The sequence below is a fragment of the Allobosea sp. P5_A5 genome (assembly GCF_056400625.1).
In genome coordinates this window covers 56,299-97,112 of the sequence record NZ_JBFUKY010000013.1, presented here as the reverse complement: position 1 = coordinate 97,112, position 40,814 = coordinate 56,299, and the positions used below count along the sequence as shown (strand labels likewise).

Annotated in this window: 56 protein-coding genes and 1 tRNA gene (1 of these 57 running past the window's edge); 46 read left to right on the top strand and 11 right to left on the bottom strand. The window is 64.9% G+C overall.

The window, feature by feature from the left end; all coding sequences use genetic code 11:
• From AC1DR6_RS20615 to AC1DR6_RS20450, 34 genes are all read left to right on the top strand, one after another.
• The coding region (locus AC1DR6_RS20615; protein ID WP_476831143.1) for an EF-Tu C-terminal domain-related protein at window positions 1-249 on the top strand (249 nt) is incomplete at its 5' end.
• A gap of 65 nt (window positions 250-314) precedes the next feature.
• Complete coding sequence (gene rpsJ, locus AC1DR6_RS20610; protein WP_043237115.1) at window positions 315-623, top strand: 30S ribosomal protein S10; 309 nt, start codon at window positions 315-317, stop codon at window positions 621-623.
• Window positions 624-693: 70 nt separating this feature from the next.
• A complete protein-coding gene (gene rplC, locus AC1DR6_RS20605; RefSeq protein WP_476831142.1) occupies window positions 694-1,428 on the top strand; it encodes a 50S ribosomal protein L3 in 735 nt (244 codons plus the stop codon).
• Window positions 1,428-2,048, top strand: a complete 621-nt coding sequence (gene rplD / locus AC1DR6_RS20600; protein WP_476831141.1) for a 50S ribosomal protein L4 — start codon at window positions 1,428-1,430, stop codon at window positions 2,046-2,048. Before rplC ends, rplD begins: the two co-directional genes overlap by 1 nt.
• Window positions 2,045-2,356, top strand: a complete 312-nt coding sequence (locus tag AC1DR6_RS20595; protein ID WP_476831140.1) for a 50S ribosomal protein L23 — start codon at window positions 2,045-2,047, stop codon at window positions 2,354-2,356. The genes rplD and AC1DR6_RS20595 overlap by 4 nt, the downstream gene beginning before the upstream one ends.
• Before the next feature lie 10 nt (window positions 2,357-2,366).
• Entirely contained in the window at window positions 2,367-3,209 is an 843-nt protein-coding gene (gene rplB / locus AC1DR6_RS20590) for a 50S ribosomal protein L2 (protein ID WP_476831139.1), read from the top strand.
• 8 nt (window positions 3,210-3,217) lie between these two features.
• Complete coding sequence (gene rpsS, locus AC1DR6_RS20585) at window positions 3,218-3,496, top strand: 30S ribosomal protein S19 (RefSeq protein WP_476831138.1); 279 nt, start codon at window positions 3,218-3,220, stop codon at window positions 3,494-3,496.
• A 3-nt stretch (window positions 3,497-3,499) separates the two neighbouring features.
• A complete protein-coding gene (gene rplV / locus AC1DR6_RS20580) occupies window positions 3,500-3,883 on the top strand; it encodes a 50S ribosomal protein L22 (protein WP_476831137.1) in 384 nt (127 codons plus the stop codon).
• A gap of 10 nt (window positions 3,884-3,893) precedes the next feature.
• Window positions 3,894-4,625 carry a 30S ribosomal protein S3 gene (rpsC, locus tag AC1DR6_RS20575; protein WP_476831136.1) on the top strand — a complete coding sequence of 244 codons (732 nt, stop codon included), beginning with the start codon at window positions 3,894-3,896 and terminating at the stop codon, window positions 4,623-4,625.
• A gap of 18 nt (window positions 4,626-4,643) precedes the next feature.
• A complete protein-coding gene (gene rplP, locus AC1DR6_RS20570) occupies window positions 4,644-5,057 on the top strand; it encodes a 50S ribosomal protein L16 (RefSeq protein WP_476831135.1) in 414 nt (137 codons plus the stop codon).
• 11 nt (window positions 5,058-5,068) lie between these two features.
• A complete protein-coding gene (gene rpmC / locus AC1DR6_RS20565) occupies window positions 5,069-5,281 on the top strand; it encodes a 50S ribosomal protein L29 (protein ID WP_476831134.1) in 213 nt (70 codons plus the stop codon).
• Between the two features lie 10 nt (window positions 5,282-5,291).
• A complete protein-coding gene (gene rpsQ, locus AC1DR6_RS20560; RefSeq protein ID WP_476831133.1) occupies window positions 5,292-5,534 on the top strand; it encodes a 30S ribosomal protein S17 in 243 nt (80 codons plus the stop codon).
• 204 nt (window positions 5,535-5,738) lie between these two features.
• Window positions 5,739-6,107, top strand: a complete 369-nt coding sequence (rplN, locus tag AC1DR6_RS20555; RefSeq protein ID WP_476831132.1) for a 50S ribosomal protein L14 — start codon at window positions 5,739-5,741, stop codon at window positions 6,105-6,107.
• Window positions 6,107-6,424 carry a 50S ribosomal protein L24 gene (gene rplX / locus AC1DR6_RS20550; protein ID WP_476831131.1) on the top strand — a complete coding sequence of 106 codons (318 nt, stop codon included), beginning with the start codon at window positions 6,107-6,109 and terminating at the stop codon, window positions 6,422-6,424. The genes rplN and rplX overlap by 1 nt, the downstream gene beginning before the upstream one ends.
• Entirely contained in the window at window positions 6,417-6,983 is a 567-nt protein-coding gene (rplE, locus tag AC1DR6_RS20545; RefSeq protein ID WP_476831130.1) for a 50S ribosomal protein L5, read from the top strand. The genes rplX and rplE overlap by 8 nt, the downstream gene beginning before the upstream one ends.
• A gap of 35 nt (window positions 6,984-7,018) precedes the next feature.
• A complete protein-coding gene (gene rpsN / locus AC1DR6_RS20540) occupies window positions 7,019-7,324 on the top strand; it encodes a 30S ribosomal protein S14 (RefSeq protein ID WP_476831129.1) in 306 nt (101 codons plus the stop codon).
• A gap of 12 nt (window positions 7,325-7,336) precedes the next feature.
• On the top strand, window positions 7,337-7,735 hold the full coding sequence (gene rpsH / locus AC1DR6_RS20535; RefSeq protein WP_476831128.1) for a 30S ribosomal protein S8: 399 nt from the start codon (window positions 7,337-7,339) through the stop codon (window positions 7,733-7,735).
• A gap of 35 nt (window positions 7,736-7,770) precedes the next feature.
• Window positions 7,771-8,304 carry a 50S ribosomal protein L6 gene (rplF, locus tag AC1DR6_RS20530; protein ID WP_476831127.1) on the top strand — a complete coding sequence of 178 codons (534 nt, stop codon included), beginning with the start codon at window positions 7,771-7,773 and terminating at the stop codon, window positions 8,302-8,304.
• An 11-nt stretch (window positions 8,305-8,315) separates the two neighbouring features.
• Window positions 8,316-8,678, top strand: coding sequence for a 50S ribosomal protein L18 (gene rplR, locus AC1DR6_RS20525; protein WP_476831126.1), 363 nt, complete (start codon window positions 8,316-8,318; stop codon window positions 8,676-8,678).
• A 142-nt stretch (window positions 8,679-8,820) separates the two neighbouring features.
• Entirely contained in the window at window positions 8,821-9,387 is a 567-nt protein-coding gene (gene rpsE, locus AC1DR6_RS20520; protein ID WP_476831125.1) for a 30S ribosomal protein S5, read from the top strand.
• A 10-nt stretch (window positions 9,388-9,397) separates the two neighbouring features.
• Window positions 9,398-9,595 (top strand): 50S ribosomal protein L30, encoded by a 198-nt coding sequence (gene rpmD / locus AC1DR6_RS20515; RefSeq protein WP_476831124.1) that lies wholly within the window; start codon window positions 9,398-9,400, stop codon window positions 9,593-9,595.
• 12 nt (window positions 9,596-9,607) lie between these two features.
• On the top strand, window positions 9,608-10,084 hold the full coding sequence (rplO, locus tag AC1DR6_RS20510) for a 50S ribosomal protein L15 (protein ID WP_476831123.1): 477 nt from the start codon (window positions 9,608-9,610) through the stop codon (window positions 10,082-10,084).
• 222 nt (window positions 10,085-10,306) lie between these two features.
• Window positions 10,307-11,647 (top strand): preprotein translocase subunit SecY, encoded by a 1,341-nt coding sequence (secY, locus tag AC1DR6_RS20505; protein WP_476831122.1) that lies wholly within the window; start codon window positions 10,307-10,309, stop codon window positions 11,645-11,647.
• A gap of 1 nt (window position 11,648) precedes the next feature.
• Window positions 11,649-12,245, top strand: coding sequence for an adenylate kinase (locus AC1DR6_RS20500; protein ID WP_476831121.1), 597 nt, complete (start codon window positions 11,649-11,651; stop codon window positions 12,243-12,245).
• A 279-nt stretch (window positions 12,246-12,524) separates the two neighbouring features.
• Entirely contained in the window at window positions 12,525-12,893 is a 369-nt protein-coding gene (gene rpsM, locus AC1DR6_RS20495) for a 30S ribosomal protein S13 (protein WP_476831120.1), read from the top strand.
• A gap of 171 nt (window positions 12,894-13,064) precedes the next feature.
• Entirely contained in the window at window positions 13,065-13,454 is a 390-nt protein-coding gene (gene rpsK / locus AC1DR6_RS20490) for a 30S ribosomal protein S11 (RefSeq protein ID WP_043237079.1), read from the top strand.
• A 91-nt stretch (window positions 13,455-13,545) separates the two neighbouring features.
• Window positions 13,546-14,562: a DNA-directed RNA polymerase subunit alpha gene (locus AC1DR6_RS20485; protein ID WP_476831119.1), complete on the top strand. Its 1,017-nt coding sequence runs from the start codon at window positions 13,546-13,548 to the stop codon at window positions 14,560-14,562.
• A 112-nt stretch (window positions 14,563-14,674) separates the two neighbouring features.
• The gene (gene rplQ / locus AC1DR6_RS20480) at window positions 14,675-15,091 is read left to right on the top strand and encodes a 50S ribosomal protein L17 (RefSeq protein ID WP_476831118.1); all 417 of its coding nucleotides are present in this window, start codon (window positions 14,675-14,677) and stop codon (window positions 15,089-15,091) included.
• A gap of 160 nt (window positions 15,092-15,251) precedes the next feature.
• Window positions 15,252-15,683 carry a BLUF domain-containing protein gene (locus AC1DR6_RS20475; protein WP_476831117.1) on the top strand — a complete coding sequence of 144 codons (432 nt, stop codon included), beginning with the start codon at window positions 15,252-15,254 and terminating at the stop codon, window positions 15,681-15,683.
• 60 nt (window positions 15,684-15,743) lie between these two features.
• Complete coding sequence (locus tag AC1DR6_RS20470; RefSeq protein ID WP_476831116.1) at window positions 15,744-17,162, top strand: DegQ family serine endoprotease; 1,419 nt, start codon at window positions 15,744-15,746, stop codon at window positions 17,160-17,162.
• A complete protein-coding gene (locus AC1DR6_RS20465; protein WP_476831115.1) occupies window positions 17,159-18,466 on the top strand; it encodes a replication-associated recombination protein A in 1,308 nt (435 codons plus the stop codon). Before AC1DR6_RS20470 ends, AC1DR6_RS20465 begins: the two co-directional genes overlap by 4 nt.
• 65 nt (window positions 18,467-18,531) lie before the next feature.
• A complete protein-coding gene (locus tag AC1DR6_RS20460; protein ID WP_476831114.1) occupies window positions 18,532-19,779 on the top strand; it encodes an RluA family pseudouridine synthase in 1,248 nt (415 codons plus the stop codon).
• A gap of 88 nt (window positions 19,780-19,867) precedes the next feature.
• Window positions 19,868-20,365, top strand: coding sequence for a hypothetical protein (locus AC1DR6_RS20455; protein WP_476831113.1), 498 nt, complete (start codon window positions 19,868-19,870; stop codon window positions 20,363-20,365).
• A gap of 88 nt (window positions 20,366-20,453) precedes the next feature.
• The gene (locus tag AC1DR6_RS20450) at window positions 20,454-21,125 is read left to right on the top strand and encodes an HAD-IA family hydrolase (protein WP_476831112.1); all 672 of its coding nucleotides are present in this window, start codon (window positions 20,454-20,456) and stop codon (window positions 21,123-21,125) included.
• A gap of 37 nt (window positions 21,126-21,162) precedes the next feature.
• Here the strand turns inward: AC1DR6_RS20450 and AC1DR6_RS20445 are convergent, their stop codons facing one another.
• Window positions 21,163-22,392, bottom strand: coding sequence for an MFS transporter (locus AC1DR6_RS20445; RefSeq protein ID WP_476831111.1), 1,230 nt, complete (start codon window positions 22,390-22,392; stop codon window positions 21,163-21,165).
• Between the two features lie 337 nt (window positions 22,393-22,729).
• Between AC1DR6_RS20445 and AC1DR6_RS20440 the strand changes: the two genes are divergently transcribed.
• From AC1DR6_RS20440 to AC1DR6_RS20420, 5 genes are all read left to right on the top strand, one after another.
• Window positions 22,730-23,128 (top strand): hypothetical protein, encoded by a 399-nt coding sequence (locus AC1DR6_RS20440; protein ID WP_476831110.1) that lies wholly within the window; start codon window positions 22,730-22,732, stop codon window positions 23,126-23,128.
• A 127-nt stretch (window positions 23,129-23,255) separates the two neighbouring features.
• A complete protein-coding gene (locus tag AC1DR6_RS20435) occupies window positions 23,256-25,256 on the top strand; it encodes an acetyl-CoA carboxylase biotin carboxylase subunit (protein WP_476831109.1) in 2,001 nt (666 codons plus the stop codon).
• 16 nt (window positions 25,257-25,272) lie between these two features.
• A complete protein-coding gene (locus AC1DR6_RS20430; RefSeq protein ID WP_476831108.1) occupies window positions 25,273-25,893 on the top strand; it encodes a glutathione S-transferase family protein in 621 nt (206 codons plus the stop codon).
• A 51-nt stretch (window positions 25,894-25,944) separates the two neighbouring features.
• Window positions 25,945-26,448: a lysozyme inhibitor LprI family protein gene (locus tag AC1DR6_RS20425; RefSeq protein WP_476831107.1), complete on the top strand. Its 504-nt coding sequence runs from the start codon at window positions 25,945-25,947 to the stop codon at window positions 26,446-26,448.
• Between the two features lie 113 nt (window positions 26,449-26,561).
• Complete coding sequence (locus AC1DR6_RS20420; RefSeq protein ID WP_476831106.1) at window positions 26,562-27,350, top strand: YdcF family protein; 789 nt, start codon at window positions 26,562-26,564, stop codon at window positions 27,348-27,350.
• Window positions 27,351-27,353: 3 nt separating this feature from the next.
• Here the strand turns inward: AC1DR6_RS20420 and AC1DR6_RS20415 are convergent, their stop codons facing one another.
• Together AC1DR6_RS20415 and AC1DR6_RS20410 are read right to left on the bottom strand one after the other, a co-directional pair.
• A complete protein-coding gene (locus tag AC1DR6_RS20415; protein ID WP_476831105.1) occupies window positions 27,354-27,629 on the bottom strand; it encodes a DUF3253 domain-containing protein in 276 nt (91 codons plus the stop codon).
• Window positions 27,626-28,318: a DUF599 domain-containing protein gene (locus tag AC1DR6_RS20410; protein WP_476831104.1), complete on the bottom strand. Its 693-nt coding sequence runs from the start codon at window positions 28,316-28,318 to the stop codon at window positions 27,626-27,628. Before AC1DR6_RS20410 ends, AC1DR6_RS20415 begins: the two co-directional genes overlap by 4 nt.
• A gap of 98 nt (window positions 28,319-28,416) precedes the next feature.
• Between AC1DR6_RS20410 and AC1DR6_RS20405 the strand changes: the two genes are divergently transcribed.
• Entirely contained in the window at window positions 28,417-28,590 is a 174-nt protein-coding gene (locus tag AC1DR6_RS20405) for a hypothetical protein (protein ID WP_476831103.1), read from the top strand.
• Between the two features lie 67 nt (window positions 28,591-28,657).
• Here the strand turns inward: AC1DR6_RS20405 and AC1DR6_RS20400 are convergent, their stop codons facing one another.
• The 7 genes from AC1DR6_RS20400 to AC1DR6_RS20370 form a co-directional block, all read right to left on the bottom strand.
• Window positions 28,658-29,170: a gamma-glutamylcyclotransferase family protein gene (locus tag AC1DR6_RS20400; protein ID WP_476831102.1), complete on the bottom strand. Its 513-nt coding sequence runs from the start codon at window positions 29,168-29,170 to the stop codon at window positions 28,658-28,660.
• Between the two features lie 33 nt (window positions 29,171-29,203).
• Window positions 29,204-30,376, bottom strand: a complete 1,173-nt coding sequence (locus AC1DR6_RS20395; protein ID WP_476831101.1) for an isovaleryl-CoA dehydrogenase — start codon at window positions 30,374-30,376, stop codon at window positions 29,204-29,206.
• Between the two features lie 117 nt (window positions 30,377-30,493).
• Window positions 30,494-31,498 (bottom strand): CorA family divalent cation transporter, encoded by a 1,005-nt coding sequence (locus tag AC1DR6_RS20390; RefSeq protein ID WP_476831100.1) that lies wholly within the window; start codon window positions 31,496-31,498, stop codon window positions 30,494-30,496.
• 66 nt (window positions 31,499-31,564) lie between these two features.
• Window positions 31,565-32,548 (bottom strand): glycoside hydrolase family 25 protein, encoded by a 984-nt coding sequence (locus AC1DR6_RS20385; RefSeq protein ID WP_476831099.1) that lies wholly within the window; start codon window positions 32,546-32,548, stop codon window positions 31,565-31,567.
• Window positions 32,549-32,668: 120 nt separating this feature from the next.
• The gene (locus AC1DR6_RS20380; protein WP_476831098.1) at window positions 32,669-33,619 is read right to left on the bottom strand and encodes a glycoside hydrolase family 25 protein; all 951 of its coding nucleotides are present in this window, start codon (window positions 33,617-33,619) and stop codon (window positions 32,669-32,671) included.
• 242 nt (window positions 33,620-33,861) lie between these two features.
• Window positions 33,862-33,946: transfer RNA gene (locus AC1DR6_RS20375), tRNA-Leu, on the bottom strand.
• A gap of 135 nt (window positions 33,947-34,081) precedes the next feature.
• Complete coding sequence (locus AC1DR6_RS20370; protein WP_476831097.1) at window positions 34,082-34,351, bottom strand: FliM/FliN family flagellar motor switch protein; 270 nt, start codon at window positions 34,349-34,351, stop codon at window positions 34,082-34,084.
• Window positions 34,352-34,487: 136 nt separating this feature from the next.
• On the opposite strand from AC1DR6_RS20370, the gene lipB reads away from it, so the two are divergent.
• Together lipB and AC1DR6_RS20360 are read left to right on the top strand one after the other, a co-directional pair.
• The gene (gene lipB / locus AC1DR6_RS20365) at window positions 34,488-35,192 is read left to right on the top strand and encodes a lipoyl(octanoyl) transferase LipB (protein ID WP_476831096.1); all 705 of its coding nucleotides are present in this window, start codon (window positions 34,488-34,490) and stop codon (window positions 35,190-35,192) included.
• A gap of 222 nt (window positions 35,193-35,414) precedes the next feature.
• A complete protein-coding gene (locus AC1DR6_RS20360) occupies window positions 35,415-37,022 on the top strand; it encodes a carboxyl transferase domain-containing protein (RefSeq protein WP_476831095.1) in 1,608 nt (535 codons plus the stop codon).
• 29 nt (window positions 37,023-37,051) lie between these two features.
• Here the strand turns inward: AC1DR6_RS20360 and AC1DR6_RS20355 are convergent, their stop codons facing one another.
• The gene (locus AC1DR6_RS20355; protein ID WP_476831094.1) at window positions 37,052-37,435 is read right to left on the bottom strand and encodes a DUF1801 domain-containing protein; all 384 of its coding nucleotides are present in this window, start codon (window positions 37,433-37,435) and stop codon (window positions 37,052-37,054) included.
• Window positions 37,436-37,615: 180 nt separating this feature from the next.
• Between AC1DR6_RS20355 and AC1DR6_RS20350 the strand changes: the two genes are divergently transcribed.
• From AC1DR6_RS20350 to AC1DR6_RS20335, 4 genes are all read left to right on the top strand, one after another.
• The gene (locus tag AC1DR6_RS20350; RefSeq protein ID WP_476831093.1) at window positions 37,616-38,527 is read left to right on the top strand and encodes a dienelactone hydrolase family protein; all 912 of its coding nucleotides are present in this window, start codon (window positions 37,616-37,618) and stop codon (window positions 38,525-38,527) included.
• Window positions 38,528-38,664: 137 nt separating this feature from the next.
• Window positions 38,665-39,426: an SDR family oxidoreductase gene (locus AC1DR6_RS20345; RefSeq protein WP_476831092.1), complete on the top strand. Its 762-nt coding sequence runs from the start codon at window positions 38,665-38,667 to the stop codon at window positions 39,424-39,426.
• 213 nt (window positions 39,427-39,639) lie between these two features.
• Window positions 39,640-40,299 (top strand): cation efflux transmembrane domain-containing protein, encoded by a 660-nt coding sequence (locus AC1DR6_RS20340; protein ID WP_476831091.1) that lies wholly within the window; start codon window positions 39,640-39,642, stop codon window positions 40,297-40,299.
• Window positions 40,300-40,364: 65 nt separating this feature from the next.
• Window positions 40,365-40,814, top strand: the start of a protein-coding gene (locus AC1DR6_RS20335; protein ID WP_476831090.1) for an acetyl/propionyl/methylcrotonyl-CoA carboxylase subunit alpha. 1,536 nt of this gene lie beyond the right edge of the window; the window shows 450 of its 1,986 coding nt (coding positions 1-450); it begins with the start codon at window positions 40,365-40,367; the stop codon falls past the right edge of the window.

Here is a 40,814-nt window from a genome sequence, read left to right as displayed (position 1 = left end):
ACGAAGGAGGAGGGCGGTCGCCATACGCCGTTCTTCACCAACTACCGCCCGCAGTTCTACTTCCGCACGACGGACGTGACCGGCGTTGTCTCGCTGCCGGAAGGCACGGAGATGGTGATGCCGGGCGACAACATCTCGATGGAGGTGACGCTGATCGCCCCGATCGCGATGGAAGAGAAGCTGCGCTTCGCCATCCGCGAAGGCGGCCGCACCGTCGGCGCCGGCGTCGTCGCAAGCATCATCGCGTAACGCGTTTTCGTGAGGGCGAAGGCCCTTAGAGCCTTCGCTTTTCACGTCACGGAGAACATGAGACCATGAACGGTCAGAACATTCGGATCCGCCTCAAGGCGTTCGATCACCGCATCCTCGACGCATCGACCCGTGAAATCGTGTCGACCGCGAAGCGGACGGGCGCCCAGGTCCGCGGACCGATTCCGCTGCCGACGCTCATCGAGAAGTTCACGGTCAACCGCTCGCCCCACATCGACAAGAAGTCGCGCGAGCAGTTTGAAATGCGGACCCACAAGCGGGTTCTCGATATCGTCGATCCGACCCCGCAGACGGTCGACGCCCTCATGAAGCTCGATCTCGCCGCCGGCGTCGACGTCGAAATCAAGCTCTGATCCAATTTAACGGGTCCTCTGTTTCCGGCTCACCCCGGATGGACATGACCCCAAGGGAAGGTATGCACCGATGCGTTCCGGTGTGATTGCACAGAAAGTCGGGATGACCCGCATCTTCACGGATGCCGGCGAACATATCCCGGTTACCGTGCTGAAACTCGATAACTGCCAGGTCGTTGCACATCGCACGGTCGAGAAGAACGGCTATGCCGCCGTGCAGCTCGGGTCGGGCTTGGCCAAGGTCAAGAACGTCTCGAAGGCGCAGCGCGGTCATTTCGCCGTTGCCAATGTCGAGCCGAAGCAGAAGATCGTCGAGTTCCGCGTGTCTGACGACGCGCTGATCCCGGTCGGTGCCGAACTTACGGCGGATCATTTCGTGGTCGGTCAATTCGTCGACGTCTCCGGCATTACGACCGGTAAGGGTTTCGCCGGTGGCATGAAGCGCTGGAACTTCGGCGGTCTTCGCGCCACTCACGGCGTGTCGGTCTCGCACCGCTCGATCGGCTCGACCGGTGGCCGTCAGGACCCCGGCAAGACCTTCAAGAACAAGAAGATGGCTGGTCATCTCGGCGCCGAGCGCGTGACGACGCAGAACCTGCGCGTCGTGCAGACGGATGTCGAGCGCGGCCTGATCCTGGTCGAGGGCGCCGTTCCTGGCGTCGCTGGCGGCTGGATCCATGTTCGCGACGCCATCAAGCGCGCGCTGCCCAAGGATGCGCCGCTTCCGGGCAAGTTCAAGTCGGCCGGCGAGAGCAAGGCCGAGACCGTTGAGGCTCCTGCGGCCGCGGCTGAGGAGAACGTGTGATGAAACTCGATATCGTCACTCTCGAAGGCGGCAACGCCGGCTCGGTCGAGCTGTCGGATTCGGTGTTCGGCCTCGAGCCGCGCGCCGACCTGCTCGCCCGCATGGTGCGCTACCAGCTCGCCAAGCGTCGCGCCGGCACTCACAAGTCCAAGGGCCGTTCGGAAGTCGACCGCACCCGCAAGAAGATCTACAAGCAGAAGGGCACCGGCGGCGCTCGCCACGGCGCAGCTTCGGCTCCGCAGTTCCGCGGCGGCGGCAAGGCCTTCGGTCCGGTCGTGCGTGACCATACGCATGATCTGCCCAAGAAGGTCCGTGCGCTGGCCCTGCGTCATGCGCTCTCGGCCAAGGCCAAGGATGCCGGCATCATCGTGATCGATGACGTCACGCTTTCCGAGCCGAAGACGAAGATGCTGCTCGGTCATTTTGGCAAGCTCGACCTGTCGAGCGCGCTGATCATCGGCGGTGCCGAGATCGATACCAATTTCGGCCTGGCCGCTCGCTCGATCCCCAATGTCGACGTGCTGCCGGTTCAGGGCATCAACGTCTACGACATCATGCGTCGCGACAAGCTTGTCCTGACGCGCGCCGCCGTCGATGCGCTGGAGGCGCGCTTCAAATGAGCCAGTCAGCAAAGAACCTGGACCCGCGCCACTACGATGTGATCTTGGCGCCGGTTATCACCGAGAAGGCGACCATGCTTTCGGAGCATAACAAGGTCGTTTTCAGGGTGGCCAAAACCGCGACAAAGCCGCAGATCAAGGCTGCGGTCGAGAAGCTGTTCGACGTCAAGGTCAAGAGCGTCAACACGATCGTCACCGAGGGCAAGATCAAGGTGTTCCGGGGCCGGCTCGGCCAGCGCTCGGACGTCAAGAAAGCCGTGGTGACCCTCGAAGAGGGCCATTCGATCGACGTGACCACGGGCCTGTGAGGGAAGCACAATGGCTTTGAAGCATTTCAAGCCGATCACGCCGAGCCTTCGCCAGCTCGTGATCGTCGACCGCAGCGAGCTCTACAAGGGCAAGCCGCTCAAGGTGCTGACCGAGGGCAAAAGCTCTTCGGGCGGCCGCAACAATCTCGGTCGCATCACTGTCCGCTTCCGCGGCGGTGGACACAAGCGCACGCTGCGCCTGGTGGACTTCAAGCGTCGCGGCAAGGCCGGTATTCCGGCCACCGTCGAGCGGCTTGAGTACGACCCGAACCGCTCCGCGTTCATCGCCCTGATCACGTATCAGGACGGCGAGCAGGCCTACATCCTTGCTCCGCAGCGTCTGGGCGTCGGCGACACCGTCGTCTCGGGTGACAGCGTGGACGTGAAGCCCGGCAACGCCGCCCCCATGGGCACGCTGCCGATCGGCACGATCGTTCACAATGTCGAGCTGAAGATCGGCAAGGGCGGCGCGATCGCGCGGTCAGCGGGCAATTACGCTCAGATCGTCGGTCGCGACCAGGGCTACGTCATCGTCCGCCTGAACTCGGGCGAGCAGCGCCTGATCTCGGGTCTGTGCTACGCCACGGTCGGCGCGGTTTCGAACCCGGATCATATGAACCGCAACGATGGCAAGGCGGGTCGTTCTCGCTGGCTCGGCCGCCGTCCGCACAACCGCGGTGTCTCGATGAACCCGGTCGACCATCCCCATGGCGGCGGTGAAGGCCGTACCTCCGGTGGCCGTCATCCGGTTACGCCTTGGGGCAAGCCGACCAAGGGTAAGAAGACCCGCTCGAACAAGCGGACCGATACGTTCATCGTGTCGAGCCGTCACGCCCGCAAGAAGAAGAACTGAGGTCCGTCATGGCGCGTTCGCTTTGGAAAGGTCCGTTCGTCGACGGATACCTCCTGAAGAAGGCCGAGGTCGCCAGGACCTCTGGCCGTAATGAAGTGATCAAGATCTGGAGCCGTCGCTCCACGATCCTGCCGCAGTTCGTCGGTCTGACGTTCGGCGTTTACAATGGACATAAACATGTGCCGGTGGCCGTGTCCGAGGAGATGGTGGGCCACAAGTTCGGCGAGTTCTCGCCGACGCGCACCTTCCACGGCCATGCCGCCGACAAGAAGGCGAAGAGGAAGTAAGCCATGGGTAAAGCATCAGCCCCCCGTGCGCTGCCTGAGAACGAAGCCAAAGCGGTCGCCCGCAATCTTCGTGTCTCGCCGCAGAAGCTGAACCTCGTCGCTCAGCTCATCCGCGGCAAGAAGGTCGGGACGGCGCTCGCCGATCTCGAGTTCTCGCGGAAGCGCATTGCCACCGACGTTCGCAAATGCCTGCAGAGCGCCATCGCCAATGCCGAGAACAATCATGACCTCGACGTCGATGATCTCGTCATCGTGCAGGCCTTCGTCGGCAAGGCGCTCGTGATGAAGCGCTTCCATGCCCGCGCTCGCGGTCGTGGCGCCCGGATCATGAAGCCGTTCTCGAACATCACGATCGTGGTGCGCGAGCAGGCTGCGGCGCAGGCCTGAGGAGAGAACGATGGGTCAGAAAATCAATCCGATCGGCTTTCGCCTCGGCATCAACCGCACCTGGGATTCGCGTTGGTTCGCGGCCAAGGGCGAGTACGGCAAGTTGCTCCACGAGGACATGGCCATCCGCGCCGCCCTCATGAAGCTGCTGAAGCAGGCCGCCGTCTCGAAGATCATCATCGAGCGTCCGCACCGCAAGGCCCGCGTCACCATCCACTCGGCTCGGCCGGGCGTGGTGATCGGCAAGAAGGGCGCCGACATCGAGAAGCTCCGCAAGGAAGTCTCGAAGCTGACGAAGGCTGACGTGACGATCAACATCGTCGAGGTCCGCAAGCCGGAAATCGATGCGACGCTGGTCGCCGACTCGATCGCCCAGCAGCTCGAGCGCCGCGTGGCTTTCCGTCGAGCCATGAAGCGTGCGGTGCAGTCGGCGATGCGCCTGGGTGCCGAAGGCATCCGCATCAACTGCTCGGGCCGTCTCGGCGGCGCCGAGATCGCGCGCCTCGAATGGTACCGCGAGGGTCGGGTTCCGCTGCATACGCTGCGCGCAGACGTCGACTACGGGGTTGCCACTGCCTTCACGACCTACGGGACGTGCGGCATCAAGGTCTGGGTCTTCAAGGGCGAGATCCTCGAACATGACCCGATGGCCCAGGACAAGCGCCTTTCCGACGAAGGCAGCCGCTCCGGCGGCCGTGATCGCGACCACCGCGATCGCGATCGTCGCGAACAGGCTGCGTAAGGCTGATCGAGAAGAGCCATGCTGCAACCAAAACGCACCAAGTTCCGCAAGCAGTTCAAGGGACGCATTTCCGGCGTCGCGAAGGGCGGCACCGACCTCAACTTCGGCCAGTTCGGCTTGAAGGCGCAGGCGCCCGAGCGGGTTACCGCTCGGCAGATCGAGGCGGCCCGCCGCGCGATCACCCGCGCCATGAAGCGCGTCGGCCGCGTCTGGATCCGCGTGTTCCCTGACGTGCCGGTTTCGAAGAAGCCGACCGAAGTCCGCATGGGTAAGGGCAAGGGTTCGCCCGAGTTCTGGGCGGCCAAGGTCAAGCCGGGCCGGATCATGTTCGAGCTCGACGGCGTGTCCGAGGAGATCGCCCGCGAGGCGCTCCGTCTCGGCGCTGCCAAGCTGCCGATCAAGACCCGCTTCATCCAGCGCATCGCCGAGTAAGGGAGGGCATGATGAAAAGCACACAGCGTCTGTCCGACATGAAGGGCATGAGCACGGACCAGCTCCAGGACGAGCTTCTGAAGCTCAAGAAGGAGCAGTTCAACCTGCGCTTCCAGCGGGCCACCGGCCAGCTGGAGAACACCGCGCGCGTCACTGAGGTGCGCAAAGAGATCGCCCGCATCCGGACGCTGCAGCGGTCCAAGACCGTCGCCGCAAGCGCGTAAGGAGAGAATTATGCCGAAGCGCGTACTGCAGGGCGTCGTCGTCAGCGACAAGCAGAACAAAACTGTTGTGGTAAAGGTCGAGCGGCGCTATACGCACCCGCTCCTCAAGAAGACGGTTCGCCGCACGAAGAACTACCACGCCCATGACGAGGTGGGGACGTTCAAGATCGGTGACACGGTGTGGATCGAGGAATCCAAGCCGATTTCCAAGCTGAAAAGCTGGGTTGTGCTCGAGGACGCCCCCAAGGCGTGATTCGGGACGGCTTCGACCGGCCGCGTCATGCGGGGCCGGGCGAGCAGGAATAAGCCGGGCATGTCTCTCCGCAAAAGTGGACTCCACTTTTGCGGATCATGTTTTGTTTGAGGCCAGGGGGCGAGCGACCCCCGTCAGTCGTAGTCCCGCCGGCACTGATGCCGCGCAGGAAACCGCCTGATACCAATTGGAAGGATCAAGGCCATGATCCAGGTGCAGACGAATCTCGACGTCGCCGATAATTCGGGCGCGCGGCGTGTGATGTGCATCAAGGTTCTCGGCGGATCGAAGCGGCGTTACGCCCGCATCGGCGACATCATCGTCGTCTCGATCAAGGAAGCCATTCCCCGCGGCCGCGTGAAGAAGGGCGACGTCATGAAGGCGGTCGTCGTTCGCACCGCCAAGGACGTCAAGCGCGCCGATGGTTCGGTGATCCGGTTCGACCGCAATGCGGCCGTGCTGATCAACAACCAGAAAGAGCCTGTCGGCACGCGTATCTTCGGACCGGTTCCGCGCGAGCTGCGCGCCAAGAATCACATGAAGATCATCTCGCTGGCGCCGGAGGTGCTTTGATGGCTGCGAAAATCAAGAAGGGCGACAAGGTCGTCGTGCTTGCCGGCCGTGACAAGGGCAAGACCGGCGAAGTGCTTCAGGTGATGCCGAAGGATGCCCGCGCCGTCGTGCGTGGGGTCAATATGGTCAAGAAGCATACCAAGCAGTCGCAGACCTCCGAGGGTGGCATCATCTCGAAAGAGGCCACCATCAATCTGTCGAATATCGCTGTCGCCGATCCGAAGGACGGCAAGGCGACACGCGTGGGATTCAAGGTGCTCGACGATGGCCGCAAGGTTCGTTTCGCCAAGCGTTCGGGAGATCTGATCGATGGCTGAGGCTCAAACCAGCGCGCTTACGCCGCGCATGAAGCAGCATTACGTGGACGTCGTCCGTCCCGCGATGATCGAAGAATTTGGCTACAAGAACGTCATGGAAGTGCCGACGATCGAGAAGGTCGTCATCAACATGGGCGTTGGCGAAGCGACTGCCGACCGTAAGAAGGTCGACAACGCTGCTGGCGACCTGGCCATGATTGCCGGTCAGAGGCCGGTCATCACCAAGTCCCGTCTCGCCATCGCCGGCTTCAAGCTGCGCGAGAACATGGCGGTCGGTTGTAAGGTCACGCTGCGCAAGACCAAGATGTTCGAGTTCGTCGACCGGCTCGTCACCATCGCCTTGCCACGCGTACGCGACTTTCGTGGTCTCAACCCGAAGTCGTTCGACGGGCGCGGCAATTTCGCGCTCGGGATCAAGGAGCACATCGTGTTTCCGGAGATCAACTACGACAAGGTCGACCAGGTCTGGGGTATGGACGTGATCGTCTGCACGACTGCGAAGTCGGACGACGAGGCACGCGCTCTGCTCAAGCACTTCAACTTCCCGTTCCGGCAGTGAACTGACCGTTCAAACGCGGAAACCAGGAGAGATCGATGGCTAAAAAAAGCTCCGTCGAGACAAACGAGCGTCGCAGGGAGCTGGTGAAGAAGTTCGCCAGCCGCCGCGCCCGTCTTCTCGCGATCGCCAATGACGAAAGCCAGCCTATGGACGAGCGCTTCCTTGCTCGCCTGAAGCTCGCCGAACTGCCGCGCAACTCGGCCAAGACCCGCATCCGCAATCGGTGCGAAGTCACGGGCCGTCCGCGCGCTTTCTATCGCAAGCTCAAGATGTCGCGTATTGCGCTGCGTGAACTCGGCAACAAGGGGCTGGTTCCCGGCCTCGTGAAATCGAGCTGGTGAGGAGATAGGACAATGACCATCATTGATCCGCTCGGCGATCTGCTGACCCGTATCCGCAATGCGCAGATGCGCCGCAAGTCGCGCGTGTCCACTCCCGGCTCCAAGCTGCGGGGCCGCGTGCTCGACGTTCTCCAGTCCGAGGGCTACATCCGTGGCTACTCGACGACCGAGTTCGGCAATGGCCGCACCGAGTTCGATATCGAGCTCAAATACCACGAGGGTCAGCCGGTCATCCGGTCTATCGCTCGTGTGTCGAAGCCCGGCCGCCGCGTCTATTCGTCGGTCGAGACCATGCCGCGCGTGGCCGATGGCCTGGGCGTGACGATTGTCTCGACTCCGAAGGGCGTCATGGCCGATCATGTGGCCCGCGAGCAGAACGTGGGTGGCGAAGTGCTCTGCAAGGTCTTCTGACCTTACAGACGCCGCTCATTTTCAGGAGAGATCCAATGTCTCGTATCGGTAAACGGCCGGTTTCGGTCCCCGCTGGCGTCACCGCCAATGTCGAGGGCCAGCTGGTCAAGGTCAAGGGCTCGAAGGGCGAGCTCTCCTTCCTGGTTCCCGACGATGTGTCGGTTGCCATGGAGGACGGCTCGATCGCGGTTCAGCCGCGTTCGCAGTCGAAGCGCGCCCGTTCGCTCTGGGGCACCTCGCGTGCCCGCATCAACAACCTCGTGATCGGCACGACTGCCGGCTACGAGAAGCGCCTCGAGATCAACGGCGTTGGCTATCGCGCCGCTCTCGCCGGCAAGGTGCTGAAACTGTCGCTGGGTTACAGCCACGACATCGACTATGCGATTCCGGATGGAATCTCGATCACGGTGCCGAAGCCGACCGAGATCATTATCGCCGGCATCGACAAGCAGGTCGTCGGGCAGATCGCCGCGGAAATCCGCGACTATCGTGGCCCCGAGCCCTACAAGGGCAAGGGCGTCAAGTACGCTGGCGAGTTCATCTTCCGCAAGGAAGGCAAGAAGAAGTAAGGACGCCAGCCATGAGCAAGCAGAACGATATGACTGCGCGCCGCAAGGCTCGCGTCCGCCGCGCCATCAAGAAGGTTGCCAACGGTCGTCCGCGTTTGTCGGTTCACCGCACCGGCAAGCAGATCTATGCCCAGATCATCGACGATGTGAACGGGGTCACCCTCGCTTCGGCTTCGTCGCTGGACAAGGATCTTCGCGGCGATATCAAATCCGGCGCGAACGTCGAGTCCGCCGCCGTGATCGGCAAGATCGTCGCCGAGCGCGCGGTCAAGGCCGGCGTAAAGGAAGTGGTCTTCGACCGCGGACAGTATATGTATCACGGTCGCGTCAAGGCGCTGGCCGATGCGGCCCGCGAGGGCGGCCTCGACTTCTGAGGTTTCTGGTTGCCACCCGGTCGGCATGTCATATGCCGGGCGGGTGGCATCCATTTGATAAGCTGCCCTGCGCAATCATGCGAAGGGTGGGCTCGAGCGAGCGGCGCAGCACAGGCTTCGTCCGCGCAAGTAAGAGGATAACATGGCTAGAGAGCCGCGTGAGCGTAGGGACCGGGAACAGGAAGTTTCCGAGTTCGTGGACAAACTCGTCCACATCAACCGCGTTGCCAAGGTGGTGAAGGGTGGCCGTCGCTTCGGCTTCGCCGCACTCGTCGTCGTCGGCGACCAGAAGGGCCGCGTTGGCTTTGGCCACGGCAAGGCCCGTGAAGTTCCCGAGGCGATCCGCAAGGCCACGGAAGCCGCCAAGCGCGGCCTGGTCCGTGTTCCGCTTCGTGAGGGCCGCACCCTCCACCACGACGTGCAGGGACGCCACGGCGCCGGCAAGGTCGTGCTGCGTGCGGCGCCTGCCGGTACCGGCATCATTGCCGGTGGCCCGATGCGCGCCGTGTTCGAGGCGGTCGGCATGCAGGATGTCGTGTCGAAGTCGCTGGGCTCGTCGAACCCGTACAACCTGGTGCGCGCCACGTTCGACGCGCTGAAGAACGAAGACAGCCCGCGTTCGGTCGCGGCGCGTCGTTCGCTCAAGGTGTCGTCCCTGCAGACCCGTCGCCGCGATGCCGGCACGGATGCAGCGGCCGCGGAAGCGTGAGGAGGGATCGATGGCAAAGGCTGATAACACCACCCTCACCGTCGAGCAGATCGGCTCTCCGATCCGCCGCGACGCCACCCAGCGCCAGACCCTGATTGGTCTTGGCCTGAACAAGATTCGGCGCCGTTCGACCCTCCAGGACACCCCCGCGGTGCGTGGCATGGTCGAGAAGGTTAAGCACCTCGTGCGCGTCGTCGACGCGAATTGAGGAGGCAGGCACATGAAACTCAACGAGATTCGTGACAACGAAGGCGCGGCGAAGCCGCGTATGCGTGTCGGCCGTGGCATCGGCTCGGGCTCCGGCAAGACCGGCGGTCGTGGCGTCAAGGGCCAGAAGGCCCGCTCCGGCGTCGCCGTCAAGGGCTTCGAAGGCGGCCAGATGCCGCTCTATCGTCGCCTGCCGAAGCGCGGCTTCCACAACCTGTTCTCGAAGGATCTGAACGAGGTCAACCTCGGTCGCATCCAGCAGGCGGTTGAAGCCGGCAAGCTCGACGCCAAGGGTGCCGTGACGATCGAGGCGCTCGTCGCCGCGGGCGTCATCACGCGCCAGGCCAAGGACGGCGTGAAGATCCTCGGCCAAGGCGAACTGACGACGAAGCTCGCCTTCGAAGTCGCCGGCGCCTCCAAGTCGGCGGTCGAAGCGATCGAAAAGGCCGGCGGTTCGGTCAAGATTCTGGCTGCCGCTTCACAGGCGTGAGGCTTTTCATGAGAGGCGGATTCAGCTTCCGAACCGACATGCTCTGCATTTGGTTCTGGAACCATCCGGCTCTCGCGCTTAAATGATGTCAGCGAACGGCGGCCAGGCCTTGCGCCTGAGCCGCCGTTCGACTGTTTGACGCAAGGCATGCCTCTCCGATTCGCGCAGCGGATCAGGTCGGCGGCGTGCTTCACTGACGATCAAGATCCAGGGATCGGACGCATGGCATCGGCGGCTGAACAGCTCGCGGCGAACCTCAACTTCGGGGCGCTCGCCAAGGCTGACGAACTCAAGAAGCGAATCTGGTTCACGCTGGGCGCGCTGGTCGTCTATCGCCTGGGCACCTACGTCCCACTGCCGGGCATGAATCCCGACGCCGTGGCCGACCTTTTCCGGCAGCAGGGCCAGGCCGGCGTGCTCGGCCTGTTCAACATGTTTTCAGGCGGTGCCGTCGGTCGCCTGGCGATCTTCGCGCTGGCGATCATGCCGTATATCTCGGCCTCGATCATCGTCCAGCTGCTGTCCAGCGTGATTCCGACTTTCGAGGCGCTCAAGAAGGAAGGCGAGCAGGGCCGCAAGATCCTGAACCAGTACACGCGCTACCTGACCCTCGTGTTGGCAGTGTTCCAGGCCTATGCGATCGGTGTCGGCCTGCAGGGTTCGGGCAATCTCGTGCTGGAGCCGGGTCCGTTCTTCCTTGTTTCGACCACGCTCACGCTCGTCGGCGGGACGATGTTCCTGCTCTGGCTTGGCGAGCAGATTACCAGCCGCGGCATCGGCAACGGCACCTCGATGATCATCTTCTCGGGTATCATCGCGGAGTTCCCGGCGCAGCTCGCGCAGACGCTTGAGCTCGGCCGCCAGGGCGCGATCTCGACCGGCCTTCTCCTCGGCATCCTCGTCATGGCGATCTGCGTCATCGCTTTCTGCGTCTTCATGGAACGCGCCCAGCGCCGCCTGCTGATCAACTATCCCAAGCGCCAGGTCGGCAACCGCATGTATGAGGGCCAGACCTCGTTCCTGCCGTTGAAGCTCAACACCTCGGGCGTGATTCCGCCGATCTTCGCCTCTTCGCTGCTGCTGTTGCCGACCACGATCGCGAGCTTCTCGCAGGCGCAAGGGGGCACCGGGTTCCTTTCCACGATCGCGACCTATCTCGCCCATGGCCGGCCGCTGTTCATGGTGCTCTATGTCGCGCTGATCATCTTCTTCTGCTTCTTCTACACCGCGATCGTGTTCAATCCGGTCGAGACGGCTGACAACCTCAAGAAGCATGGCGGCTTCATGCCGGGCATCCGGCCCGGCGAACGCACCGCCGAGCATATCGACCGGGTGCTGACGCGGATCACGGTTTTGGGCGCAGGCTATCTGACCATCGTCTGCCTTATCCCGGAGATCATGATCTCCTATGCTCAGATTCCGATCATCCTGCTGGGTGGTACGTCGCTGCTGATCGTGGTGACGACGACGATGGATACCGTGGCCCAGGTGCATGGACATCTGCTGGCCCACCAATATGAAGGTCTTGTCAAAAAGGCCAAGCTGCGGGGAGCGCGAAGGTAAGATGCGATTGATTTTCCTGGGGCCGCCGGGGGCGGGTAAAGGCACTCAGGCGACGCGCATCGTCGCGAAGCACGGTATTCCGCAGCTCTCGACGGGTGACATGCTTCGGGCTGCGGTCGCGGCCGGGACGCCTGTCGGCCAGAAAGCCAAGGCCGTGATGGACGCCGGTGGCCTGGTTTCGGATGAGATCGTCATCGGCATCGTCGCCGACCGGATCGAAGAGCAGGATGCCAAGAGGGGCTTCATACTCGACGGCTTCCCGCGCACGCTGGCGCAGGCCGAGGCGCTCGACAGCATGCTCGACGGAAAGGGGCTGAAGCTCGATTCCGTGCTCGAGCTGGTTGTCGATCAGACCAAGCTGGTCGATCGCATCGTCAAGCGGGCCGAAGAGGCGAGGGCGGCTGGACAGCCCGTGCGCAAGGACGACGACCCAGAGGTCTTCACGACGCGGCTCGAGGCCTATAACCGCGATACGGCGATCGTGGCGCCCTATTACGAGAAGCGCGGTCAGCTCACGCGGGTTGACGGCATGCAGCCGATCGATGCCGTGACCAGCGCGATCGAGTCCGCGTTGACGGAAGCTGCCGAGGCTCGGTAGGCCCTGCGTGGCGACGTGTGTCGCGCACGTCGTGTGCTCACCGTCCGGCCTCCGATGTTGCTGGGGTCGAGGCAGGTGTTGACTCTCGGCTGACGAGAGGTTAACGACCCGCCATCCGGTTTCCATGGAAGCGATGCCGTTTCCTTCGCAAGAAGGAACGACGTCGCTTTAACGCGTGGGTACCGTCAACGCTCTGCAAGGGCCGGCCTCCACCGGCGCAGGGTTTCTTTCACTTGCCGCGCGGCTATCGGGCGACGCGGCCGACATGGAGAAGAGATCATGGCTCGTATCGCGGGCGTTAACATTCCGACCGGCAAGCGCGTCGTCATCGGCCTGCAGTACATCCACGGCATTGGCTCGGCCAAGGCTCAGGAGATCTGTCAGAAGGTCGGCATCGCCGCCGAGCGCCGCGTCAATCAGCTGACGGATGCCGAAGTTCTCCAGATCCGCGAGGCGATCGACCGCGATTACCTCGTCGAGGGCGATCTGCGTCGCGAAGTCTCGATGAACATCAAGCGCCTGATGGACCTTGGCTGCTATCGGGGCCTGCGCCATCGCCGTTCGCTGCCGGTTCGCGGCCAGCGCACGCATACCAACGCCCGTACCCGCAAGGGCAAGGCGAAGCCGATCGCCGGCAAGAAGAAGTAAGGCTCGCCCGAGGCGAGCGTTATCCTCGGGCTTCGCCCGAGGATTTTCTGACGAGAGGGTGCTGCAAGCGCCTTCTCCTGCCTGAGGTGATCGAGGCAAGCTCGATCATGAAGGCGGAATATCTCCCCAGCGCCTGGAATGACGGGCGCGCCTGAAGGATGAAAGAAGACCATGGCCAAGGAAGCCCAGCGCGTACGCCGCCGCGAACGCAAGAACATCGTCTCCGGCGTCGCGCATGTGAACGCCTCGTTCAACAACACCATGATCACCATCACCGACGCGCAGGGCAACACGATCTCGTGGTCCTCGGCCGGCACGATGGGCTTCAAGGGTTCGCGTAAGTCGACCCCCTATGCCGCGCAGGTCGCAGCCGAAGACGCTGCCCGCAAGGCTGCCGAGCATGGCATGCGCACTCTCGAGGTCGAAGTCACGGGGCCGGGCTCCGGCCGTGAATCGGCGCTGCGCGCGCTGCAGGCCGCGGGCTTCACCGTGACCTCGATCCGCGACGTCACGCCGATCCCGCACAATGGCTGCCGTCCGCGCAAGCGTCGTCGCGTCTGACGTCTGAGCGTTGTGCGAGGCGCCCGCAGGGGCGGGCGCCTGTCCGGGGCGGCGGTGGCCGCCAGATGAATTCAGCACCAGGAGTGCGGTCGTGATCAGCAAAAATTGGCAGGATCTTTCCAAGCCGAACAAGCTTGAGGTGAAGGTCGGCGACGACTCGAAGCGTCAGGCGACCGTTATCGCCCGTCCGCTCGAGCGCGGCTTCGGCATGACGCTCGGCAACGCGCTGCGGCGCGTGCTGTTGTCCTCGCTGCAGGGCGCGGCCGTGACCGCCGTCCAGATCGACGGCGTCCTGCACGAGTTTTCCTCGATTCCCGGCGTTCGCGAGGACGTCACGGATATCGTGCTCAACATCAAGGCCATTGCGGTCAAGATGCAGGGCGATGGCCCGAAGCGCATGACGCTTCGCAAGTCCGGTCCGGGCGTCGTCACCGCGGGCGATATCAACACTGTCGGCGATGTCTCGATCCTGAACCCCGAGCTCGTGCTCTGCACGCTCGATGACGGGGCCGAGATCCGCATGGAATTCACGGTCAACACCGGCAAGGGCTATGTGCCCTCCGAGCAGAACCGGCCCGAGGATGCGCCGATCGGCCTGATACCGGTCGACAGCCTGTATTCGCCGGTGAAGAAGGTCTCCTACCGCGTCGAGAACACCCGCGAGGGCCAGAACCTCGACAAGGATTCGCTGACGCTGCAGATCGAGACCAATGGGTCGCTGACCCCCGAGGATTCGCTAGCGCTCGCCGCCCGCATCCTGCAGGACCAACTCGCGGTGTTCATCACCTTCGAGGAGCCGCGCAAGGAAGAGGCTGTCTCGACCGCGCCGCAGCTGCCCTTCAACCCGGCGCTGCTCAAGAAGGTCGACGAGCTCGAGCTTTCTGTGCGTTCGGCGAACTGCCTGAAGAACGACAACATCGTCTATATTGGCGACCTGATCCAGAAGTCCGAGGGCGAGATGCTGCGCACTCCGAACTTCGGCCGCAAGTCGCTGAACGAGATCAAGGAAGTGCTCGCCACCATGGGCCTGCATCTCGGCATGGACGTCCAGGGCTGGCCGCCGGAGAATATCGAAGAACTCGCGAAGCGCTTCGAAGAGCATTACTGAGTTTCACGGCGCGGAGGCATTCCGCGCCGATCCCGCCCGGCCGATCCAGGCCGGAGCATAATGGACGGCCGTTCCGTGGCACGGCGGCCGTAATCAACGAAGGAGCCAAACAATGCGTCACGGTTTTCGCGGTCGGCGTTTCAACCGCTCGGTCGAGCATCGCAAGGCGATGTTCGCCAACATGTCCCAGGCCCTGATCAAGCACGAGCAGATCACCACGACGCTGCCGAAGGCGAAGGACCTTCGCCCGGTCGTCGAGAAGCTGATCACACTCGCCAAGCGTGGCGATCTTCACGCCCGCCGTCAGGCAATTTCGCAGATCAAGGATGTCGCTCTCGTCGCCAAGCTCTTCGCCGTGCTCGGCCCGCGCTACAAGGAGCGCAATGGCGGCTACCTGCGCATCATGAAGGCTGGTTTCCGTTTCGGCGACAACGCTCCGATGGCGATCATCGAATTCGTCGACCGCGACGTTGACGCCAAGGGCCTCGATTCCGGCCCGGTCTTCACGGCGGAAGATGAAGCGGCCTAAGCCGCTCGGGTTTCGATTTCAAAAGGCGGCCTCCGGGCCGCTTTTTTCGTTTCAGCCGGAGTGCGGCTGTCGAGCTGCCTTTTCGGGGCATCGCGGTTCCCTTATGGGGGAACTTTGCGTGTCATGCGGGTGTTCATCTGCTCATGGACACTGACCGCAGATGATCAAGCAGACTTGCTACCATAGCCGCTGTCAGCCCGGCGAAGACGGGCGCGTCCTGACGATCTTCCGCGACGTCCTGAAGGTCTCGCAGCGGAATAACAAAGCTCAGGGCTTGAGCGGTTATCTGCTGTTCGACAAGGACTATTTCGCTCAGGTTCTCGAAGGCGAAGCTGCTGCTGTCGAGGCCGCACTGGCCCGCATCAGGGTAGATCCGCGCCATCGTGACGTGACGCTGCTCGGCAGCCGCGAACGGCGGACGAGACAGTTCGAAGGCTGGACCATGGGGGGAGCGACGATCGACTCGCTTGCCGACCGCGAGATTCTGCTTCGGCATGGCCTCGATGCCAAGGGTTGGCAACGAAATCTCGACTGCCCGGGGCTGATCGATATCGCGCTGGATTTTGCGAGAAGCCGTCAGGCCAAGGCCTGAACGGCTGGCCAAAGCCAGGATGCTCGCCTATCTCTGCGAAAACCCATCGCCCGGAGAAACATGATGGCACTCAGCCGCCCCTTTGCCGCCGCGCTGCTCGCGGCCGTGGCTTGGACAGCGCCGGCGATGGCCCAGACGCAGGCGCGGCAAACGCCCGATAGCCGCGAGCAGGTGACGCTGTCCTTCGCGCCGCTGGTCAAGCGGACAGCACCTTCGGTCGTGAACGTCTATGGCGCGCGCGTCGAGAAGCGTCAGCAGAACCCGTTCATGGACGATCCGTTCTTCCGTCGGTTTTTCGGAGATGGCGGCCTGGGTGTTCCGCGCGAGCGGGTCCAGCGCTCTCTCGGTTCCGGCGTCGTGGTCGATGCCGCGGCAGGGCTTGTCGTCACCAATAATCACGTCATCGAGAACATGAGCGAGGTGAAGGTCGCTTTCGCGGACAAGCGCGAGGTCGAGGCGACGATCCTGCTGCGGGACCCGCGCAGCGATCTGGCCGTGCTCAAAGTGGCTGACACGAAAAACCTGGCGGCCATCGAACTCGCCGAAACCGACGAGCTCGAGGTCGGCGACATCGTGCTGGCGATGGGCAATCCGTTCGGCGTCGGTCAGACGGTAACCCAAGGCATCGTCTCGGCGCTGGCACGCACCCAGATCGGCGTCGGCGATGCGCAGTCCTTCATCCAGACCGACGCCGCGATCAATCCCGGCAATTCCGGCGGCGCGCTGATCGACATGAAGGGCCGGGTGGTGGGCATCAACACCGCGATCTATTCCCGCTCCGGCGGAAGCGTCGGCATCGGCTTTGCGATTCCCTCAGCCATGGTCCGCCTCGTCGTCGAGAGCGCCAAGGCCGGCGTCAAGACCGTCCGCAGGCCATGGTTCGGTGCGCGGCTGCAGACTCTGACGGCCGACGTTGCCGAGGGTCTGGGGCTCGACCGCCCGGCAGGCTCGGTCGTCGCGAGCGTGGTCGAAAACGGACCGGCCGATCAGGCGGGCCTGAAGCGCTCCGACGTGATTCTCGCGGTCGACGGTATTCCGGTCGATGATCCGGAAGCGTTCGGCTATCGATTCGCCACCCGCCCGATCGGCGGCACAACGATGCTTGCCGTGCTGCGCGGCGGCAAGCGCATTTCGGTGCCGATCAAGCTGATCCCGGCGCCCGAGACGCGCCCGCGCGATGTGGTGAAGCTCACCGGCCGCTCGCCGCTCGCGGGGCTGACCGTGGCCAATCTCTCGCCGGCCCTGGCGGAAGAACTCTCGGTCGAAACCGGCAATGAGGGGGTGATCGTCGCGGAAATCGAGGAGGGCAGCACCGCCGCCCAGGTCGGCTTCCAGAAGGGCGACCTGATCATGGCACTCAACGGCGACAAGATGCAGAACTCGCGCGATGTCGAGACCGCGCTAAAGGAGCGCCGGCGGGCCTGGGAGGTGACGATCTCGCGCGGAGGCCAGACGATCACCTCGGTCTTCCCGGGGTGAGCGACCTTTTTTCCGCGTCCGGCCTCGACAAATCCGGCCCGCGTCCGCTCGCGGACCGGCTGCGGCCGACGACGCTTGGCGAGGTCGCCGGCCAGGAGCATCTCACCGGCCCGGATGGCGCGCTGACGCGGCTCGTCTCCTCTGGGACGGTCGGCAGCCTGATCTTCTGGGGGCCTCCGGGGACCGGCAAGACGACGGTGGCGCGGCTGCTGGCCGGCCTAGTCGATCTCGGTTTCGAGCAGATCAGCGCGATCTTTTCGGGCGTCGCCGATCTCCGAAAGGTGTTCGAGGCAGCGCGCGGGAGGAGGCTCGGCGGCAAGGGCACCTTGCTCTTCGTCGACGAGATCCATCGCTTCAACAGGGCTCAGCTCGACGCTTTCCTGCCGGTGATGGAAGACGGGACGATCACGCTCATCGGGGCCACGACGGAAAACCCGTCCTTCGCGCTGAACGCTGCTCTGCTGTCGCGGGCGCGGGTGATGACCTTCAAGGCGCTCGACGAAGGCTCGCTGCTGTTCCTGCTCGGTCGGGCGGAAGTTCTGGAGGGCCGGGAATTGCCGGTGACGCCGGAGGCTCGGCTGGCGCTGGCCCGGTTCGCCGATGGCGACGGACGCGCCGTGCTGACGCTGGCCGAGGAACTCTGGCGGGCCGCAAAGTCTGGCGAGATACTGGACGAGCAGGGCCTGTCGGAGGTGATTCAGCGCCGGGCGCCGATCTACGACAAGGCACAGGACGGGCACTACAACCTGATCTCGGCCTTGCACAAAACGATCCGTGGCTCTGATCCCGATGCGGCGCTGTATTATTTCGCTCGCATGCTCGATGCCGGAGAGGATCCACGCTTCCTGGCGCGCAGGCTGGTGCGGATGGCGGTCGAGGATATCGGCCTTGCAGACCCGCAGGCGCTCGTCCATGCGCGGGCCGCGACCGAAACCTACGAGCAGCTCGGCACGCCGGAAGGCGAGCTGGCCTTGGCGAACTGCGTCATCTATCTCGCGACGGCGCCGAAATCGAACGCTGCCTATACCGCCTACAAGGCGGCGGTGCGGGTGGCGAAGGAGCATGGCTCGCTGATGCCGCCGAAAACGATCCTGAACGCGCCGACGCGGCTGATGCGCGAGGAAGGTTACGGCGCCGATTACGCCTATGATCACGACCAGCCGGAAGGCTTCTCCGGACAGAATTACTGGCCGGATCTTCTAGGCCGCCAAACCTTCTACGACCCGCCCGAGCGCGGGTTCGAGCGCGAGATCAGGAAGCGGCTCGACTACTGGACCAAGCTGCGTGAGGAACGCGGCGGTTAGGCTTGCCCGACCTGCGCTCGCGGATTTTGTTTGTGCGCGGCGCGTCGCCATTCTATGCCGACGCCATGACCAGCAATCGGACAGGCAAAGGCGGCGGCGCCGGGCCGCGCAAGGGCAGGGCGCCAGCGGCCGACGGACCACGCGGCAAGCGACCGAGCCATGACCTCCGTCGCCAGGCTGCGGCGCGCGTGAAGTCCGGCGGCTCTAAGGCGGCTGTCGGCGAGCGACCGATCCAGGCGCAGCGTCCCACAAAGATCGCCGAGGCGCCGAAGCGCACGCGCGCCGAGGTCAAGGCCGAAGCTTCGCAAGTGCTCGCCACGGGCGTCCAGCAGCTTGTGGTCACGGAAGACGAGAACGAGATGCGGATCGACCGCTTTCTCGAGGCGCGCTTCCCTCAGCTTTCCTTCAGCCATATCCAGCGCATCGTTCGGAAGGGCGAACTCAGGGTCGACAGCAAGCGTGCCGACAGCAAGGACCGGCTCACAGCCGGGCAGACCGTCCGCATCCCGCCGCTGAAGCTTGAGCCGCAGGCCGAGAGGCCGCGTTCGAGCAAGGCGGATGCCGATACCGTCGGTTTCCTGCGCTCGATCACTCTGTATGAGGACGAGGACGTGATGGTCCTCAACAAGCCGGCGGGGCTGGCCGTTCAGGGCGGATCCGGAACGACGCGGCATGTCGACGGCCTGCTGGCGGCGCTGACCGACAAGGACGGGCAGAAGCCGCGCCTCGTCCACCGGCTGGACAAGGATACGGCGGGCTGCCTCGTCATCGCGAAATCGCGCTTTGCTGCGGCAACGCTAGCCAAGACCTTCCGCTCGCGCTCGGCACGCAAGGTCTATTGGGCGCTCGTCGCGGGCGTCCCGCGCGTCAAGCAGGGGCGCATCTCGACCTATCTGGCGCGCGAGGAGGCCTATGATGGCGACCAGCGTATGGCGGTGGCCCAGCATGGCGAGGACGGCGCAATGCATGCCGTGACCTATTATGCCGTGGTCGAGACGGCCGCCCAAAAGCTGGGCTGGCTTTCGCTGAAGCCCGTCACCGGCCGGACGCACCAGTTGCGCGCGCACGCCGCGCATATGGGCCACCCGATCGTCGGCGACCCGAAATACTTCAATATCCAGAACTGGGAACTGCCTGGCGGCATCCAGAACAAGCTGCATCTGCTGGCGCGCCGCATCGTCGTGCCGCACCCGCGCGGCAGGGGCACCATTGACGTCAGCGCTCCGCTGCCACCGCATATGCGCCAGAGCTGGAACCTGCTCGGCTTCGACGACGCTCCCTATGATCCCATCGTCGAGGCCCCCGACGAGTGATGAGCGACTAGCCTTTTTGCCGCTAGAACAGTTGCAGAACAAACGCGAGTGTGTTCTAGCTATGTTCTCATTTTGGCGGGAGGCCTTCATGCGTTCGTTCATCATCGCGTCCGTTGCTGTTCTCGCTCTTTCGGGCGCGACGCAAGCGCAGACGACAAGCACTTCACCGGCCGTACCGGCTGCGGCCGCCGGAGCCAGCGACGGGCCTGTCCCCCGCGCCGAGCGGGCCAAGGCCCGGCAGGACTGCCTGTCGGAAAGCGTCGCGCTCTCCGGCGACGATCTGCGGGCCGCCATGCGGCTGTGCATGGAAGGCAAGTTTCCCGGCGTTCAGCTTTACGCCAAGGATGGTCTGACGCGGGATGGCAAGCCGACCGCTGTTGCGGCTCGCAAGGCCTGCAAAGACGAGATCGATAGCCGCGGTCTCCAAGGTTCGGAGCGGGTCGCGGCACTCACTGCTTGCTTCAACGGGAAACGCCCCGATCTCGCCCAGCGCGCTGAATGTCGCAAGGATGCGCGCGCCAAGGGGCTCGACGGTGCGGATCTGCGCAAGGCGATCGATTCCTGCGCTCGCGAAGGCAAAGGCTGACGGGACCGAGGGCAGGGCTGACGGGCTGGCATGAGGGTGGGGCGCTCCGGCAGTGGCCGGGGCGTGCAGTTACAGCTAAAGCCCTCCCATGCAGCTCATCATCTTTGATCTCGACGGCACGCTGATCGATTCGGAAGCGATCATCCTCGGCGCACAATATGAAGCGTTCGCGCGCTGCGGACGGGTGCATCCCGGGCGCGAGGCCGGCCTAGGCATCGTCGGACTGACGCTCGACATCGCGCTTGCGCGGTTGGCCGGGTTGGAGACCCCCGATGATGCGCTGACCGAGAGTTACCGCGAGGTCTTCGGCGAGATGCGGCTACGGGCGCAGTCGGATCCGTCATTGGACGAGCCGCTTTATCCCGGCGTTGCGGAGACGCTGCGTCGGCTGAAAACCATCGCCGGGCTGAAGCTGGGTATCGCGACCGGGAAGTCGCGCAAGGGTGCCGAGTTCATCGTCGAGCGGCATGGCTGGCAGAATCTCTTCGATGTCGTGCAATCGGCCGACGATGCTCCCTCGAAACCGCATCCGGGCATGATCTCGAATGCGATGGCGGCGGTCGGCGCGACGCCGGATCAGACCGCGATGGTCGGCGACAGCTCCTTCGACATCGAGATGGCGGTTCGCGCCGGTGTGATACCGGTCGCGGTTTCTTGGGGTTTCCAGCCCGTCGAGACTTTGGTGGCGCTCGGCGCGCGGCATGTTCTGTCCCGGATGGAGGATTTGCCGGCGGCTCTCGAATTGACGCCTCTGGCCTGATCATTGCCGCAAGGTCGGGCCGCACGGCGGATGTCCGTCAGGCGGGCTCCGGCACCTCGTGCAGGCGCGGTATCGCGGATGAGGCGATGACCACAAACTGCAGCGCAAACGCCGCAAGCGCCACCAGCAGGCAGGTCGGTGCGCCGAAGCGCTGGGCTATCAGGGCACCGATGGCTGCTCCGATCGGGCGGGCGCCGAACGTTGCGGTCATGATCAGGGCCGAGACGCGTCCAAGCATTCCGGCCGGCGTCACGGCCTGGCGAAGCGTCATCGTCGTGATCGACCACAGGACGGGGCCGGCTCCGAAGAGGAAGAAGCTCAGGAGGGCCAGCGCCGGGTGTGGCCAATGGATGGTCAGCGCCATCACCGCTGCCGCACAGAGGGCTGCGAGCGGGCCGACGAGAATAGTCGCGCCAAACGAGATACGGCTTGCGATCCATGGCATGCCCCACGCGCCGATCACCATGCCCGCGCCGTAGATCCCCAGGGAGAAACCGACTTCCGTTGCGCTCATGTGCAGATCGTGTACGGCATAGGCGACATAGACCGACTGCAACACGAACCAGCCCGTGTTGAAGATGATGGCCGTCAGCAAAATCGGCCTCAACAGGGCGTGTTGCCAGACGAAAGAGGCGCCCTCCTTGACGTCGTGCAGGAGGTTTCGCCCGGCCTGCGGCATCGAGCCTTCGCTCGGCAAGCCGGCCAGAAGCAGGACGGCAAGAACCGAAAGCGCCGTCGCCAGCACGTAGGCGGCCGACGCACCGGTCCAGCCGACAAGTGCGCCGCCCAGCACCGGCCCGCCGGCATAGGCGGTGCTCCGGGCGAGTTCGAGCCACCGATTGGCTGCGGAAAGCTCGGCGCGGGGCACGATCGTCGGCAGGAGCGCCGGAGCTGCGACGCTGTAGACGAGAGTGCCGATCGCGCCGCAAAAGCCGAGCACAGCCAGCGAGGTCATGGTCAGGCCGCTGAAGCCGAGCAGTGCCAGAATCGCCAGCAGCGACAAGGCCCGGATCGTTTCTGCTCCGACCATCAGCCCGCGCCGCGACGCCCTGTCGACTGCGACGCCGGCGGGAATGGAAAAGAGGAGAAAGGGCAGGGTCTGCACCGTCTGCAGCCAGGCGGTCTCGGTGGCGCCGGCGGCGAGCAGAAGCACGGCGGCCAGCGGCGCTGCCGCAAGCGCGATCTGCTCTGAGAATTGCGCGGCGAGATTGGACCAGCCGATGCGCCAAAAGGCGGACGGCAGGCGGGATGGAGTAGACGCTGTCATGGTGGGCTCTGTGCTTCGGCGGGTCGCCGATCCAGACCGGTATCGAGCCCGGCCATCCACCCGTTTTCTGCGGTCTGCACGCTTGCTTGAGAAGCCTTGGGCCGACTTAACGGCCGCGAGCTTTGCGGGGCCGTAGGGCTCGCCTGGTAACAACCTCGCAACCACATCGACTCAGCACCGTTTAACCTGAATAACCGTTCAGATTTGCGCGTTAACCACCTGCTGTCTGCGCGGGCCCCATGGTGTTCCCACAACAGGGACATACCGGCGCAAAACAAAGCCGGCCAGAGGTGCAAAGATGATGACGCATGAGCTTCGGGAATTCGTGGATCGTGTCATGGATCGTCATGTCATCGACGAGCAGGACGTCAAGGTTCTTCAGCGCGAGATCTTGGTCGACATCGTCGTCACCCGCGATATCGTCGATGTCTTGATCGCGCTCGACCGGGCCGTGCCGAAGGCATGCAGCGCCTTCGGTGATTATCTGGTGGCTCTCGTCGTCGATTTCGCCGTGTGGGAAAACCGACCGACCGGCGTGATCGATCGCGACAAGGCGCATTGGCTGGTGGCGACGCTCTCGGTCGGCGAAGGCCCCACGTCGACGGCCCAGCGCATCGCCTTCGAGATCGCCCGCGAGGCCGAGCATTGCGACGAGGCGGTGCTGGCTTTCGCCTTCGCCAAGGGGGCCGCCAAGACGGTGATGGCGTCGGCCCACAGGATGCTGCTCGCAAGCTGAGCGGCTATCCTCTGCGCATCGGCGCACAGCCAAGTTGCGCTGCGCGACTTTCGCATTGGTGGACGCCGGTTGCGGCGTCTCGTACACCCCGGCTATTGACGATGATCGCAGCCGGGGTCCGCCGCCCATGTTCTCGAAGATCCTGATTGCGAACCGTGGCGAAATCGCCTGCCGGGTCATCAAGACGGCGCGGCGGATGGGCATCAAGACCGTGGCGGTCTATTCGGATGCCGACCGCGACGCGCTGCATGTCGAGATGGCGGATGAAGCGGTGCATATCGGCGCCGCGCCGGCGGCCGAATCCTATCTGCTGATCGACAAGATCATCGCAGCCTGCAAGCAGACCGGCGCCGAGGCCGTGCATCCCGGTTACGGCTTCCTCTCCGAGCGCGAGGCCTTCGCAAACGCGCTGAAGGACAACGGCATCGTCTTCATTGGCCCCAATCCAGGCGCGATCGCTGCGATGGGCGACAAGATCGAATCGAAGAAAGCGGCCGCGGCGGCGAACGTCTCCACGGTCCCGGGTTTTCTCGGCATCATCGAAAACCCTGACCATGCCGTGACGATCGCCGACGAGATCGGCTACCCGGTGATGATCAAGGCCTCGGCCGGCGGCGGCGGCAAGGGCATGCGCATCGCCCATTCCTCGGCCGAGGTGGCGGAGGGTTTCGCACGCGCCAAGTCCGAGGCCGCATCCTCCTTCGGCGACGACCGGGTCTTCGTCGAAAAGTTCATCGTCGACCCCCGCCACATTGAAATTCAGGTGCTGGGCGATAAGCACGGCAACGTCATCTATCTCGGCGAGCGCGAATGCTCGATCCAGCGCCGCAACCAGAAAGTCCTGGAGGAGGCGCCGTCGCCGCTTCTCGACGAGGCGACGCGCCGCACGATGGGCGAGCAGGCGGTCGCTCTCGCCAAGGCCGTGAATTACGATTCGGCTGGCACGGTCGAATTTGTCGCCGCGCAGGACAAGTCGTTCTACTTCCTCGAGATGAACACCCGGCTGCAAGTCGAGCATCCGGTCACGGAGATGATCACCGGCATCGACCTCGTCGAGCAGATGATCCGCGTGGCCTATGGCGAGGCGCTCGCGATCCGGCAGGAGGATGTGAAGCTCGACGGCTGGGCGGTGGAGAGCCGGGTCTACGCCGAGGATCCGACACGCAACTTCCTGCCCTCGACCGGCCGGCTGGTGACCTATCGGCCGCCGAGCGAGGGGCCGGATGGCGAGGCGACGGTCCGCAACGACACCGGAGTTTTCGAAGGCGGCGAGATTTCGATCTATTACGATCCGATGATCGCCAAGCTGGTCACGCATGCGCCGACGCGCGAGGCGGCGATCAAGGCGCAGTCGCGTGCGCTCGATGCCTTCGCAATCGAAGGCATCCGCCACAACATCCCGTTCGTTGCGGCGGTGATGCAGCATCCCCGCTGGATCGCCGGCAACCTTTCGACCGGCTTCATCACTGAGGAATTTCCCGAGGGTTTCTCGCCGCCCGTTCCCACAGGGGAAACCGCGTTGCGCATGGCGGCGATCGCGATCGCCTGCGACCACCGCATGAACCAGCGTAAACGCGGTGTCTCGGCGCAGATGGAGGGCTGGCGGACAGTGGCGTTCGACCGTCAACGTGTCGTGCAACTCGGCGAACAGCTCTTCGATAGCGTCGTTGCGGAACAGGGCGGGGCCGTTATCGTCGCATTTCCCGAGCGCAGCGTTTCCGTCGTCAGCGACTGGGTGCCGGGCCAGCCGGTCTGGCATGGCACGCTCGACGGCGTGAAGGTCGCGGCGCAGATCCGGCCGGTCCTGAACGGGATCGCGCTTGGCCATGCGGGAGCCTATGCGCAGGCGCGAGTCTATACGCCGCGCGAAGCCGAGCTGGCCGCGCTGATGCCGGAAAAGGTCGCGGCCGATACCGGCAGGTTCCTGCTTTGCCCGATGCCCGGCCTGGTGAAGTCGATCGCGGTCGCGGTTGGGCAGGAGGTCAAGGCCGGCGAGCCGCTCGCGATGGTCGAAGCGATGAAGATGGAGAACGTGCTGCGGGCCGAGAAGGACGTCACCATCGCCAAGATTCTGGCGAAGGAAGGCGATTCGCTGGCGGTCGACGCCGTCATCATGGAATTCGCTTGAGCCTGGAGAGGGCGCCATGCTGAAAATCTGGGGGCGGCTCAGCTCCGTCAATGTGCAGAAGGTCGTCTGGGCGGCCGGCGAAGTCGGCCAGCCTTTCGAGCGTGTCGATGTCGGCGGGCCTTTCGGGGGCCTCGATACGCCCGAATACGGGGCGCTGAACCCGAATCGGCAAATTCCCGTGCTTGAGGATGGCGATGTCCACCTGTGGGAATCCAACACCATCGTGCGCTATCTCGCGGCGCGTTACGGAGCCGACAGGCTCTGGGAAGCGGATGCGGCGCGCCGGGCAGGCACTGAGCGGTGGATGGACTGGATGCTGTCGGAGCTGCAGCCGGCACTGGCACCGGTGCTGTTCGGAGTCGTGAGGAAGCTGCCGGGGCATGTCGACCCGGCCCGGATCGCCGCCGCCATTGAAGGCGCTGAGGCGAAGATGGCTATTCTCGAAGGCCAGCTGGCCGATCGTCCTTTTCTGGCCGGCGAGCATTTCGGTATCGCGGACATCACTGTCGGATGCGGAGCGCATCGCTGGTTCAACATGCCGGTCGAGCGGGTCGCGCGCCCGGCGGTGGAGCGTTGGTATGCCGCGCTGCGGGCTCGGCCTGCGGCACATGCTGCGTTGCCGCTCCCGATTGCGTGAGCCGGCCGCCAAGCCTCTTGCCCGAGCGCAGCGGCCTGACATGATGGCGCGATGAAACTTTGGCTCGCGACGCTTTGCCTTTCCGCCTTTGCGGCTGCGCCCCTCTCGGCGCAGACGTCGCCAGCGCCCAGCCCCGACATGGTGCAGCTTACCGGCTGCCTGAACGAGCAGAGAAGCGCGCCGTCGGCGTGCATCGGGACTGTTGCGATCTCCTGTGTGCGGGCCGCCCGCAGCGACCCGCGTGGCGCCGAGGCAGGCTGCGCCCGGCGCGAGGAAGGGCTTTGGCGCGAGCGTCTCAATCTGGCCTTGCAGGTGGCGGCTCGGCCGCTCGATCCCGGACAGCGTAGCCGTCTTGCCGCATTGCAGATGAGCTGGGAAAGTTATGTCGCGCAGAAATGCGCCTTCTATGCCACTGGTCAGCGCGAGCCGCTTCAGGCCGGGCGGCAGGCCGGTTGTCAGCTGCGCGAGGTTGCCGAGCGTGCGATCGAAGTGGTGCGGGCTCTGCCGCGGCCTGCGGAGCGAACGCCGTCGCAGCGTCCCGAGATTTTTCGCTGACGCTCCTCTGTGGCCGCGCAGGTTCCTTCGCAGTCACCGTTAGCAGGCTGTCAGCATTCGGCGGTTATGAGGCCTGATGCGGCTTTGGACGTAAGGCCGCGCCCGGAGCCGCGATGTTCTTCATCCTGTCCAAGATCGTCTGGTTCGTGGGCTCGCCCGTCAATTGCGCGATCCTTGCGGCGGGGCTCGCCGCTTTGCTGGCTTTCACGCGGTTTGCCCGCCCGGCTCGCTGGCTCGGCATCGGCGCCATGGTGATGCTGGGCTTGCTGGCGTTCAGCCCGCTGCCGCGCGCGGTCATCAGGCCGCTGGAGGATCGCTTTCCTCAGCAGGACGCCACGAAGGGGCCGGTCGCGGGCATCATCGTGCTCGGTGGAGCGATCGGCCTGGCGCGGGGCGATGTCGTGCTCAATTCGGCGGCCGCGCGCATGACGAAGGCTGTGGAGCTGGCCCGGCTGCATCCGCAGGCGAAGATCGTCTTCACCGGAGGCTCGGCCAACCTCGTCTCACGTTCGAAGGTGACGGAAGCGGACGGGGCGCGGCGACTGTTCGAAGGGCTGGGGCTGGACCCGGCGCGGCTCGCGATGGAGGACCAGTCCCGCAATACCTGGGAAAACGCGGTCTTCACCCGCCGCCTCGTTCAGCCGCAACCCGGCGAGCGCTGGCTGCTGGTGACGTCGGCCTGGCATATGCCGCGGTCGATGGGCGTGTTCCGCAAGGTTGGCTTCGCTGTCGAGGCCTTTCCGGTCGATTACTGGTCGGGCGGAAAGGCGAGTGACTTCATCCGCCCCTATAGCCGCGCGCCGCGCGCGCTGGAAATCGCCGATAACGGCTTCAAGGAGTGGGTAGGTCTGCTGGCCTACCGTCTGGCCGGCTATAGCGATTCGCTCTTCCCGGGGCCCTGAGACTCACTCCTCCGGCGGGCTTTCGGGCAGTCGCAGGCGATAGACGCCGCGAAAGTCGTCGGGGTCGACCGGCCGGCCCTTGCGGGTGATGACGATGCGACCCTCCTTCATCAGCTGCACGGCGATCCGGCGCGCCGGCTGCATCAGCGGGCCCCACCCGTCGGGATGGCCACCGCCGACGGCGCGCGCGGCCTCCGAAGGGCAGATGGTCTTGTCCGATCCGCGTTCCCTCACGAGGCGCAGCATCGTCTCCTCGAGCTCGGTGTCTCGATCGCTCATGAACTCTCCGGGTAGCGAAAGACGCGCGCGGCGTCGGAGGCGAACTGGCGGCGATACATTGCGACCAGCACCGCGCCGGTAAACAGCATGAAACTGACCGGCCCCAGGAACCAGCCCATATAGGCAAGCGCGAAGAAGAAGGCGCGCTGGCCGCGGTTGAAGTGCCGCCCGGCGGCGATGTTCATCTCGATCGTCTCGTGAACCGCGCGCCGCGCCTCGTCCGCATCATGCTCGCGCGCCGGGGGCAGGGCGCCGATCAGAATCACGCAGTAGTTGAACAGCCGGTAGGCCCAGGCGAACTTGAAGAATGCATAGCCGAAGATGATCGCCAGCCCGATCACCTTGAGCTCCCAGACGGCGCGGGTCGGCGCACTGTTCAGCGGCAGATCGGCGAAGATCGCCACGATGCGCTCGGCCGATTGCAGCAGGGCCAGCGTGCCGCCGATCGCGATCATCGATGTCGAGGCAAAGAAGGCGGTGCCGTTCTGAAGGCCGTTCATCACCTGGGTATCGACGATGCGGTTGTCGCGCGTCAGCGATTCCCGGATCCACCGGGCGCGGCGTAGATTCATCCGCATGTTCAGGCTTTTGTCGGCATGCGGTCCCAGCTCCACCGCGAAGTGGTAGCCGAACCAGGACGCCGCGAAGAAAGCCAGCGCGATCAGGTCGAGATTGCTGAATCCGATCATGCTGCCGCTCTGCCATCCCGACTCCACCGACGCAACAGCTTGCGCTGAGGCGCGCAGCGCAGCAAGAGAGGCAAGAGCGCACCCAGCGGTACCTTGCCTTGTCCCATATCGTCATCGTCCTGCTCGTCGCGGCCTTCATCTTCCGCAAGCCGCTCGGCCGGTTGCTGGCCCGGCAGTTTCCCCACCGGGCCAAACGTCAGCAGGTGTTGGCGACGATCATCGCGGCTTTCGTGCTGGTGATTGCGGTGCGGCTGCTCGCGCTGTTCTGGTAAACCCGCTTCCCAGGTCCGTCCGCGCCGTCCGCTGCCAAGCCGTCGTCCAGGGCGAGGGGAGAAGCCGCTACTTCGGCGCGAGCGCCCTGGGCCGCACGCCTTTGACCGGGCCCGGCGGCAACACATCGCCCGATGCAGGCAGCTTCAGCGAGGCCGGGCCGCTCTTCGAAAATTGATTCAAGCCGGCGACGTAACTCGTTGGCAAACCGAAATGTTCGGCCCCCGCGATGACGGTTTCGATATAGCCCGGCTTCGGCCTGCCGGGCTCCGAGGTGCGGCCGATATAGATCAGCGCGCGCTTGGCTCCGCCGAGTACGATGACCGGCTGGCTGATCTTGACGTAAAGCCCGCTGGCGATGTCCTCGAACTTGTCGAGGGCGCGGATATCGCTGAGTGAACAGTCCCACAGCACGCCGTGGACCTCCTCGTGCGGATCGCGGATGGCCGAGGCGTAGCCGTCACGCGTGACGATGAAGCGGTGGCGGGGCAACCGGGCGGGCCCCAAGGCGCGCGCCTGCGGACAGCGCTTCGCCATGCCGGCAGGGTCCATGTTCAGGCCGTAGGCGAAGTAGAGGGGCATTCGAGGCGCTCCGGGACCGCGACGCAGAATCGTCTACTTCGTCTTCTCGAACAGCTCCCGGCCGATCAGCATCCGCCGGATTTCGCTGGTGCCGGCGCCGATCTCATAGAGCTTGGCGTCGCGAAGCAGGCGCCCTGTCGGATAGTCGTTGATGTAGCCGTTGCCGCCGAGGAGCTGGATCGCATCGAGGGCGACCTGGGTCGCCTTCTCCGCAGCGAGCAGGATCGCGCCGGCCGCGTCCTCACGCGTGGTCTGGCCGCGATCGCAGGCCTTGGCGACGGCGTAGACATAGGCCCGGCAGGAATTCAGCGCGACATACATGTCGGCGACCTTGCCTTGCACCAGCTGGAATTCGCCGATGCTGCGGCCGAACTGTTGGCGCTCGTGAACATAAGGCATCACCACGTCCAGCGCCGCCTGCATGATCCCCAGCGGGCCGGCGGCGAGCACGGCGCGCTCGTAGTCGAGCCCGCTCATCAGAACGTTGACGCCGCGCCCGACCTGGCCGAGCACGTTCTCCTCCGGAACCTCGCAGTCCTGGAAGACGAGTTCGCAGGTGTCGGAACCGCGCATGCCGAGCTTGTCGAGCTTCTGATGGGTCGAGAAACCAGCCATGCCCTTCTCGATCAGGAAGGCGGTGATGCCGCGCGAGCCGGCCTCCGGGTCCGTCTTGGCATAGACCACCAGCGTCTCGGCGATCGGCCCGTTGGTGATCCACATCTTGTTGCCGTTCAGGACGTAGCGGTCGCCACGCTTCTCGGCGCGCGTCTTCATCGAGACCACGTCGGAGCCGGCACCGGGCTCGGACATGGCGAGCGCCCCGACATGTTCGCCGGAGATCAGTTTGGGCAGGTATCGGCGCCTTTGCGCCTCGCTGCCATTACGGCGGATCTGGTTGATGCAGAGATTGGAGTGAGCGCCGTAGGAGAGGCCGACGGAGGCCGAGGCGCGGCTGATCTCCTCCACTGCGATGCAGTGCTCGAGATAACCGAGGCCGGCGCCGCCATGCTCTTCCTCGACCGTGATTCCGTGCAGGCCGAGCGCGCCCATCTCAGGCCAGAGATCGCGCGGGAACTGGTTGCTCCGATCGATCTCGTCGGCACGCGGGGCGATCTTCTCCTGCGCGAAGGCGTGGACGGTGTCGCGGATGGCGTCGGCGGTCTCGCCAAGGTCGAAATCGAAGGGGCGGGGTGCATTGGCGAGCATTTGAGACCTCCCGGATTTGCGGCGGCAAGCGCCGTTCTTCCCAGGTTATAGCCCAGATTTCGCTGGCTTCGGCGCGTGCAATAATCGAGTCGTCCGAACGGGCAAAGGCGCTTGCTGCTAGTCGCCGATCACGCCACGGCGCCGCAGGAGAACCAGCGTCAGCACGGCAGCCGCGATACAGGCCAGCGTCACGTTGACGGCGCCGATCTCGGATTCGACCCAAGGCAACCCTTTGACGTTGATGCCGAACAGGCCGGTGATGAAGGTCGCGGGCATGAACAGCGCCGTCAGGATCGAGAGCACATAGAGCTGGCGGTTGGTCCGGCTGGCCGAGCGTGCGGCGATTTCGTCCTGCAGGAGCCGGGCGCGGTCCTGAACCGACTGGACGTCGTGGTGCAGGGTGTCGACCCGCTGAAGCAGGCGCAGCGCCGTCGCCTTGACCGCGTCCGGCGCGCTGCGGCCGGAATGGGTTTCCGCGAAGCGCCGGAACAGGACATGCAGGCCGCTGAGCTGGCGATGCAGCCGGACGGCCGTGCGCCTGACCGAGCCGACGCGCTTGGGGCCGTCGTAAAGCTTGTCGAGGAGGATATGGTCCTCGACCGTGTCGGTCTCCTCGACGAGGCGCACGACGCTGTCGGTGACGTCGTCGATGATGTATTCGATGATCTGTTCGAACAGGGTGGCCGGGCTATCGACGGCGTCCCCGCGATCGAGCGCCTCCGCCGTCATGCGAATGGCCTGCAGCGCCTCACGCCGGCCGGTGAGCAGGAAGCGCTCGCCGACGATCCAGCGCAGCGCGCCGACGCTGTCGGACTTGTCGGCCATGCCCCGCGTCAGGTCGTGCGAAACGCCCCAGGCGAGGCTGGCGGAGTGATCCAGCCGCTGATGAGCCTCCTGCGAGAGGAAGACCTCCTGCGCTGGGTCCGGCAGGTCCTGCTCGGCGATCCAGCTCCGGGCGCGGGTGTGGACGAGATCGAGATGCAGCCAGACAAAGCCGGTGCTCGGCGTCAGCTCGGGCAGCTCGTCGCGTGCGACGAGGGCGGGGCGCCCGTTGCTGTCGAAGCGATAGGCCCAGATGATCCCGAAGCGTGATTGAAGATCGCCCTGATGATCGCCCGGCATCGCACTCGCCCCAAACGCCGGGACAAAGGGGTGCCGATATGACAGAGGCATGACGGCGGCCGATGCCTAGTTGCGCCGGACGGCCCCGGTCCGGTCGACGTCGCGGTTGTCGGCGGTGCGGGCGGGAATCCGGCCGGGCGGGGCGAAACGCAGCTTGGTCCCGCCTGCGGCCGCAGGCGCGCGCGCTCCCGCCGGGGTCGGCGCTGCCATGCGGCCGGCGATCTTCGTCTTCGGCTCGCCGCCGTGCCAGATGCGCGAGCCGATGTCGAAGCGGCCCTGGCGCCAGGCGTCGAATTCGCGCTCGGTCCCGAAGAAGGCGTTGCGGTCGACATCGCCGGTGATGCCGGGCACACGGCCCGTCGTGGTGAACTGCCAGAATTCCCAGCGGTCGCGGGCGTAGCGCTTGGCGAGGGGGGCGGCGGTGGAGCGCAGCCAATAGGGGTGGTCGTTATACTGCCCCTCCAGCACGTCCTCGTGAAAGTTGATGTCGGTGTAGATTACCGGCTTCTTGCCGGTGTGCTCGCGCAGGCCTTTGAGCATGACCTCGATCTTCTCGAGCGCCTCCTCGCGGGAAATGCGCTTGGCGCATTGCGAGCCGTTCTGCCACTCAACATCGAGCACGGGCGGCAGGGCGTCGGGATCGCGCGGAATGTGCTTCTTGATCCAGCGGACCTGGTCCTTGGCGGAGCGGCACCACCAGACGAAATGATAGGCGCTGCGAGGAATGCCGTGGCGCTTCGCCTCGGCCCAGTTCCGCTTGAAATTCGGGTCGAGATGGTCGCCGCCCTCGGTCGCCTTGATGAAGGCGAAGCGGGTGCCGGCATCCTTGACCTTCTGCCAGTCGATCTCGCCCTGCCAGCGCGAGACGTCGATGCCCTGGATGACCTTGCTGCGGGCGGCGCGAACTCCGTGATGGGGCGCGCTGTCCCCCTTCTTTGGATAGTAGGCCAGCGCGGGCTCGGCCAGGCAGCTGAAGGTGGCGAGGACGATCAAGACGTCGAGGAGGCGTTTCCCTCGGTTCTGCTGCGTGGTCAGCTCGCGCGCTGGCATGGTGTTCTCCTGCATCACGGGTCCAGATGCGGAGAAGCGGGTTAAGCGGTCGTTAGAACTGCGCGGCAGTCTAACGATGTTCGTCAGGCTTGGTTAACCGGCGCGGCCGGGACAGCAGGCTCAGTCCGTGACGTCGGGGCCCGCCGTCTGGAAGCCGGAGGCCACTGCCGGTACGCTGCCCGGCATCCTTGCGACCGGAACCTCGTCGAGATTGCCGGGCGGCGGCGAGGCCGGTGGGGTGAAGGGCGAGGGCGCCGGCATGGCGGGCTGCACCGGAGCCGGCTGCTCGGGCTGGCGCTTCTCCCAGCGGCGGGTCGCGATGTCGAACTCGCCCCGGCGCCAGCCATGGAACTGGCTCTCGCTGCCGAAGAAGGCGTTGCGGTCGACATCGCCCCGGATGCCCGGCACGCGGCCGGTGGTGGTGAACTGCCAGAACGACCAGGGGCGGTTGTTGTAGCGCGTCTCCGGCTTCGCGGCGGTGGAGCGAATCCAGTACGGATAGTCGTTGAACTGGCCTTCCAGCACTTCGCGATGGAAGGTGATGTCCGTGTAGATCACCGGCTTCTTGCCGGTGAGCTGCTCCAGCTCGGTCAGCATCAGCTGGATCTTTTCCAGCGCGAGATTGCGGTCGATCTTGTTCGGACAGGTTTTGGAGTGGCCGTTCCATTCGACGTCGAGGACCGGCGGCAGCGCATCGGGGTCGTTGGGGATCTGCTGCTTGAACCAGACCGCCTGCTCATGCGCCGGGCGGCACCAATAGACGAAATGATAGGCGCCGCGCGCGATGCCGGCGCGGCGCGCGCCTTCCCAGTTGCGCTGGAAGGCGGGGTCGACATGGTCGCCGCCCTCCGTCGCCTTCATGTAGACGAAGCGGATACCCGATGCCTTGACCGAGGCCCAGTCGATGTCGCCCTGCCAGCGCGAGATGTCGACGCCATGGATCGCATAGCTATGCGCCTCCGCAACGCCCGAATGCGGCCGGGCATCACCGAGCGTATCGATGGCCGTGCAACCGCCCAGCAGCGCGAAGGCGGCGGCGGCCAGAAAGGGCAGGGCGCGGAAACGGGACATGCGGCGGGCGATCGTCTCGGGTTCGTCGAGGTTATGAAATGGACGATTTACGTTACCAAAGTTCTGACATCTGTCAGCCGGCGCGATCCGGCTTGCCGCAAGGCCGAGGCGATGATGACGGTAGTCCCATCGCCCGATGCGCCTTTGACAGGCACGGATGACTTTTTCAGGGCGCACGGCAGAGCCGGAAACGAAAACGGCGACCCGTAAAGGTCGCCGTTTCAGGGACTTGCGTCCGAATTTGGTGCGGTCGAGAGGACTCGAACCTCCACGGGTTTCCCCGCTACCACCTCAAGGTAGTGCGTCTACCAGTTCCGCCACGACCGCAGCTCGGTTCCGATCGCGGGCAGAGCCACCGGGAGCGGCGCCGATCTAGCAAATCGAATCCGGGTCCACAAGGGCATCAGCAAGGAAAAGAGCCGGCTTGCTCACTTTAGCCGGGTAGGCGAGACAATCGACGGTTCAGGCCGCCTCTGCGACGGTCTGGAGCGTGTACACGGTCGGCCGCTTCAGCATCTGGGTGATCTCGACAGAGATTTTCGAGCCGCTGACGACAACGATTCCCTTGGCGAAGGGATGATTGTTGGCGAGGATCTGGACTTCGTCGGTTTCGCTCGCATTGAGCTCGATGATGGCGCCGCGCCCGAGTCGCAGCAGCTTGTAGATCGGCATTTCCGTCTGCCCCAGCACGACGGTCAATTCGACAGGAACGAGATCGAGATCGGCCTTCAAACCCTGCCTCCGGAACCCTATTTTCGAATTCGACCAACGAAACTTGCCTGTCGGCTGGATTTGGGCGCAAGAGGCGTCGCAAGGATCGGCCGGCTTCTTACCAGCCGGGGAACTTTGAACGGAACATGGTTAAGCCATGGTGAATCTGCGCGAGGCGCTTGCGGTTTCCTTTCTGTCGGAGCCGGGCTCCGAACCTGTCGAATGGTTCGTGAGCGAAGGCTTGACCGGTTACGACGATGCCGTGGCCGAGATGGAGATGCGCGCCGGCCTGATCGCGAACGGGCAGGCGCGCGAGCGGGTCTGGCTGGTCGAGCACCCGCCGCTTTACACCGCCGGCACTTCAGCCAAGGATGCCGATCTAATCGCGCCGGAGCGCTTTCCGGTGCATCGGTCGGGGCGGGGCGGGCAGTACACCTATCATGGTCCCGGCCAGCGCGTGGCTTATGTCATGCTGGATTTGAAGCGGCGTGAGCCGGATCTGCGTCGTTTCGTTGCCGCGCTGGAAGGCTGGCTCATCGGTGCGCTCGACGATTTCAACATTCGCGGCGAGCGGCGCGAGGATCGCGTCGGCGTCTGGGTGCGGCGGCCCGAGAAGGGCGCCGAGGTCGAGGACAAGATCGCGGCGATCGGCATTCGTGTGCGGCGCTGGGTCTCGTTCCATGGCATCTCGTTCAATGTCGATCCCGAGCTTTCGCATTTCGACGGCATCGTGCCCTGCGGCGTCAGCCGGCACGGCGTGACATCGCTGGTCGATCTCGGACTGCCCGTGACGATGCCGGAGGCGGATATGGTCTTGCGCAAGGCCTTCGAGCGCGTATTTGGGCCAACCATCTTGGTATGAGCGCCGGTTGGCAGCGTCGCTACGCCGGGTCATAAAGCTGATCTTGAGAGTCCCTTCCGGCCCTCAGCCCTCATCCTGAGGAGCCGCGAAGCGGCGTCTCGAAGGATGCTCCAGATGGTTCCGAGCTTCCTGGAGCATCCTTCGAGACGCGCCTGCGGCACTCCTCAGGATGAGGGCTGAGCGGGCAGGACGGCTCTCCAAGAACCGACGAGGGAGTGCGACGTGCCGATCATCGAGAGCAAGGTCGATCTCAACTCTGCCGAGACGCGCGCCAATGCGGACGCCTGGGCCGGCCTGCGCGATGCGTTGCAGGAGCACCGTGCTGCGGCTGCGCTGGGCGGCACATCCAAGTCCCGCGAGCGGCATACGGCCCGTGGCAAGCTGCTTCCGCGTGAGCGCGTGCTGCGGCTGACCGACCCCGGCTCGCCCTTTCTCGAGATCGGCTCGCTCGCCGCTTTCGGGATGTATGAGGGCGACGTTCACGCCGCAGGCATGATCGCCGGCATCGGCCGCGTGGCGGGCCGCGAGTGCATGATCGTCTGCAACGACGCGACGATCAAAGGCGGCACCTATTACCCGATGACGGTGAAGAAGCATCTGCGCGCGCAGGAGATCGCGCGCGAGAACCGGCTGCCCTGCATCTATCTGGTCGATTCGGGCGGGGCGAACCTGCCGCACCAGACCGAGGTCTTCCCTGACCGCGAGCATTTCGGCCGCATCTTCTTCAACCAGGCCAATCTTTCGGCCGAAGGCATTCCGCAGATCGCGGTGGTGATGGGCTCCTGCACCGCCGGGGGCGCCTATGTCCCGGCGATGTCGGACGAGACCATCATCGTCCGGAAGCAGGGCACGATCTTTTTGGGCGGCCCGCCATTGGTGAAGGCGGCGACCGGCGAGGTTGTCTCGGCCGAGGATCTCGGCGGGGCCGATGTCCATGCTAGGCTCTCGGGCGTGGCCGACCATTATGCCGGCGACGACACCCATGCGCTCGCCATCGCGCGGCGCATCGCCGGCAACCTGAACAGCGTCAAACGCCCGGATATCGACATCGCCGAGCCGGTCGAGCCGCTCTACGATCCGGCAGAGCTGGAGGCGGTGGTGCCGACCGACCTCAAGAAGCAGTACGACATCCGCGAGGTGATCGCGCGGCTGGTCGACGGCTCGGAGTTCGACGAATTCAAGAAGCTCTACGGCACGACGCTGGTGACGGGCTTCGCCCGTATCCATGGCATTCCAGTCGGGATCATCGCCAATAACGGCATTCTTTTTTCGGAAAGCGCGCTCAAGGGGGCGCATTTCATCGAATTGTGCTGCCAGCGGCGCATTCCGCTGCTGTTCCTGCAGAATATCACAGGCTTCATGGTGGGACGCGATTTCGAGACGCGCGGCATCGCCAAGGACGGCGCCAAGCTGGTGACGGCGGTCGCCTCGGCGCGGGTGCCAAAGGTGACGGTGCTCGTCGGCGGATCGTTCGGCGCCGGCAATTACGGCATGTGCGGGCGGGCCTATTCGCCGCGCTTCCTGTTCAGCTGGCCGAACTCGCGCATCTCTGTGATGGGCGGCGAGCAGGCGGCGAGCGTGCTCGCCACCGTGCGGCGCGACAACATCGAGGCTGACGGCAAGAGCTGGACGCCTGAGGAGGAAGAGGCGTTCAAGGCGCCGATCCGCCGCAATTATGAGGAGGAGGGGTCGCCCTATTTCGCGACCGCCCGGCTGTGGGACGACGGCATCATCCTGCCCTCCGAGACCCGGCGCGTACTGGCGCTTGCATTTTCGGCCACGCTCAACGCGCCTATTCCGGAAACGAAGTTCGGCGTGTTCCGGATGTGAGGTGTCTCCGCTGCCAATGCGAAGGCGGCTCAATGCTTGCGTGAAGCGTTGAGGCTCGCGGCGGCCCGGATCAATGCCTTGAAGGCGTCCACGCTGATCGCATCGCCTTGCTTGATATCGATAGCGCGCCGGGTGTTGCCGTCGAGGCTGGAATTGAACAGTCCGACGGGATCGTCCAGCGAGGCGCCGTTGGCGAAGGTCAACTTGACCACCGCCTTGTAGGTCTCACCGGTGCAGATGATGCCGTGATGCTCCCAGACCGGCACGCCGCGCCACTTCCAGGTCTCGACGACATCCGGAACGGCCTCTTTGATAAGGCCCCGCATTCTCGCGAGGACTTCGCCGCGCCAGTCGCCAAGGCTGACGATCCGCTCGTCGATCGAAGCGGCAGCCGATAGCAGATCATCGTTCATCCGAACCTCCCCCAGTCGTTATTCGCGGCATCGGTCCTATCGCGCAGTGTCATCGAGGGAGGCCACGGGCCGTTTCGGCAGCACATCGTTCACGCCACTGTGACCAGCGCCGTGACGCGGTGGCTTGGCAGCGGCTCTCCGACGCAGCAGTCTCCGCGCTCATTCCGCAGGAGAGCCTTCATGACCGCCGCGATCAAGACCGTCGTCGACGAAAAAACTCCGGGCAAGGCGGCTCTCGAAGGGCTGGACGGGTTGGTCACCGAGCCGTTTTCGCGCCGCGGCTTCGTCATGACCGGGTTGATGACCGGCTTCACGCTGGCGACAACCGTGGTGCACGCGCAGACGATCTCGACCGACAGCGCCGGCCTCGTCGCCGGCGAGGTCAAGATCCCGACCGCCGACGGCGATCTGCCGGGCTACCGGGCCATGCCGGAAGGGGCCGGCCCGTTCCCGATCGTGATCGTCATCGAGGAGATTTTCGGCGTCCACGAATACATCAAGGACACCTGTCGCCGCTTGGCCAAGCAGGGCTATTGCGCGGTCGCGCCCGAACTCTATGCACGGCTCGGCGACCTCTCGAAGATGACCGACGCGCAGGCAATCGTGCGCGACGTGATCTCGAAGGCGCCGGACGCCACGCTGCTCTCCGACCTCGATTCGACCGCGAAGTGGGCGGCAAGCGCCTCGAAGGGCGATTCGACCCGACTTGGCGCGACAGGCTTTTGCCGTGGCGGCCGGGCGATCTGGCTGTTCGCCGCTCATAACCCGCAGCTGAAGGCGGCCGTCGCCTGGTACGGCCCGCTCGGCGGCGCCCGCAGCGATATCCAGCCGAAGACCGCGGCCGAAGTCGTCGGAGACCTCAAGGCACCCGTGCTGGGGCTTTATGGCGCCGCGGATACCGGCATTCCGGTCGCCGATGTCGAGAAGCAGCGCGATGCCGCCAAAGCCGCCGGCAAGACGGTCGAGATCGTGATCTTCCCCGACACGCCGCACGGTTTTCATGCCGACTACCGGCCGAGCTATCGCAAGGCGCAGGCCGAGGATGGCTGGGTGCGGATGCTGGCCTGGTTCAAGCGCTACGGCGTCATCTGAACCCGGCGCACATCTCCCGGACAAGCGCGGCGGGCCATTGCGGCCGCCGCTCTTTCTTCCCATGCCTTCGCTGCTATGGTGACAGGCCGGCAACGCCCGGCTGAAACGATTGAAGTCACCGGAACGCGGGGAAACGCATGTCAGGACACAACAAGGTCGCGATTATCACCGGCGCCGGATCAGGCGTCGGGCGGGCTGTCGCGACGGCTTTCCTCAAGGACGGTTACCGCGTGGTCCTCGCCGGCCGGCGCGCGGACGCGCTGCAGGAGACGATCGCGCTTTCGGGCGCTGGCGCGGGGCAGGCACTGGCAGTGCCGACCGACGTGACCGACAAGACCTCGGTGGAAAACCTCTTCGCCAAGACGACGGAAGCCTTCGGCCGGGTCGATGTGCTGTTCAACAACGCCGGCGTGAACGCGCCGGGCGGCGTGCTGCTGGAGGACCTCTCGCTGGAAGACTGGCGAAAGGTCGTCGATACGAACCTGACCGGTCCGTTCCTGTGCACGCAGGCCGCCTTCACGGCGATGAAGGCGCAGTCGCCACAGGGCGGGCGCATCATCAACAACGGCTCGATCTCGGCCCACGCGCCGCGTCCGAATTCAGTCGCCTACACCGCGACCAAGCACGCCATCACCGGCCTGACCAAGACAGCGGCGCTTGACGGGCGCAAATACGACATCGCCGTCGGCCAGGTCGACATCGGCAACGCGCTGACCGAGATGGCCCGCAAGATGACCACCGGCGTGCCGCAGGCGGATGGCTCGAACAAGGTCGAGGCGGTGATGGATGTCGACAATGTCGCGACGACCGTTCTGCACATGGCCTCGCTGCCGCCGGAGGCGAACGTGCTCTTCGTCACGGTGATGGCGACGAAGGCGCCGTTCGTCGGGCGCGGGTGACGAGCGAACCGATCGTTCGCGTTGCCCCTTGCCATTCATCCCGGGCGCAGCCCTCGGGTTCGATCTTTGATCGGCCCAAGGATAAACTCCGCATAGACCCGGGATCCATGCCTGAACCTCGCCGATTGCGTTCCGGCATGGATCCCGGATCAGCGCCGCTGACGCGGCTTGTCCGGGATGACGGGGGTGAGGGTGGCCGGAGAGGCACAAGACGTGAATGATCGGGACCAGCCCGAACTTGACGCGAGAGCCGGAGCTGCAACGCCCCGCCCCGCTGTCGCCCTTGCCTACACCCGCACGATCTGGGCGATTGCGCTGAGTATCGCGGTCCAAGCCGCCGCGACCGTCGCCTGGGCGCACGCCGTCGGCAATGCGCAGCTCTTCAAGGATGGCGTCGACTGGGTCTACGATGTCGCGCTCTACGGCATCGCCGCTGTCGTCTTTGGACGCGACGCGCGGGCGGAGCGTCTGGCTGCGCTGGGCATCGGTGCCGTCATGGCGGTCGCCGGATTGCACAGCCTCTACGACCTCTGGGACAAGATCGTCGCGCCGCGCCCGATCGAGATGGGCGCTCTCGGGTTCGCGGCCGCGAGCGCCATCGTCATCGCGCTGCTGGTCATCGCCGCGCTCTGGCGTTTTCGCGCGGAAGAGAACCCGGTCATTCGCGCGACCTGGCTGTCGAGCCGCAACGACGCGATCTCGACCACGGGTTTCGCGCTTATCGGGCTAGCCGCACGGGCGGCACCGGTGCGTTGGCCGGAATATCTGTTCGACCTGATCGTTGCCGGAATCTGCTTCCAGGCGACATGGGCGATCTGGCGTTCGCTGCGACACAGTGTGGATGCGCAAGCGCCCCAACCCGATCTGCGATAACACGGCGCAGACAGGCGATGCCGGCGGGTTATAAAGGGCTAACGCTTCGAGGGATGCCGCCGCCCATGACGATCGCCGCCAAGCTGCCTTCCATCCTGATCGCCAATCGCGGCGAGATTGCCTGCCGGGTCATCCGTACGGCCAGGCGCCTCGGCCTGCGCACCATCGCCGTCTATTCGGATGCCGACGCCGAAGCGCTTTTCGTGCAGATGGCGGACGAAGCCTGGCACATCGGCCCCGCGCCGGCGCGCGAAAGCTATCTCGATGCCGAGAAGATTCTGGCTGTGGCGAAGCAGGCGGGCGCGGCCTGCATCCATCCAGGCTACGGCTTCCTGTCGGAGAACGCCGATTTCGCTGAGGCCTGTGCGGCCGCCGGCATCGTCTTCGTTGGCCCGCCGGCTTCGGCAATCCGCGCGATGGGTTTGAAGGATGCGGCCAAAGCGTTGGCCGAAAAGGCTGGCGTGCCCGTCGTGCCCGGTTATCACGGCGCCGCGCAGGAGGCGGACTTTCTGGCG

Bases quoted from the DNA above. Each gene is read 5' to 3' on its own strand.
- AC1DR6_RS20440 (WP_476831110.1), top strand. From the start codon at position 22,730: ATGGATCGTCATGTCATCGACGAGCAGGACGTCAAGGTTCTTCAGCGC.
- AC1DR6_RS20385 (WP_476831099.1), bottom strand. From the start codon at position 32,548: ATGCCAGCGCGCGAGCTGACCACGCAGCAGAACCGAGGGAAACGCCTC.
- AC1DR6_RS20400 (WP_476831102.1), bottom strand. From the start codon at position 29,170: ATGCCCCTCTACTTCGCCTACGGCCTGAACATGGACCCTGCCGGCATG.
- AC1DR6_RS20390 (WP_476831100.1), bottom strand. From the start codon at position 31,498: ATGCCGGGCGATCATCAGGGCGATCTTCAATCACGCTTCGGGATCATC.
- AC1DR6_RS20380 (WP_476831098.1), bottom strand. From the start codon at position 33,619: ATGTCCCGTTTCCGCGCCCTGCCCTTTCTGGCCGCCGCCGCCTTCGCG.
- rpsM (WP_476831120.1), top strand. From the start codon at position 12,525: ATGGCTCGTATCGCGGGCGTTAACATTCCGACCGGCAAGCGCGTCGTC.
- rplQ (WP_476831118.1), top strand. From the start codon at position 14,675: ATGCGTCACGGTTTTCGCGGTCGGCGTTTCAACCGCTCGGTCGAGCAT.
- rplO (WP_476831123.1), top strand. From the start codon at position 9,608: ATGAAACTCAACGAGATTCGTGACAACGAAGGCGCGGCGAAGCCGCGT.
- AC1DR6_RS20460 (WP_476831114.1), top strand. From the start codon at position 18,532: ATGACCAGCAATCGGACAGGCAAAGGCGGCGGCGCCGGGCCGCGCAAG.
- rplV (WP_476831137.1), top strand. From the start codon at position 3,500: ATGGGTAAAGCATCAGCCCCCCGTGCGCTGCCTGAGAACGAAGCCAAA.
- rplC (WP_476831142.1), top strand. From the start codon at position 694: ATGCGTTCCGGTGTGATTGCACAGAAAGTCGGGATGACCCGCATCTTC.
- rpsQ (WP_476831133.1), top strand. From the start codon at position 5,292: ATGCCGAAGCGCGTACTGCAGGGCGTCGTCGTCAGCGACAAGCAGAAC.
- rpsS (WP_476831138.1), top strand. From the start codon at position 3,218: ATGGCGCGTTCGCTTTGGAAAGGTCCGTTCGTCGACGGATACCTCCTG.
- AC1DR6_RS20355 (WP_476831094.1), bottom strand. From the start codon at position 37,435: ATGAACGATGATCTGCTATCGGCTGCCGCTTCGATCGACGAGCGGATC.
- rplN (WP_476831132.1), top strand. From the start codon at position 5,739: ATGATCCAGGTGCAGACGAATCTCGACGTCGCCGATAATTCGGGCGCG.
- rplF (WP_476831127.1), top strand. From the start codon at position 7,771: ATGTCTCGTATCGGTAAACGGCCGGTTTCGGTCCCCGCTGGCGTCACC.
- AC1DR6_RS20350 (WP_476831093.1), top strand. From the start codon at position 37,616: ATGACCGCCGCGATCAAGACCGTCGTCGACGAAAAAACTCCGGGCAAG.
- secY (WP_476831122.1), top strand. From the start codon at position 10,307: ATGGCATCGGCGGCTGAACAGCTCGCGGCGAACCTCAACTTCGGGGCG.
- AC1DR6_RS20430 (WP_476831108.1), top strand. From the start codon at position 25,273: ATGCTGAAAATCTGGGGGCGGCTCAGCTCCGTCAATGTGCAGAAGGTC.
- AC1DR6_RS20470 (WP_476831116.1), top strand. From the start codon at position 15,744: ATGATGGCACTCAGCCGCCCCTTTGCCGCCGCGCTGCTCGCGGCCGTG.
- rpsK (WP_043237079.1), top strand. From the start codon at position 13,065: ATGGCCAAGGAAGCCCAGCGCGTACGCCGCCGCGAACGCAAGAACATC.
- rplR (WP_476831126.1), top strand. From the start codon at position 8,316: ATGAGCAAGCAGAACGATATGACTGCGCGCCGCAAGGCTCGCGTCCGC.
- AC1DR6_RS20455 (WP_476831113.1), top strand. From the start codon at position 19,868: ATGCGTTCGTTCATCATCGCGTCCGTTGCTGTTCTCGCTCTTTCGGGC.
- rpsH (WP_476831128.1), top strand. From the start codon at position 7,337: ATGACCATCATTGATCCGCTCGGCGATCTGCTGACCCGTATCCGCAAT.
- rpsE (WP_476831125.1), top strand. From the start codon at position 8,821: ATGGCTAGAGAGCCGCGTGAGCGTAGGGACCGGGAACAGGAAGTTTCC.
- rpsN (WP_476831129.1), top strand. From the start codon at position 7,019: ATGGCTAAAAAAAGCTCCGTCGAGACAAACGAGCGTCGCAGGGAGCTG.
- AC1DR6_RS20345 (WP_476831092.1), top strand. From the start codon at position 38,665: ATGTCAGGACACAACAAGGTCGCGATTATCACCGGCGCCGGATCAGGC.
- AC1DR6_RS20410 (WP_476831104.1), bottom strand. From the start codon at position 28,318: ATGATCGGATTCAGCAATCTCGACCTGATCGCGCTGGCTTTCTTCGCG.
- AC1DR6_RS20445 (WP_476831111.1), bottom strand. From the start codon at position 22,392: ATGACAGCGTCTACTCCATCCCGCCTGCCGTCCGCCTTTTGGCGCATC.
- rplP (WP_476831135.1), top strand. From the start codon at position 4,644: ATGCTGCAACCAAAACGCACCAAGTTCCGCAAGCAGTTCAAGGGACGC.
- AC1DR6_RS20395 (WP_476831101.1), bottom strand. From the start codon at position 30,376: ATGCTCGCCAATGCACCCCGCCCCTTCGATTTCGACCTTGGCGAGACC.
- AC1DR6_RS20435 (WP_476831109.1), top strand. From the start codon at position 23,256: ATGTTCTCGAAGATCCTGATTGCGAACCGTGGCGAAATCGCCTGCCGG.
- rpmC (WP_476831134.1), top strand. From the start codon at position 5,069: ATGAAAAGCACACAGCGTCTGTCCGACATGAAGGGCATGAGCACGGAC.
- rplX (WP_476831131.1), top strand. From the start codon at position 6,107: ATGGCTGCGAAAATCAAGAAGGGCGACAAGGTCGTCGTGCTTGCCGGC.
- AC1DR6_RS20425 (WP_476831107.1), top strand. From the start codon at position 25,945: ATGAAACTTTGGCTCGCGACGCTTTGCCTTTCCGCCTTTGCGGCTGCG.
- AC1DR6_RS20450 (WP_476831112.1), top strand. From the start codon at position 20,454: ATGCAGCTCATCATCTTTGATCTCGACGGCACGCTGATCGATTCGGAA.
- rpmD (WP_476831124.1), top strand. From the start codon at position 9,398: ATGGCAAAGGCTGATAACACCACCCTCACCGTCGAGCAGATCGGCTCT.
- lipB (WP_476831096.1), top strand. From the start codon at position 34,488: ATGGTGAATCTGCGCGAGGCGCTTGCGGTTTCCTTTCTGTCGGAGCCG.
- rpsC (WP_476831136.1), top strand. From the start codon at position 3,894: ATGGGTCAGAAAATCAATCCGATCGGCTTTCGCCTCGGCATCAACCGC.
- AC1DR6_RS20415 (WP_476831105.1), bottom strand. From the start codon at position 27,629: ATGAGCGATCGAGACACCGAGCTCGAGGAGACGATGCTGCGCCTCGTG.
- rplE (WP_476831130.1), top strand. From the start codon at position 6,417: ATGGCTGAGGCTCAAACCAGCGCGCTTACGCCGCGCATGAAGCAGCAT.
- AC1DR6_RS20475 (WP_476831117.1), top strand. From the start codon at position 15,252: ATGATCAAGCAGACTTGCTACCATAGCCGCTGTCAGCCCGGCGAAGAC.
- rplD (WP_476831141.1), top strand. From the start codon at position 1,428: ATGAAACTCGATATCGTCACTCTCGAAGGCGGCAACGCCGGCTCGGTC.
- AC1DR6_RS20500 (WP_476831121.1), top strand. From the start codon at position 11,649: ATGCGATTGATTTTCCTGGGGCCGCCGGGGGCGGGTAAAGGCACTCAG.
- AC1DR6_RS20420 (WP_476831106.1), top strand. From the start codon at position 26,562: ATGTTCTTCATCCTGTCCAAGATCGTCTGGTTCGTGGGCTCGCCCGTC.
- AC1DR6_RS20595 (WP_476831140.1), top strand. From the start codon at position 2,045: ATGAGCCAGTCAGCAAAGAACCTGGACCCGCGCCACTACGATGTGATC.
- rplB (WP_476831139.1), top strand. From the start codon at position 2,367: ATGGCTTTGAAGCATTTCAAGCCGATCACGCCGAGCCTTCGCCAGCTC.
- rpsJ (WP_043237115.1), top strand. From the start codon at position 315: ATGAACGGTCAGAACATTCGGATCCGCCTCAAGGCGTTCGATCACCGC.